Annotated in this window: 54 protein-coding genes, 3 tRNA genes and 1 pseudogene (1 of these 58 cut by a window edge); 29 read left to right on the forward strand and 29 right to left on the reverse strand. The window is 70.9% G+C overall.

Features of this window, described 5'->3' with window-relative positions:
* The 10 genes from dnaA to C1N91_RS00050 all read left to right on the forward strand — a co-directional run bounded on the left by dnaA (position 1) and on the right by C1N91_RS00050 (position 11,534).
* The gene (gene dnaA / locus C1N91_RS00005; protein ID WP_058728337.1) at positions 1–1,467 is read left to right on the forward strand and encodes a chromosomal replication initiator protein DnaA; all 1,467 of its coding nucleotides are present in this window, start codon (positions 1–3) and stop codon (positions 1,465–1,467) included.
* Positions 1,468–2,015: 548 nt separating this feature from the next.
* Positions 2,016–3,161 (forward strand): DNA polymerase III subunit beta, encoded by a 1,146-nt coding sequence (dnaN, locus tag C1N91_RS00010; protein WP_058728336.1) that lies wholly within the window; start codon positions 2,016–2,018, stop codon positions 3,159–3,161.
* Positions 3,162–3,230: 69 nt separating this feature from the next.
* Entirely contained in the window at positions 3,231–4,118 is an 888-nt protein-coding gene (gene gnd, locus C1N91_RS00015) for a phosphogluconate dehydrogenase (NAD(+)-dependent, decarboxylating) (protein ID WP_058728335.1), read from the forward strand.
* Between the two features lie 33 nt (positions 4,119–4,151).
* Complete coding sequence (gene recF, locus C1N91_RS00020; protein ID WP_254678286.1) at positions 4,152–5,423, forward strand: DNA replication/repair protein RecF; 1,272 nt, start codon at positions 4,152–4,154, stop codon at positions 5,421–5,423.
* Positions 5,423–5,923, forward strand: a complete 501-nt coding sequence (locus C1N91_RS00025) for a DUF721 domain-containing protein (protein ID WP_058748787.1) — start codon at positions 5,423–5,425, stop codon at positions 5,921–5,923. The genes recF and C1N91_RS00025 overlap by 1 nt, the downstream gene beginning before the upstream one ends.
* Before the next feature lie 133 nt (positions 5,924–6,056).
* A complete protein-coding gene (gene gyrB, locus C1N91_RS00030; protein ID WP_175415831.1) occupies positions 6,057–8,066 on the forward strand; it encodes a DNA topoisomerase (ATP-hydrolyzing) subunit B in 2,010 nt (669 codons plus the stop codon).
* Between the two features lie 131 nt (positions 8,067–8,197).
* Entirely contained in the window at positions 8,198–10,876 is a 2,679-nt protein-coding gene (gene gyrA, locus C1N91_RS00035; RefSeq protein WP_254678287.1) for a DNA gyrase subunit A, read from the forward strand.
* Positions 10,869–11,276: a DUF3566 domain-containing protein gene (locus tag C1N91_RS00040; RefSeq protein WP_058728332.1), complete on the forward strand. Its 408-nt coding sequence runs from the start codon at positions 10,869–10,871 to the stop codon at positions 11,274–11,276. The genes gyrA and C1N91_RS00040 overlap by 8 nt, the downstream gene beginning before the upstream one ends.
* 76 nt (positions 11,277–11,352) lie before the next feature.
* Positions 11,353–11,429, forward strand: a tRNA-Ile gene (locus C1N91_RS00045).
* A gap of 32 nt (positions 11,430–11,461) precedes the next feature.
* Positions 11,462–11,534: transfer RNA gene (locus tag C1N91_RS00050), tRNA-Ala, on the forward strand.
* A gap of 543 nt (positions 11,535–12,077) precedes the next feature.
* Here C1N91_RS00050 and C1N91_RS00055 read toward each other — a convergent pair.
* Positions 12,078–12,653, reverse strand: coding sequence for a hypothetical protein (locus tag C1N91_RS00055; protein WP_137766069.1), 576 nt, complete (start codon positions 12,651–12,653; stop codon positions 12,078–12,080).
* A gap of 116 nt (positions 12,654–12,769) precedes the next feature.
* Between C1N91_RS00055 and C1N91_RS00060 the strand changes: the two genes are divergently transcribed.
* Complete coding sequence (locus C1N91_RS00060) at positions 12,770–13,309, forward strand: peptidylprolyl isomerase (protein ID WP_137766070.1); 540 nt, start codon at positions 12,770–12,772, stop codon at positions 13,307–13,309.
* 5 nt (positions 13,310–13,314) lie between these two features.
* A complete protein-coding gene (locus C1N91_RS00065) occupies positions 13,315–14,181 on the forward strand; it encodes a rhomboid family intramembrane serine protease (protein ID WP_137766071.1) in 867 nt (288 codons plus the stop codon).
* Between the two features lie 358 nt (positions 14,182–14,539).
* Here C1N91_RS00065 and C1N91_RS00070 read toward each other — a convergent pair whose 3' ends face one another.
* A complete protein-coding gene (locus C1N91_RS00070; protein ID WP_022907010.1) occupies positions 14,540–14,794 on the reverse strand; it encodes a cell division protein CrgA in 255 nt (84 codons plus the stop codon).
* Positions 14,795–14,876: 82 nt separating this feature from the next.
* Between C1N91_RS00070 and C1N91_RS00075 the strand changes: the two genes are divergently transcribed.
* On the forward strand, positions 14,877–15,521 hold the full coding sequence (locus C1N91_RS00075; RefSeq protein WP_137766072.1) for an anthranilate synthase component II: 645 nt from the start codon (positions 14,877–14,879) through the stop codon (positions 15,519–15,521).
* Positions 15,522–15,902: 381 nt separating this feature from the next.
* Here C1N91_RS00075 and pknB read toward each other — a convergent pair whose 3' ends face one another.
* From pknB to C1N91_RS00110, 7 genes are all read right to left on the reverse strand, one after another.
* Positions 15,903–17,720, reverse strand: a complete 1,818-nt coding sequence (gene pknB, locus C1N91_RS00080; RefSeq protein WP_302641387.1) for a Stk1 family PASTA domain-containing Ser/Thr kinase — start codon at positions 17,718–17,720, stop codon at positions 15,903–15,905.
* A gap of 130 nt (positions 17,721–17,850) precedes the next feature.
* Complete coding sequence (locus tag C1N91_RS00085) at positions 17,851–19,566, reverse strand: protein kinase domain-containing protein (protein WP_137766073.1); 1,716 nt, start codon at positions 19,564–19,566, stop codon at positions 17,851–17,853.
* Positions 19,563–21,017, reverse strand: a complete 1,455-nt coding sequence (locus tag C1N91_RS00090) for a peptidoglycan D,D-transpeptidase FtsI family protein (protein ID WP_137766074.1) — start codon at positions 21,015–21,017, stop codon at positions 19,563–19,565. Before C1N91_RS00090 ends, C1N91_RS00085 begins: the two co-directional genes overlap by 4 nt.
* Entirely contained in the window at positions 21,014–22,462 is a 1,449-nt protein-coding gene (locus C1N91_RS00095) for an FtsW/RodA/SpoVE family cell cycle protein (protein ID WP_137766075.1), read from the reverse strand. The genes C1N91_RS00090 and C1N91_RS00095 overlap by 4 nt, the downstream gene beginning before the upstream one ends.
* On the reverse strand, positions 22,462–23,826 hold the full coding sequence (locus C1N91_RS00100; protein WP_137766076.1) for a Stp1/IreP family PP2C-type Ser/Thr phosphatase: 1,365 nt from the start codon (positions 23,824–23,826) through the stop codon (positions 22,462–22,464). Before C1N91_RS00100 ends, C1N91_RS00095 begins: the two co-directional genes overlap by 1 nt.
* A 7-nt stretch (positions 23,827–23,833) precedes the next feature.
* Entirely contained in the window at positions 23,834–24,388 is a 555-nt protein-coding gene (locus C1N91_RS00105) for an FHA domain-containing protein FhaB/FipA (RefSeq protein ID WP_137766077.1), read from the reverse strand.
* A complete protein-coding gene (locus C1N91_RS00110) occupies positions 24,385–25,065 on the reverse strand; it encodes an FhaA domain-containing protein (protein WP_058728322.1) in 681 nt (226 codons plus the stop codon). Before C1N91_RS00110 ends, C1N91_RS00105 begins: the two co-directional genes overlap by 4 nt.
* Before the next feature lie 110 nt (positions 25,066–25,175).
* Here C1N91_RS00110 and C1N91_RS00115 point away from each other — a divergent pair.
* Positions 25,176–25,262: transfer RNA gene (locus C1N91_RS00115), tRNA-Leu, on the forward strand.
* 173 nt (positions 25,263–25,435) lie between these two features.
* Here the strand turns inward: C1N91_RS00115 and C1N91_RS00120 are convergent.
* The 3 genes from C1N91_RS00120 to C1N91_RS00130 all read right to left on the reverse strand — a co-directional run bounded on the left by C1N91_RS00120 (position 25,436) and on the right by C1N91_RS00130 (position 28,310).
* Positions 25,436–26,107 (reverse strand): response regulator, encoded by a 672-nt coding sequence (locus tag C1N91_RS00120; RefSeq protein WP_137766078.1) that lies wholly within the window; start codon positions 26,105–26,107, stop codon positions 25,436–25,438.
* Entirely contained in the window at positions 26,104–27,420 is a 1,317-nt protein-coding gene (locus C1N91_RS00125; RefSeq protein WP_137766079.1) for a sensor histidine kinase, read from the reverse strand. Before C1N91_RS00125 ends, C1N91_RS00120 begins: the two co-directional genes overlap by 4 nt.
* Before the next feature lie 206 nt (positions 27,421–27,626).
* Positions 27,627–28,310, reverse strand: coding sequence for an SDR family NAD(P)-dependent oxidoreductase (locus C1N91_RS00130; protein ID WP_137766080.1), 684 nt, complete (start codon positions 28,308–28,310; stop codon positions 27,627–27,629).
* Between the two features lie 214 nt (positions 28,311–28,524).
* Between C1N91_RS00130 and C1N91_RS00135 the strand changes: the two genes are divergently transcribed.
* Positions 28,525–29,406: a manganese catalase family protein gene (locus tag C1N91_RS00135; protein WP_137766081.1), complete on the forward strand. Its 882-nt coding sequence runs from the start codon at positions 28,525–28,527 to the stop codon at positions 29,404–29,406.
* 133 nt (positions 29,407–29,539) lie between these two features.
* Here the strand turns inward: C1N91_RS00135 and C1N91_RS16500 are convergent, their stop codons facing one another.
* The 3 genes from C1N91_RS16500 to C1N91_RS00145 all read right to left on the reverse strand — a co-directional run bounded on the left by C1N91_RS16500 (position 29,540) and on the right by C1N91_RS00145 (position 30,907).
* Positions 29,540–29,854 (reverse strand): hypothetical protein, encoded by a 315-nt coding sequence (locus C1N91_RS16500; RefSeq protein ID WP_175415832.1) that lies wholly within the window; start codon positions 29,852–29,854, stop codon positions 29,540–29,542.
* 12 nt (positions 29,855–29,866) lie between these two features.
* Positions 29,867–30,310 carry an Hsp20/alpha crystallin family protein gene (locus C1N91_RS00140; protein ID WP_111228184.1) on the reverse strand — a complete coding sequence of 148 codons (444 nt, stop codon included), beginning with the start codon at positions 30,308–30,310 and terminating at the stop codon, positions 29,867–29,869.
* A 126-nt stretch (positions 30,311–30,436) separates the two neighbouring features.
* On the reverse strand, positions 30,437–30,907 hold the full coding sequence (locus C1N91_RS00145; protein ID WP_137766082.1) for a MarR family winged helix-turn-helix transcriptional regulator: 471 nt from the start codon (positions 30,905–30,907) through the stop codon (positions 30,437–30,439).
* A 63-nt stretch (positions 30,908–30,970) separates the two neighbouring features.
* On the opposite strand from C1N91_RS00145, the gene C1N91_RS00150 reads away from it, so the two are divergent.
* A complete protein-coding gene (locus tag C1N91_RS00150; RefSeq protein WP_137766083.1) occupies positions 30,971–31,498 on the forward strand; it encodes a phenolic acid decarboxylase in 528 nt (175 codons plus the stop codon).
* Positions 31,498–32,289, forward strand: a complete 792-nt coding sequence (locus tag C1N91_RS00155) for an alpha/beta hydrolase (RefSeq protein WP_137766084.1) — start codon at positions 31,498–31,500, stop codon at positions 32,287–32,289. The genes C1N91_RS00150 and C1N91_RS00155 overlap by 1 nt, the downstream gene beginning before the upstream one ends.
* A 90-nt stretch (positions 32,290–32,379) precedes the next feature.
* On the opposite strand, the gene mgrA is transcribed toward C1N91_RS00155, so the two are convergent.
* Positions 32,380–33,423: an L-glyceraldehyde 3-phosphate reductase gene (gene mgrA / locus C1N91_RS00160; protein ID WP_058728313.1), complete on the reverse strand. Its 1,044-nt coding sequence runs from the start codon at positions 33,421–33,423 to the stop codon at positions 32,380–32,382.
* A gap of 141 nt (positions 33,424–33,564) precedes the next feature.
* Between mgrA and C1N91_RS00165 the strand changes: the two genes are divergently transcribed.
* The 3 genes from C1N91_RS00165 to C1N91_RS00175 all read left to right on the forward strand — a co-directional run bounded on the left by C1N91_RS00165 (position 33,565) and on the right by C1N91_RS00175 (position 35,036).
* Positions 33,565–33,747 carry a hypothetical protein gene (locus C1N91_RS00165; protein ID WP_137766085.1) on the forward strand — a complete coding sequence of 61 codons (183 nt, stop codon included), beginning with the start codon at positions 33,565–33,567 and terminating at the stop codon, positions 33,745–33,747.
* A gap of 47 nt (positions 33,748–33,794) precedes the next feature.
* Positions 33,795–34,352: a MarR family winged helix-turn-helix transcriptional regulator gene (locus C1N91_RS00170; protein ID WP_137766086.1), complete on the forward strand. Its 558-nt coding sequence runs from the start codon at positions 33,795–33,797 to the stop codon at positions 34,350–34,352.
* Positions 34,353–34,418: 66 nt separating this feature from the next.
* Entirely contained in the window at positions 34,419–35,036 is a 618-nt protein-coding gene (locus C1N91_RS00175; RefSeq protein WP_058728310.1) for a TetR/AcrR family transcriptional regulator, read from the forward strand.
* A gap of 156 nt (positions 35,037–35,192) precedes the next feature.
* On the opposite strand, the gene C1N91_RS00180 is transcribed toward C1N91_RS00175, so the two are convergent.
* The 4 genes and pseudogenes from C1N91_RS00180 to C1N91_RS00190 form a co-directional block, all read right to left on the reverse strand.
* Complete coding sequence (locus tag C1N91_RS00180) at positions 35,193–36,896, reverse strand: beta-N-acetylhexosaminidase (protein WP_137766087.1); 1,704 nt, start codon at positions 36,894–36,896, stop codon at positions 35,193–35,195.
* A gap of 107 nt (positions 36,897–37,003) precedes the next feature.
* Positions 37,004–37,342, reverse strand: coding sequence for an alpha/beta hydrolase fold domain-containing protein (locus C1N91_RS16905; RefSeq protein WP_254678433.1), 339 nt, complete (start codon positions 37,340–37,342; stop codon positions 37,004–37,006).
* An 82-nt stretch (positions 37,343–37,424) separates the two neighbouring features.
* Positions 37,425–37,877, reverse strand: a pseudogene (locus C1N91_RS17155) (alpha/beta hydrolase); the annotation flags it as partial.
* 103 nt (positions 37,878–37,980) lie between these two features.
* Positions 37,981–39,564, reverse strand: coding sequence for an MFS transporter (locus C1N91_RS00190; RefSeq protein WP_302641403.1), 1,584 nt, complete (start codon positions 39,562–39,564; stop codon positions 37,981–37,983).
* 146 nt (positions 39,565–39,710) lie between these two features.
* Between C1N91_RS00190 and C1N91_RS00195 the strand changes: the two genes are divergently transcribed.
* Positions 39,711–40,529, forward strand: a complete 819-nt coding sequence (locus tag C1N91_RS00195) for an SDR family NAD(P)-dependent oxidoreductase (RefSeq protein ID WP_137766088.1) — start codon at positions 39,711–39,713, stop codon at positions 40,527–40,529.
* 22 nt (positions 40,530–40,551) lie between these two features.
* On the opposite strand, the gene C1N91_RS00200 is transcribed toward C1N91_RS00195, so the two are convergent.
* The gene (locus C1N91_RS00200) at positions 40,552–41,004 is read right to left on the reverse strand and encodes a hypothetical protein (RefSeq protein ID WP_137766089.1); all 453 of its coding nucleotides are present in this window, start codon (positions 41,002–41,004) and stop codon (positions 40,552–40,554) included.
* A gap of 528 nt (positions 41,005–41,532) precedes the next feature.
* Between C1N91_RS00200 and C1N91_RS16505 the strand changes: the two genes are divergently transcribed.
* Positions 41,533–41,841, forward strand: coding sequence for a hypothetical protein (locus C1N91_RS16505; protein ID WP_175415833.1), 309 nt, complete (start codon positions 41,533–41,535; stop codon positions 41,839–41,841).
* Positions 41,842–42,120: 279 nt separating this feature from the next.
* Here the strand turns inward: C1N91_RS16505 and C1N91_RS00210 are convergent, their stop codons facing one another.
* Both C1N91_RS00210 and C1N91_RS00215 read right to left on the reverse strand, forming a co-directional pair.
* The gene (locus C1N91_RS00210; protein ID WP_137766091.1) at positions 42,121–43,236 is read right to left on the reverse strand and encodes a Gfo/Idh/MocA family protein; all 1,116 of its coding nucleotides are present in this window, start codon (positions 43,234–43,236) and stop codon (positions 42,121–42,123) included.
* On the reverse strand, positions 43,233–44,033 hold the full coding sequence (locus tag C1N91_RS00215) for a sugar phosphate isomerase/epimerase family protein (protein ID WP_175415834.1): 801 nt from the start codon (positions 44,031–44,033) through the stop codon (positions 43,233–43,235). The genes C1N91_RS00210 and C1N91_RS00215 overlap by 4 nt, the downstream gene beginning before the upstream one ends.
* A 251-nt stretch (positions 44,034–44,284) precedes the next feature.
* On the opposite strand from C1N91_RS00215, the gene C1N91_RS00220 reads away from it, so the two are divergent.
* Both C1N91_RS00220 and C1N91_RS00225 read left to right on the forward strand, forming a co-directional pair.
* A complete protein-coding gene (locus C1N91_RS00220) occupies positions 44,285–45,580 on the forward strand; it encodes an MFS transporter (RefSeq protein WP_137766092.1) in 1,296 nt (431 codons plus the stop codon).
* 121 nt (positions 45,581–45,701) lie between these two features.
* On the forward strand, positions 45,702–47,024 hold the full coding sequence (locus C1N91_RS00225) for a carboxylesterase family protein (protein WP_137766093.1): 1,323 nt from the start codon (positions 45,702–45,704) through the stop codon (positions 47,022–47,024).
* Positions 47,025–47,099: 75 nt separating this feature from the next.
* Here the strand turns inward: C1N91_RS00225 and C1N91_RS00230 are convergent, their stop codons facing one another.
* Together C1N91_RS00230 and C1N91_RS00235 are read right to left on the reverse strand one after the other, a co-directional pair.
* Positions 47,100–48,344, reverse strand: a complete 1,245-nt coding sequence (locus C1N91_RS00230) for an acyl-CoA dehydrogenase family protein (RefSeq protein ID WP_137766094.1) — start codon at positions 48,342–48,344, stop codon at positions 47,100–47,102.
* 142 nt (positions 48,345–48,486) lie between these two features.
* A complete protein-coding gene (locus tag C1N91_RS00235; RefSeq protein ID WP_137766095.1) occupies positions 48,487–49,125 on the reverse strand; it encodes an AmiS/UreI family transporter in 639 nt (212 codons plus the stop codon).
* Positions 49,126–49,286: 161 nt separating this feature from the next.
* Here C1N91_RS00235 and C1N91_RS00240 point away from each other — a divergent pair, with 161 nt between their 5' ends.
* Entirely contained in the window at positions 49,287–49,871 is a 585-nt protein-coding gene (locus C1N91_RS00240) for a TetR/AcrR family transcriptional regulator (RefSeq protein ID WP_137766096.1), read from the forward strand.
* Here C1N91_RS00240 and C1N91_RS00245 read toward each other — a convergent pair.
* A complete protein-coding gene (locus C1N91_RS00245; RefSeq protein ID WP_175415835.1) occupies positions 49,861–50,601 on the reverse strand; it encodes a DUF4184 family protein in 741 nt (246 codons plus the stop codon). The genes C1N91_RS00240 and C1N91_RS00245 overlap by 11 nt on opposite strands.
* 13 nt (positions 50,602–50,614) lie before the next feature.
* Positions 50,615–51,916, reverse strand: a complete 1,302-nt coding sequence (locus C1N91_RS00250) for an alpha/beta hydrolase (RefSeq protein WP_137766098.1) — start codon at positions 51,914–51,916, stop codon at positions 50,615–50,617.
* A 315-nt stretch (positions 51,917–52,231) separates the two neighbouring features.
* On the opposite strand from C1N91_RS00250, the gene C1N91_RS00255 reads away from it, so the two are divergent.
* The gene (locus C1N91_RS00255) at positions 52,232–52,666 is read left to right on the forward strand and encodes an NUDIX hydrolase (RefSeq protein WP_058728293.1); all 435 of its coding nucleotides are present in this window, start codon (positions 52,232–52,234) and stop codon (positions 52,664–52,666) included.
* Entirely contained in the window at positions 52,663–53,013 is a 351-nt protein-coding gene (locus C1N91_RS00260) for a hypothetical protein (RefSeq protein ID WP_137766099.1), read from the forward strand. Before C1N91_RS00255 ends, C1N91_RS00260 begins: the two co-directional genes overlap by 4 nt.
* Here the strand turns inward: C1N91_RS00260 and C1N91_RS00265 are convergent.
* Positions 52,994–53,362 carry a VOC family protein gene (locus C1N91_RS00265; protein WP_137766100.1) on the reverse strand — a complete coding sequence of 123 codons (369 nt, stop codon included), beginning with the start codon at positions 53,360–53,362 and terminating at the stop codon, positions 52,994–52,996. The two genes, C1N91_RS00260 and C1N91_RS00265, sit on opposite strands and share 20 nt — an antisense overlap.
* Between C1N91_RS00265 and C1N91_RS00270 the strand changes: the two genes are divergently transcribed.
* Both C1N91_RS00270 and C1N91_RS00275 read left to right on the forward strand, forming a co-directional pair.
* Positions 53,361–54,041: a nucleoside/nucleotide kinase family protein gene (locus tag C1N91_RS00270; RefSeq protein WP_175415836.1), complete on the forward strand. Its 681-nt coding sequence runs from the start codon at positions 53,361–53,363 to the stop codon at positions 54,039–54,041. The two genes, C1N91_RS00265 and C1N91_RS00270, sit on opposite strands and share 2 nt — an antisense overlap.
* Positions 54,042–54,093: 52 nt before the next feature.
* Positions 54,094–54,927: an NmrA family NAD(P)-binding protein gene (locus tag C1N91_RS00275; protein ID WP_137766102.1), complete on the forward strand. Its 834-nt coding sequence runs from the start codon at positions 54,094–54,096 to the stop codon at positions 54,925–54,927.
* Positions 54,928–55,184: 257 nt separating this feature from the next.
* Here the strand turns inward: C1N91_RS00275 and C1N91_RS00280 are convergent, their stop codons facing one another.
* Positions 55,185–56,146, reverse strand: partial view of a helix-turn-helix transcriptional regulator gene (locus C1N91_RS00280; protein WP_137766103.1) — the 3' portion only. Its footprint extends 4 nt past the window's final position; 962 of the gene's 966 nt are visible here — the last part of the coding sequence; its start codon lies off the right edge, out of view — the gene reads right to left on this strand; its stop codon occupies positions 55,185–55,187.

A 56,146-nucleotide genomic window follows, 5' to 3' on the forward strand; every position in this document is an offset into this window, starting at 1 on the left:
ATGACGATGCCGGCCGACCCCGTCGAGGACCTCTGGTCCTCCGTCCTGGGCCTCCTCTCCGAGGACGACCGCATCACCCCGCAGCTGCACGGCTTCCTCAACCTGGTCGAGCCGAAGGGCGTGCTCGCCGGCACCCTCTACCTCGAGGTGCCGAACGACCTGACGCGCGGCATGCTCGAGCAGCGGATCCGGGTCCCCATCACCGAGGCCGTCTCACGGGTCGGTGACGACTCGGTCGCGAACTTCGCCATCACGGTCAACCCCGACATGGCGTCCGAGCCGCGGGTCGACCCCGTCGTCGCGAGCCACGTCCCCGAGTACGCGGAACCCGTGCAGGCCCCGGTGGAGCAGAGCGCAGCACCGCGGCAGTACATCGAGGCGCCGTTCGTGCCGAGCCAGATCGACTCCCCGGGCACCGGCGGTCGCCCGGAATCGCGGCTCAACCCGAAGTACAACTTCGACAACTTCGTCATCGGCTCGTCGAACCGCTTCGCGCACGCCGCCGCGGTCGCCGTGGCCGAGGCGCCGGCGAAGGCGTACAACCCGCTCTTCATCTACGGCGACTCGGGCCTCGGCAAGACGCACCTGCTGCACGCGATCGGCCACTACGCGGAGAGCCTGTACCCGGGCATCCGCGTCCGCTACGTGTCGAGCGAGGAGTTCACCAACGACTTCATCAACTCGATCGCCAACAACCGGTCGAACCAGTTCCAGCAGCGCTACCGCGACATCGACATCCTGCTGATCGACGACATCCAGTTCCTGCAGGGGAAGGACTCCACGCAGGAGGCCTTCTTCCACACGTTCAACACGCTGCACGACCACAACAAGCAGGTCGTCATCACGTCGGACGTTGCGCCGAAGCACCTCACCGGCTTCGAGGACCGGATGCGCTCGCGGTTCGAGTGGGGCCTGATCACCGACGTGCAGGCGCCGGACCTCGAGACGCGCATCGCGATCCTGCGGAAGAAGGCGCAGTCCGACCACCTGCAGGTGCCCGACGACATCCTCGAGTTCATGGCGTCGAAGGTGTCGAGCAACATCCGCGAGCTCGAGGGGACGCTCATCCGCGTCACGGCGTTCGCCAGCCTGAACCGGACGGCCGTGGACATGGCCCTGGTGCAGACGGTCCTGAAGGACCTGATTACCCTCGACGACGACAACGTGATCGCGCCGACGGACATCATCAACCACACCGCGGAGTACTTCAAGCTCTCCGTCGACGACCTCTACGGGTCGTCACGGTCGCAGGCGATCGCGACGGCCCGGCAGATCGCCATGTACCTGTGCCGCGAGATGACGAGCCTGTCGCTGCCGAAGATCGGGCAGTTGTTCGGCAACCGCGACCACACGACGGTCATGTACGCGAACAAGAAGATCACCGAGCTGATGAAGGAGCGTCGGTCGATCTACAACCAGGTCACCGAGCTGACCAGCCGCATCAAGCAGGACCGCCGCTACCGCTGACGCAGACGTGACCAGCTGACGCAGACCCGGTCGGCTGACGAGATCGCGACCATCTGACGGACGGGAGGCACGGTGCGGGACGGCACCGTGCCTCCCGTCCGTCGTCCCGTCGTCAGCCGGACGGCCCGCCCTGCGACCCGCGGATCGGCCCGCCTCGGCACGCATCCACCATCTGAGACGGTTCCATGCGCCGAGTTTCCCCCAGTGTGGAAAGCCTGTGGATAACTGTGGATGACACGCGGTCCTGTTGTTCACAGTTCTGACCCCACCTGTGGAGACTGGGGATGGAAGCGGATAGATGAGATTTGTTCATCCAGACGCCGTCAACACGCGACTCACAACTCACACGTGTGTAGTTCCCTGTGGAGAAGCGGGATGCACAGAGTTATCCACACTGTGCACAGGCGTTAACACCATTGATCCTGGTTAACGATGAAGTTCCGCGGGCCAACCCTGTGGACGGCGGGATGACAAGAAATCCGGGCCCTGCTCCGCTGTGCCACAATGGGGCGGCCGGACAGTCCAACCGATCGACAGGGGTCCCAGCTGTGAAGTTCGAGGTCAACCGGGACGTCTTCTCCGAAGCCGTCTCCTTCGCGGTGAAGCTCCTCCCACAGCGCACGACCCTCCCGATCCTGTCCGGCGTCCTCATCCACGCAGAGGGCGACCGCCTCACGCTGTCGTCGTTCGACTACGAGGTCTCGGCGCAGACCTCGATCACGGCGCAGATCGACGAACCGGGCACGGTGCTCGTCTCCGGCCGGTTGCTCAACGACATCTCCAGCCGGCTGCCGAACGCCCCGGTGACCTTCACCACCGAGGACACGAAGATCTCGGTCACCTGCGGTTCTGCGCACTTCACGCTGCTGTCGATGCCGGTCGAGGAGTACCCGACCCTGCCGGAGATCGGTGAGCAGACCGGGGTCGTCCCGGGCGACGCGTTCTCCGAGGCGGTGTCCCAGGTCGCCGTCGCCGCGAGCCGCGACGACGTCACCCCGGTCATCACCGGCGTGCAGCTCGAGGTCGGCGACAACGACCTGTCGCTCATCGCCACCGACCGCTACCGAGTCGCGGTCCGGACGATCGCGTGGGACTCCGGCCGTGTCGGTTCGGACCCGCTGCACGCGCTCGTCCCGGCGCGCACCCTGCAGGAGGTCGGTCGCACGTTCGGCTCGGCCTCGACCGTGTCCGTCTCGATCAGCGGCTCGTCGGACCGCGAGCTCATCGCCTTCCACGCCGACGACAAGACCGTGACGTCGCTGCTCATCAAGGGCAACTACCCGCCGGTCCGCCGGCTCTTCCCCGAGACGGTCGACGACCACGCGGTGATCAACACTGCGGAGCTCGTCGAGGCCGTCCGACGGGTCTCCCTCGTCCTGGAGCGCGAAGCGGCGCTCCGGTTCTCCTTCTCGGTCGACGGGCTCACGCTCGAGGCGATCGGTTCCGAACAAGCGCAGGCGTCAGAGTCGATCAGTGCGTTGCTGACCGGGGAGGAAACGGTGGTCTCACTGAAGCCCGCCTTCCTCCTGGACGGGTTGAACGCGGTGCACTCCGAGTTCGTCCGCATCTCCTTCACCAAGACGGAGAACCCCAACAAGCCGGGCCCGGTGCTCATCACCGGCCAGACCTCGCAAGAGGCCCCGGCGACGGACGGATACCGGTACCTGCTGCAGCCCAATCTCCTGCTGCGATAGCGCAACAGCCGTACCACTGCGCTGACGCGCCACTGGCAACCAGCGCGACGACGAACAGAAGAGGAAATCATGCACATCGGTCTTGTCGGCCTCGGTCGCATGGGCAACAACATGCGTGCCCGTCTCCGCAACGCAGGCATCGAGGTCACCGGGTACGACGCGAACCCCGCCGTCTCCGACGTCGCCGACCTCGGCGCACTCGCCGCCGCACTGCCCGAGGGCAAGAAGCTCGTGTGGGTCATGGTCCCGCACGGCAAGATCACCGACGACGTCATCACCGACCTCGCCGGCGTCCTGTCCGAGGGCGACCTCGTGATCGACGGCGGCAACTCGAAGTGGCTGGACGACACGGTCCACGCCGAGCAGCTCGGTGCCAAGGGCATCCGCTACATGGACGCCGGTGTGTCCGGTGGTGTCTGGGGCAAGGACAACGGCTACGGCCTGATGGTCGGTGGCGCCCCCGAGGACGTCGAGTTCGCGATGCCGGTCTTCGACGCGCTCCGCCCCGAGGGCCCGCGCGAGGAGGGCTTCTCGCACGCCGGCCCCGTCGGCGCCGGTCACTACGCCAAGATGGTCCACAACGGCATCGAGTACGCGATCATGCAGGCGTACGGCGAGGGTTACGAGCTCCTCGAGGCCAAGGACATCATCAAGGACGTCCCCGCGGTCTTCGCCGGGTGGCAGCGCGGCACCGTCGTGCGTTCCTGGCTGCTCGACCTCATGGTCCTCGCGCTGAACGAGGACCCGAAGCTCGACGCGATCGAGGGCTACGTCGAGGACTCCGGCGAGGGTCGCTGGACCGTGGAGGAGGCCATCGAGCACGCCGTGCCGATGCCGACCATCTCCGCGTCGATCTTCGCGCGCTTCGTCTCGCGTCAGGGCAGCGCGTCCCCGACGATGAAGGCCGTCGCCGCCCTGCGCAACCAGTTCGGCGGCCACGCCGTCAAGAAGGCGTAGTCCAGGTCACCACCTGAGATCGTCCCGGCCCGCGTGCACGTCGACCACCTGCAACTCACCGACTTCCGGAACTACCGGGAGGCGGACGTCGACCTCGCACGCGGGCCGAACCTCTTCGTCGGGCGGAACGGCCAGGGCAAGACCAACCTGGTCGAGGCGATCGGGTACCTCTCCACCCTCGGCTCGCACCGGGTGCCGACCGACGCGGCCCTCGTCCGGCAGGGCTGCGACGCGGCGATCGTCCGTGCCCGTCTGGCACACGAGGACCGCAGCATCCTGGCCGAGGTGCAGATCAACCGCACCGGGTCCAACCGTGCGCAGGTGAACCGCGCGGCGATCAAGCCCCGCGAGCTGCCTCGGTACTGCACGAGCGTGCTCTTCGCCCCCGAGGACCTGGCACTCGTCCGCGGCGAACCGTCGGGTCGTCGACGGATGCTCGACGAGCTCCTCGGACAGATCGCCCCGCGCATGCAGGGCGTGCTCGCCGACTACGACCGGACCCTGAAGCAGCGGAACACCCTGCTCAAGTCGGCTCGCGCGACCGGTGCACGGTCGGGATCGCTCGCCACGCTCGACGTCTGGGACGACCGGCTCGTCGCGTTCGGCGCGGAGATCATCGCGGCTCGCGACCACCTGACCCGGCGGCTCGCGCCGTTCGTCACCGAGGCCTACGCCACGGTCGCCGGTGAGCGGCACGAGGCCACGATCTCGGGTGTGCTCAGCGTCCGGGGCGGGGACCCGGAGGACGCTGCGGCGACCGACCCGGTGCTCGGGACGCCGGACGGACCCGTGACCGTCGCCGCTGCGGCCGACGCCTTCCGTGGCGCGCTCGAGCGCCGCCGTCGGGACGAACTCGACCGTGGGCTGACCCTCGTCGGGCCGCACCGTGACGACGTGCTCTTCCAGCTGAACGGGTTACCGGCTCGTGGCTACGCGAGTCACGGCGAGTCGTGGTCGTTCGCGCTCGCGATCAAGCTCGCAGGAGCCGCGGTGCTCCGCGCCGAGTCCACGCTCGGGGACCCGATCATCATCCTCGACGACGTCTTCGCCGAGCTCGACGAGTCACGACGTGAGCGGCTCGCCGGCGCGGTGGCCGACTACGAGCAGGTCCTCATCACCGCCGCGGTGTTCGGCGACGTGCCGGAGCAGCTCGCGGCGCACACCGTCCGGATCGAGGCGGGCACGATCGTGGACGACGAGTCCGAGTCGGAGTCCGTGCCCGAGCCGGCGCCCGAGCCCGAGCCGGCGCCCGAGCTGGCGCCCGGATCCCGCCCGGCGCCTGCAGCCGACCCGGACGCCGCCTGATGCCGAAGCCCTGGAAGCCGTCCGAGCCCGCGCGGGTGTACCGCCACCTGCGGGCCGTGTTCGGCGACCCGTCCCTCCGCACCGTCGACGCCCGACGCCGCCGGTCCCGCGAACTCGACGCCGACACCGTCCCCTACGGCAAGGGTCGTGAACCCCGTGGGCTCGGCGACGTGGTCGGTGCCCTCGCGCAGGAGCTCGGCTGGTCGGAACCCCTCGCACGCTCGGAGCTCTTCGTGGACTGGCCGGCGGTGGTCGGTGACGAGCTCGCGAAGCACTCCCGCCCGATGACCATCGACGACGGCACGCTCGTGATCCGCTGCGACTCGACGGCCTGGGCGACGCAGCTCCGGCTGATGCGCGCGACCGTCACCACGACGATCGCCGAGCGGCACCCCGGAGCGGGCGTGCAGTCGATCAGGGTTTCCGGGCCGGACGCCCCCACGTGGAAACGCGGTCCCAGGACCGTCCAGGGGCGCGGCCCTCGCGACACCTACGGCTAGCCAGACGAAATCGTCCTCGGGGACGAAAAAAGCCCGTCTGGAGGCCGGACAAGCCCTCGGGACGGGGGTCCCTGCGGTAGACTGGGGAGTGCAGTGTGCGGGTGTTCCGCGCGCAGGCAGGAGCACCTTCGACATGGCAGCAGAATCTGACGACGACCGGACGATCCCGCAGGGCGAGACCGAACAGGCTCCGCAGGCGGAACCATCGTACGGCGCAGATCAGATCCAGGTGCTCGAGGGGCTCGAGGCCGTCCGCAAGCGCCCCGGCATGTACATCGGTTCGACGGGTCCGCGCGGGCTCCACCACCTGGTGCAGGAGATCGTCGACAACTCCGTGGACGAGGCCCTGGCCGGCTACTGCGACCACATCGACGTCACCATCCGCGAGGACGGCGGCGTCCGGGTCGTCGACAACGGCCGTGGCATCCCGGTGGACACCCACGCGGCCGAGGGCGTCTCGACGCTCCAGGTCGTGCTGACCGTCCTGCACGCGGGCGGCAAGTTCGGCGGCGGTGGGTACGCGGTCTCCGGCGGTCTGCACGGCGTCGGCTCCTCCGTCGTGAACGCCCTGAGCTCCGAGCTCGACGTCGAGGTCCGTCGCCAGGGCCACGTCTGGCGCCAGAGCTACACCGACGGGGTCCCGGTCGCCCCCGTCTCCCAGGACGAGGCGACCGACACCACCGGCACCACGATCACCTTCTGGCCGAACGCCGACATCTTCGAGACCGTCGAGTTCGACTACGAGACGCTGCGCACGCGCTTCCAGCAGATGGCCTTCCTCAACAAGGGCCTGCGGATCACGCTCACCGACGAGCGCACCCCGGACGAGGGCGAGGAGTCGCGGAAGGACTCCTTCCGCTACGAGCGCGGGCTGCCCGACTACGTCGAGTACCTCAACGCCCAGAAGAAGGCGGACCTGGTCCACCCGGACGTCATCGCGATCGAGGCCGAGGACACCGAGCGGAAGATCGCGCTCGAGATCGCCATGCAGTGGAACACCTCGTACCAGGAGAGCGTCCACACCTTCGCGAACACGATCAACACGCACGAGGGCGGGACCCACGAGGAGGGCTTCCGCGCCGCCCTGACGAGCCTGGTCAACCGGTACGCCCGCGAGACGAAGATCATCAAGGAGAAGGACGACAACCTCTTGGGTGACGACATCCGCGAAGGGCTGACGGCCGTCATCTCCGTGAAGCTCGGCGAGCCGCAGTTCGAGGGCCAGACGAAGACGAAGCTCGGCAACACCGAGGCGAAGTCGTTCGTCCAGCGCGTCGTCGGCACCGAGCTCACCCACTGGTTCGAGAGCAACCCGGCGCAGGCGCGCGACGTCGTGCGCAAGGCGATCCAGGCCTCCCAGGCCCGCCTCGCCGCCCGGAAGGCCCGTGAGACCACGCGCCGCAAGGGCCTGCTCGAGTCGGGCGGCATGCCCGGCAAGCTCAAGGACTGCCAGTCGAAGGACCCGACGCTGTCGGAGATCTTCATGGTCGAGGGTGACTCCGCCGGCGGTTCCGCCGTCCAGGGTCGCAACCCGATGACCCAGGCCATCCTGCCGCTGCGCGGCAAGATCCTGAACGTCGAGAAGGCGCGCCTCGACCGCGCGCTGGCGAACCAGGAGATCCAGTCGATGATCACGGCGTTCGGCGCCGGCATCGGCGAGGACTTCGACCCGGACAAGGCCCGGTACCACAAGATCGTGCTGATGGCCGATGCCGACGTCGACGGCCAGCACATCACGACCCTGCTGCTCACGCTGCTGTTCCGTTACATGCGCCCGCTCATCGAGCGCGGCTACGTGTACCTCGCGCAGCCGCCGCTGTACCGCCTGAAGTGGTCGAACGCCGCCGACGAGTACGTCTTCAGCGACCGTGAGCGCGATGCCCTCCTGCAGGCGGGTCTCGCCGCCGGCAAGCGCATCCCGAAGGACAACGGGATCCAGCGCTACAAGGGTCTCGGCGAGATGGACTACAAGGAGCTCTGGGACACCACGATGAACCCGGACACCCGCACGCTCCTGCAGGTCACGCTCGAGGACGCCGCCGCGGTCGACAGCGTCTTCGCGACGCTGATGGGCGAGGACGTCGAGTCGCGTCGCCAGTTCATCCAGCAGAACGCCAAGGACGTCCGCTTCCTCGACATCTAGTCCCGGCCTGGAGGCGCGGTGCCAGCCGCGTCGACCAGTCCCGACCCCCTGTGGTCGCGCCCGGCGCGGCCGACGGAACCAGTGCCTCCCGGCCGACGACCGGAGGGCCACCAGAAAGGTGACCAAGCCACATGGCTGACGACAACGAGAACGGCGCCGACGAGCAGCCGGAGATCGTGCACGGCGAGGTAGGCGACATCGTGGTCTCCGGCGACCGCATCTCGCAGGTCGACCTGCAGCTCGAGATGCAGCGCTCGTACCTCGACTACGCGATGTCCGTCATCGTCGGACGCGCGCTGCCGGAGGTCCGCGACGGGCTGAAGCCGGTGCACCGTCGCGTCATCTACGCGATGTTCGACGGCGGCTACCGGCCGGACCGGGCGTTCTCGAAGTGCTCGCGCGTCGTCGGCGACGTCATGGGCCAGTTCCATCCGCACGGTGACACGGCGATCTACGACACGCTCGTCCGCCTGGTGCAGCCGTGGTCGCTCCGCTACCCGCTGGCCCTCGGTCAGGGCAACTTCGGGTCGCCCGGCAACGACGGCGCGGCCGCCCCGCGGTACACCGAGACCAAGATGGCGCCGCTCGCCTTGGAGATGGTCCGGGACATCGACGAGGACACCGTCGACTTCCAGGACAACTACGACGGTCGCACCCAGGAGCCGTCGATCCTGCCCGCGCGCTTCCCGAACCTGCTCGTCAACGGCTCGGTCGGCATCGCGGTCGGCATGGCGACGAACATCCCGCCGCACAACCTGCGCGAGGTCGCCGAGGGTGCGAAGTGGGCGCTCGAGCACCCCGACGCGACGCGCGAGGAGCTCCTCGCGGCGCTGATGCAGCGGATCAAGGGCCCGGACTTCCCGACCGGTGCGCAGATCCTCGGCACCAAGGGCATACAGGACGCCTACCGCACGGGTCGTGGCTCGATCACGATGCGCGCGGTCGTGAACGTCGAGGAGATCCAGGGCCGCACGTGCCTGGTCGTCACCGAGTTGCCGTACCAGGTCAACCCGGACAACCTGGCGATCCGCATCGCCGAGGGCGTGAAGGACGGCAAGCTCGCCGGCATCGCCGATATCCGCGACGAGACCTCCGGCCGGACCGGTCAGCGCCTGGTCATCGTGCTCAAGCGCGACGCCGTGGCGAAGGTCGTGCTCAACAACCTGTACAAGCACACGCAGCTGCAGGAGAACTTCGGCGCGAACATGCTCGCGATCGTCGACGGGGTGCCCCGCACCCTGGCGCTCGACGGGTTCATCTCCGCCTGGGTCGACCACCAGGTCGACGTCATCGTCCGCCGGACCCGGTTCCGCCTGCGCGAGGCGGAGAAGCGCGCGCACATCCTGCGCGGCTACCTGGCTGCACTCGACGCACTCGACGAGGTCATCGCCCTCATCCGCCGCTCGCCCGACGTCGAAGAGGCGCGCACCGGTCTGATGGACCTGCTGTCCGTCGACGAGATCCAGGCACGCGCGATCCTCGAGCTGCAGCTCCGGCGCCTGGCCGCCCTCGAGCGCCAGAAGATCCACGACGAGGCCGAGGAGCTCGAGCGCAAGATCGCCGACTTCCAGGACATCCTGGCGTCGGAGACGCGTCAGCGCACGATCATCGGCGACGAGCTCACCGAGATCGTCGAGCGCTTCGGCGACGACCGCCGCACCGAGGTCATGCTCGGCTACGACGGCGACATGTCGATCGAGGACCTCATCCCCGAAGAGGAGATGGTCGTCACCATCACCCGCGGCGGGTACGTCAAGCGCACGCGGAGCGACAACTACCGGTCGCAGCACCGCGGTGGACGTGGCGTGAAGGGCGCCCAGCTCCGTGCGGACGACATCGTCGAGCACTTCTTCGTCACGACGACCCACCACTGGCTGCTCTTCCTCACCGACCAGGGTCGCGTGTACCGGGCCAAGGCGTACGAGCTGCAGGAGGCGAGCCGCGACGCCAAGGGCCAGCACGTCGCCAACCTGCTCGCCATGCAGCCGGACGAGCAGATCCAGCAGGTGCTCGACATCCGCGACTACGAGGCCGCGCAGTACCTCGTGCTCGCGACCGAGCAGGGCCTCGTCAAGAAGACCGCGCTGACCGAGTACGACACGAACCGCACCGGCGGCATCATCGCGATCAACCTGCGCGAGGGCGACAAGCTCGTCCAGGCGCTGCTCGTCGACGAGACCGACGACCTGCTCCTCGTGTCGAAGCACGGCATGTCGCTCCGCTTCACCGCGACGAACGACACCCTGCGCCCCATGGGTCGGTCGACCTCCGGCGTGAAGGGCATGTCCTTCCGTGACGACGACGCCCTGCTCGCGGCCCGGGTCGTCTCGGACGACGGCTACGTGTGGGTGATGACCGAGGGCGGCTACGCCAAGCGCACCTCGGTCGACCAGTACCGGGTGCAGGGCCGCGGTGGTCTGGGCATCAAGGTGGCCAAGCTCGCCGCCGACCGGGGTGACCTGGTGGGTGCGCTCATCGTGGGTGAGGACGACGAGGTGCTCGTCGTGCTGCAGTCGGGCAAGGTGGTAAGGTCTGCCGTGTCCGAGGTGCCCGCCAAGGGTCGCGACACGATGGGTGTGGTCTTCGCGAGGTTCGCGGAGAACGACCGGATCATCGCGGTGGCCCGGAACAGCGAGCGGAACCTGGACGACCAGGACGACGCCGACCCCGAGATCGAGCCTGCGGGCCCGGTGGAGACGGTGAGCCCTGCGGAAGCTGCGCCGGAACCCGCTGATCCCGCCGACAACGCGCCCACCAACCCCGAGCCTGTCGAGGACGAGGCCGGAGAGGACCAGTCGAACAATGAGTAGTGTCGCCGAGAAGCTCCAGAAGAAGGCGAAACGTCCCACCGGTACCCGGCAGGTCCGCCTGCGTCTGGTGTACCTCGACTTCTGGTCGATGGTGAAGCTGAGCTTCCTCATCGCCCTCGCCGGCTCGATCGTGATCATCGTCGCGACCGCGCTCGTCTGGATCATCCTGAACCAGACCGGCGTCTTCACCCAGATCGACGCCCTGCTCAAGGACGTCACCGGGCAGAACAGCTACTCGATCATGGACCAGTTCTCGCTGGGACAGGTCCTCGGGTTCTCCGTCGTGGTGGGCATCCTCAACGTGGTCGTCGGCACCGTGCTCGGCGCGATCGTGAGCGTCCTCTACAACCTCAGTGTGCGGATCACGGGCGGTCTGCTCGTGGGCTTCACGAACAACTGACACACCCGGGCCGGACGGCAGTCGCCCCTCGATTTCGTTCTGCGAGATCGGTACGGTAGGCTTTCATCTGGTCTGAGGGGCTATAGCTCAGGCGGTTAGAGCGCTTCGCTGATAACGAAGAGGTCCAAGGTTCAAGTCCTTGTAGCCCCACCACTTCCCTCCGGGGCCGGTACGCTGGTCCTCACGGGGCCTTAGCTCAGTTGGTAGAGCGCCTGCTTTGCAAGCAGGATGTCGGGAGTTCGATTCTCCCAGGCTCCACTCCCTCTGGGTGGACTCTGCTCCGCTCGTTCCTCGCCTCGCCCGGTTCGGTCGTCGTGCTCGTCTGCGCCTTCGGCGCGCCGCTCCGCGATGGTCGCCCCCGCCACGGGCGTCCCCTTTCCTCGCTCCGCCCGGTTGGGTCGTCGTGCTCGTCTGCGCTTTCGGCGCGCCGCTCCGCGATGGTCGCCCCCGCCGCGGGCGTCCCCTTTCCTCGGTGGTCGCCTTCGCCGCGCGGCTGTTCCGGTCGCAGGACGTGCCGTTCGGTGAGTGATCCGGCGGCATGTCGTGCGACCGGGGTGGTCGCGCGCGGAGTGTTGTGCGACCGGGACGGCCACGGACGGTGACAGCTCGCTCCGTCGGTCGAGGCTGCTGCCGTTGCGAGCGGGCAGGACATGCCGCGCGTGTGTCACCGGACGGGTGCTTCTCGTCGCTCGACAGCGTCGAGCGTGACGGATGTGCCTCGCTCGGACCAGATGCCGAGCGACAGCGGGGACGACGAAGGGCCCCGGCGGTGTGCCGGGGCCCTTCGTACGAACCGGGAGGTCAGGCGGCGGGCTTGCTCGCCGTGTCGGCGTCGTCGGCGACCCACAGGTCGTCGTCGGCGCGGAGCGTCTGGTACGCGGCGTAGGCGGCACCGGCGACGGCGACCACACCCACGACGATGAGGGCGACCCCACCGAAGCCCAGGCCCTTCTTCTGGTGGCCCGGCGTGTACTTGGCGGCGGCCTTCTTCGCCTTCTTGCCCTTCTTCCGGGCGTCCTTCACGATCTTCTTGACGCGCGGGTCCTTCGCGAGGTCCTTCACGCTCATGACCGAACCGGCGGTCGCGACCAGACCGGGGACGACCTCGGTCTGGAAGCGGTGCGACGCGCTGTGGGCGGCCGAGGTCGCTGCGTGCACGCCCGTCGCGACGGCGGGACGGATCCCGTTGTCGATCGCGTTCTGCACGCGCGGGGCGATGTCCTTGCGGGCTGCGTCGGCAGCGTGCGAGCGGGCCTCGGCGAGGATCGCGTTGGCGTGCTCGAGGACCTTGCGCTGCTCGCCGAGGAGCGAGGCGGTCTTGCCCTTGAGCTTCTTGATCTGCTTCCGACGCTTGCGCGGGATCTCGATCGTCGTCATCTGGTACCTCCATCGGATCGGCGTGACCCCATCCTGCCACCGAGCACCCTGACAGGTCACGGATCGTCGGCTGTGTGATCCGTCTCACCGTCAGGAGTACATGCGAGAATCGGAACATGTCTCTGCACACCGCTGTCGCAACGATCCACACGAACAAGGGCGACATCCGCGTCAACCTGTTCGGCAACCACGCTCCGAAGACCGTCAAGAACTTCGTCGACCTCGCGACCGGCAAGCAGGAGTGGACGCACCCCGGTACGGGCAAGGTCTCGACCGACAAGCTCTACGACGGTGTCGTCTTCCACCGCATCATCAAGGACTTCATGATCCAGGGCGGCGACCCCCTCGGTCAGGGCATCGGCGGCCCGGGTTACCGATTCGACGACGAGATCCACCCGGAGCTCACCTTCCAGAAGCCGTACATCTTCGCGATGGCGAATGCCGGCATCCAGGGCGGTCGTGGCACCAACGGCTCGCAGTTCTTCATCACGACGGTGGCCACCCCCTGGCTCCAGGGCAAGCACACCATCTTCGGCGAGGTCGCGGACGACGAGTCGCGCGCCGTGGTCGACGCGATCGAGGGCGTGCCCACGGACGGCCGTGACAAGCCGCTCGAGGACGTCGTCATCGAGAGCATCGACGTCGAGGACGTCTGAACCCGGTGACCGACCAGGCCCCGGGGCGGGACAACTACTGCTACCGGCACCCGGACCGGCAGAGCTTCATCCTGTGCCAGCGGTGCGGGCGGACGATCTGTACCGAGTGCCAGACGCCGGCGGCCGTCGGCGTGCACTGCCCGGAGTGCGTGCGTGAGCAGCGCGCGCAGTTCCAGGCGAACCGTCGTGCCTCGGGGGCGCCGGGCGGCCTGACGGTCGCACGGCGTCGGTTCGCGATGATGGACCAGAAGGCGACCACGGTGATCATCGCTGTGTCGGTCGTCGTCTGGCTGCTGAACCTGCTCTCCGGCGGCGTCGTCAACCAGTGGCTGAGCTACTGGACGCCGCTGGTCGGGACGCAGCCGTGGCGCCTCGTCACCGGCCTCTTCGTGCACTCGTCGATCTTCCACATCGGCTTCAACATGCTCGCGGTGTTCATCTTCGGGCGGATCCTCGAGAACCTGCTCGGTACGTGGCGGTTCCTGGCGCTGTACTTCCTCGCTGGCCTCGGCGGGGACCTCGCGGTCTCCCTGTTGACGCCCGGAACTCCGGTCGTCGGCGCCTCCGGAGCGATCTTCGGCCTGTTCGCGGCGTTCTTCGTGATCCAGCGCAGCCTCGGCTACAACGCCGTGCAGCTGCTCGTGATCATGGGACTCAACCTGGTCGTGGGGTTCCTGCCCGGTACGAACATCTCGTGGCAGGCCCACGTCGGCGGCATCGTCCTGGGGTTCGTCACCGGCTTCGTCTTCTCGAAGACCCGGAACGTGCGGCAGCGCGGGCTGCAGATCGGTCTGCTGGTCGCCGAGGCCGTACTGCTCGTGGCCGGTATCGGTGCTGCGTACATCAGCATCGGGGGCTACGCGATCGGCTGATCCGCGCTCCGACCACACGAACGCCCCGTCACTCCTCCCGGAGCGACGGGGCGTTCTGCGTGATCAGACGGCGCTCTCCACAGCGGATGCGGGAGTTCTCCACAACTGGGGACAACTCGGTGAGTTACACGGGTGTGATTATCCCCACTGTGGACGGGCCTGTGGACAACTGCGGGACGCGGCTGTGGATGACCGTGTGGAAAGTGTGGACAACTGTGGAGAATCGGCCTCCAGTTGTGGAAGAGCGACGGCTGCCCGCACCGAGCTTGTGGAGAGCGTCGCGGAGCGATCTGCCCGGGCGAACGACGACGCCCGCCGTACCTGCTGGTACGACGGGCGTCGGAACGCGCGGTGGCGGCTACCGCCACCGGGTGGTCATGAGGAAGCCGATGAACATGATCCCGAAGCCGATCAGGATGTTCCACGAGCCGAGCGAGGGCACGGGCAGGGTCGTGTTCGAGATGTAGAAGACGATCACCCAGGCAAGCCCGATGAGCATGAAGCCGAACATGACCGGCTTGAACCACACGGGATTGGGCTGGTCGCCCGCCGTGTCGACCGAGTCGGCTCGGGTCCTCCGGGCGGGCTTGGTGCGGTCCTTGTCCTTGGCCATGGCCGGTATCCTACCGTGACCACGTCTGTGGGAAGACCCTCAGCAGCCCGCGCACATCCCCCACGAGTACGGTGATCCGACCATGACCAAGATCCTCGTCGTCGACAACTACGACAGCTTCGTCTACACGCTCAACGGTTACCTCCAGCAGCTCGGAGCGGACACCGACGTCGTGCGCAACGACGCGTTCCCCGAGGCCGAGATCGCCGACCGCATCGCCGACTACGACGGTGTCCTGCTGTCGCCGGGCCCAGGCACGCCGGCCGATGCGGGCGTCTCGATCCCCACGGTCAGGGCCGCGATCGACGCCGAGACCCCGCTGCTCGGGGTCTGCCTCGGACACCAGGCCATCGCCGAGGCGCTCGGTGCGACGGTGACCCACGCCGAAGAGCTCATGCACGGCAAGACGTCGCAGGTCGACCACGACGACAGTGTGCTCTTCACCGGCGTCCCGCACCCGTTCACGGCCACGCGGTACCACTCCCTCGCGATCGTCGACGGTACGGTGCCGGACGAGCTGACCGTGACGGCGAGGACGGGCGGCGGCGTGATCATGGGCGTCGAGCACCGCGACCACCCCGTCTACGGTGTGCAGTTCCACCCCGAATCGGTCCTGACCGAGGGCGGGTACCGGATGGTCGGCAACTGGCTCGAGACCACCGGTCTGGCCGGCGCTGCCGAGCGGGCGGCGGCGCTCAACCCGCTGATTGCCGAACACCGGTCCTGACGGCTCCGGACGGGCGTGTACCGCTCCGTTCCGGAAGCCGGCCGGCGCTGACCGGCACCCTGCCGCCGGCGCGGTCTGACGGACGCTGCCCGCGTGCGGGCGGGCCCTGATGCCAGCGCGGTCTGGCGGACGCCGCCCGCGTCCGGGGTGCGGCCCGTCCCCGAACTCGCCCGTCCCTGAGCTCGCCCGTCGTTGAGCTGGCCAGTCCCGGGGAGCTGCCCGGCGCTCGGAACGTCTCGACCCTCGAGGTGACCGACGGGACGGATCGCGCCGCGTGCCTCCAGGCCGACGGACGGAGACAGGCCGGTGGGCGGAGACAGGCCGGTGGGCGGAGACAGGCCAGCGGACGGAGACGCGATGCAGTCGACGCGGTGGAGCGGACTACTGCCCGCCGTCCCCGTTCCCGACGCTCCCGGTGCCGCCGCCACCCTGGGCCGGGGCCGCCGGCGCGGACGGCGCCTGCGACGGCCGCTGGGCCGAGGCCGCGCAGTAGGTCAGCGTGATCGTGCTGCCCTGCGCGATGTCGCCCTTGGGCGCGCTCTGCTGCACCACGATGCTGCCGGTGCACGTGTACGTCGGCGACGCAACCACGTTGAGCCCGAGGTTCGCCAGCGTCTCGTTGGCAGCGCTGATCGGCTGCTGCGTGACGTCCGGCAGCTGCACCTTGCCGTTCGAGACCGTCAGGTTGACGACGGAGCCCTTCGTCAACTGCGTCGCGCTGCCGGGGTCGGTGCTGATCACCGTGCCCTCGGGAACGTCGTTCGAGTAGCCGCTGTTGATCGCGCCCACCGCGAAGCCAGCTGCCTTCAGGGCCTGTTCGGCGGCGTCCTGCGTCTGGTTCGCGACGTCCGGCACGGCGACCTGCTCCGGCCCGAGGGACACGACGACCCTGATGCTCTGCTTCCGCGCGACGTTCGTACCGGATCCCGGTTCGGTCCGGATGACCGTGTCCTTCGCCACGTCGTCGGAGTTCTCACCGACCTCGACGGCACTGAGCTCGCGTTTCTCGAGTTCGGTGCGCGCCGAGTCCCACGTGGCACCGACGACGTTCGGTACGGACACAGACGAGGACACCGGCGCCTTGCCCGGCTGCAGGTTCGCGACGAAGAACACCACGCCCGCGATCACGGCGGCGGTCAGGATGATGCCGAGCCAGATCCACGCGACCGGCGGGCGGTTCTGGGTGCGCTGGGGGCGGTGGTCGGCAGCGTCGTCGTCGAGCTCGCGGAACGCGACCGCCGGGTTCGAGGTCGTGCGGGGGTTGACGCCGAAGAGCATCGTCGACGCATCGTGCGCGGCGTCCTGCTGCAGCCTCCGCGTGGACACGGGGACCTTGCCCGCGGCGGCCTGCTGCAGGTCCGTCCGGAACTCCGCGGCGGTCTGGAAGCGGCGCGTGCGGTCCTTGACCAGGGCGTGCAGCGTCACGGCGTCGAGCGCCGGGGACACCTCGGGGGCGAGGGTCGACGGCGCGGCCGGCTGCTCGCTGACGTGCTGGTAGGCCACGGCGACCGGCGAGTCGCCGACGAAGGGCGGACGGCCGGTCAGGAGCTCGAACAGCAGCACGCCCGTGGAGTACAGGTCCGTCCGCGCGTCGACGGTCTCACCGCGGGCCTGCTCCGGGGAGAAGTACGACGCGGTACCGAGGATCGACGTCGTCTGCGCGACGGTGGCGGACGTGTCCGTGATGGCCCGGGCGATGCCGAAGTCCATGACCTTCACCTGGCCGCCGTGCGTGACCATGACGTTCGCGGGCTTGATGTCGCGGTGCACCACGCCGGCGCGGTGCGAGTACTCGAGGGCGGTGAGGATCCCCTCGGTGATGCGGACGGCCTCTGCCGGGTCGAGCGGGCCGTCGTCGAGCACGTCGGACAGGGCACGACCGTCGACGTGCTCCATGACGATGTAGGGCACCTGGACCTGGGCGCCGGAGGCTTCGGTGACCGTCTCCTCGCCCGCGTCGTAGACACGCACGATCGTCGGGTGCGCCATGCGGGCGGCGGCCTGGGCCTCCTGCCGGAAGCGGATCCGGAACGTCGGGTCCGTCGCGAGGCTCGGCTTGAGGAGCTTCACCGCGACCTTGCGACCGAGTCGCGTGTCGGTCCCCACGTGCACCGTCGCCATGCCCCCGCGACCGATGGCTTCACCGATCTCGTAGCGGTTGGCGAGGAGCGTGATCCCCGCGGTCACACCTTCTGGCACGTACTCCTCCGAATGTCCGTCCGGGCAAGTGTACGGCAGGGGTTCCTGCCCGAACGCTGACGACGGGGGCTGCCGACGAACCGTTACACAACGGTGTCGACAGCCCCCGTTCGGGTGGCGATCGGTCCTGCTACGGGGCCCGGGTCGGCGTGGCCGACGGCGTCTCCGTCGGCGTCGGGGTGGCCTGCTCCCACGTCGCGGTCGCCGGGTCCGAGGACTCCGAGGCGGCGAGCGAGCCGCACGTGACCGTGTACGAGAACGACACCGGGGCACCCACGGCGTCCGCCTGGATCGTGACGGCCGTCGAGCTGGTGTCCCCGGAGGTCGCGCCCGAGGCGTCCTTGCCGCCCGAGACGGTCCAGCTGTACTTGGACACCGTGTAGCCGTCCGGGCAGGTCGCGGCGGACCAGCTGAAGGTGACCTGGCCGGACTCCGACACCGTTCCGGCGTTCGGGGTGTTCGGCTTGTTGGCCGTCGGCGGGGTCGTGTACTGCGTGATCGTGACGAGCGTCCCCTCGACCACGCTGCCGGTCGGGGTGATGTCCGCGACCGTCTCGGCCTGCTGTGCCGTCGGCGCGGGGCTGCCGTCCTGGACGGTGACCTCGAAGCCGCGGCCCTCGAGCTCGCCCCGGACCTCGTCGGCGTTGCGTCCGACGTAGTCGCTCTTGTTCAGGAAGACCCGGGTCGTCGTGGGCGTCGGCGTCGGGGTCGACCTGGTCGGCGTCGGCGACGAGGACGTCGGTGCCGGCGTCGGTTCGTCCGAGCCACCGAGCGCGAACGCCGCGATGACGCCGCCGATCAGGAGCACCGCGAGGACGCCGACGAGCCACCAGATCCAGGCGCGCTTCTTCTTCGGCTCGTCGTCCTCCGGGGCCGCGGGCGACCGCGGGGTGCCGGGGCCCGCGACCGCACCGGCCTGTGTGCCGATCAGCGCGGTCGCCGCGTCGTCACCGGGACGCTGCGGCGGGTTGAACGCGACGGTCCCGGCGCCACCCACAGCGGGCACGGCGACGGTCGCGGCGGCGACGTCCCCGCGTCGCAGCGCCTGCGCCGCACGGGCCAGGTTCGCGGCGGTCGCCGGACGGTCCGCCGGCTTCTTCGCGATGCAGGACAGCACGAGTGCCGACACCGGCTCGGGCACGTCGCCCGGCAGCGCTGGCGGCTGCTCGTTGATGTGCGCCATCGCGATCGCGACCTGGGACTCGCCGGTGAACGGACGACGGCCGGCCAGGCACTCGTACGCGACGATGCCGAGCGAGTAGATGTCGGTCGACGGCGAGGCCGGGTGGCCGCTCGCCTGCTCCGGGGACAGGTACTGGACGGTGCCCATCACCTGGCCGGTCGCGGTGAGCGGGACCTGGTCGGCGATGCGCGCGATGCCGAAGTCGGTGATCTTCACGCGTCCGTCGGGCGTGATGAGGAGGTTGCCCGGCTTGATGTCACGATGCACCAGCCCGACGGCGTGCGCGGCCTGCAGGGCGTTCGCGGTCTGGGCGACGATGTCGAGCACCTTGTCGACGGGCAGCGTGTGCTCCCGTTCGATCATGGTGGACAGCGCCTCGCCCGGGACGAGCTCCATCACGAGGTAGGCGCTGCCGTCCTCTTCGCCGTAGTCGAAGACGTTGGCGATGCCCTCGTGGTTGACGAGCGCGGCGTGACGGGCCTCGGCGCGGAAGCGCTCGAGGAAGCCCGGGTCACCGAGGTACTCGTCCTTCAGGATCTTGAGCGCGACGGTCCGGCCGATGACGAGGTCGGTCGCCTGCCACACCTCGCCCATGCCGCCGATCGCGACACGGGAGGAGAGCTGGTACCGCCCACCGAAAGTGAGTCCGCTGGTGGGTCTCATTTGTTCAGCACCGCCTCCATGACCTTCTTCGCGACCGGAGCCGCGACCGTGTTGCCGACGCCGGACTGCCCGAGTCCGCCACCGTTCCCGACGACGACCGCCACGGCCACCTCCGGGTCCTTCGCCGGGGCGAACCCCGTGAACCACAGCGTGTACGGGTCGCCCGTACCGCCTTCCGCCGTGCCCGTCTTGCCCGCGACGTCGACTCCGTCGATCTTGGCATTGGTGCCGGTCCCGGCGTTGACGACGCTCTGCATCGCCTCGGTCAGGTCGGCCGCCTCGGAGCCGGACAGCGGGTCGCTGTACTGCTTCGGCGAGAACGACTCGACGGTCTTCAGGTCGCTCGTGGTGATCGAGTCGACGAGCGACGGCTGCATGACCTTCCCGCCGTTCGCGATGCCGGCGGACACCATCGCCATCTGCAGCGGCGAGACGCGCACGCTGGCCTGACCGAACGCACTGAGCATGAGCTGCGCCGTCGAGTCCACCTCGGGGTACTGGCTCGCGGTCGCGCGCATCGGCACCTCGATCGCGTCGCCGAACCCGTACTCGTCCGCGACGGACTTGATCGTGTCGTAGCCGAGCTTCTGACCGAGCTCGGCGAACGGGATGTTGCACGAGTACTGGATCGCCGTGCGGAGCTGCACGGTCTCGCCGCCGCCGCAGGAGCCACCTTCGGCGTTGTTGATGTACGTGCTGGTCCCCGGGAGCTGCAGGCGGGAGGGGTTCGGGAACTCGGAGTCGAGCGTGTACTTGCCGTCCTTCAGCGCGGCGGACGCGACGACGAGCTTGAAGACCGAACCCGGCGTGTACAGGTCGCCGCCGATCGCGCGGTTCTGCAGCGGGGTCGGGGTCTGCTGGAGCAGGGCGTCGTACTGCTGCTTCACCTGCGCGGTGTCGTGCGAGGTCAGCGCGTTCGGGTCGTAGGCCGGCTTCGACACCATCGCGAGGATCTTGCCGGTCGACGGCTGGATCGCGACGACCGCACCGCTGTTCTCGCCGAGCGCGTCGTACGCGGCCTGCTGCACGGCGGGGTCGATGGTCAGGTTGACGTTGTCGCCCTGGACGTCCTGGCCGGTGAGGATCGCGTTGAGGTTCTGGAAGAACGACGCGTCGGAGTTGCCGGAGAGCACGGCGTTCTCGGCGCTCTCGATGCCGGTGTTGCCCTGGCCGATCGTGAAGTAGCCGGTCACGGCGGAGTACAGCGCACCGTTCGTGTACTTGCGCTGGTACTGGTACTGGTCGTCCGACGGGGTGGACTCGGCGATCGGGCTGCCGTCGACCAGGATGGCGCCGCGCTTGGTCGAGTAGCTGTCGAGGATCGTGCGGGAGTTCCGCGAGTCGGCTCGCAGGGAGTCGGCCGCGAAGAACTGGATGGACGTCGTCGACACGAAGAGCGCGACGAACATGAGCACGATGACGGTCGAGACGCCGCGGAGCTGTCGGTTCACCGGGAGCGCTCCTTCCTGGTCGTCGCACCGCGTCCGGAACGGCCGCGGGCGGCGGGCACCGCGCCCTGCTGGACGCGCTGTTCTGCGGGGATCGAGTCGGTCAGGCGCAGCAGCATCGCCGCGATGATCCAGTTCGCGATGAGCGACGACCCACCGGCGGCCATGAACGGTGTCGTCAGGCCGGTCACGGGGATGATCCGGGTGATGCCGCCGACGACGACGAAGACCTGCAGCGCGATGATGAAGCCGAAGCCGACGCCGAGCAGCTTGCCGAAGTCGTCCTGGGCCATGAACGCCACGCGGAGCCCACGGGACGCCAGGACGATGAACAGGGCGAGGATCGCGAAGACGCCGATCAGCCCGAGTTCCTCGCCGAGCGACGCGACGATGTAGTCCGCGTTGGCGACGGGCGTGATGTACGGGCGGCCCTGGCCGAGGCCGGTGCCGGTGATCCCGCCGTTCGCGAAGCCGAACAGGCCCTGGACGAGCTGGTAGCTGCCCTGGGTCTGACGGTCGAAGATCGCCTGGTTGAACGGGTCCAACCACTGCTCGAAGCGGCCGCGCACGTACACGAGCACCGACTGCGCGACGAGGGCACCGCCGATGAACAGCCCGAGGCCGATGACCACCCAGCCGAGCCGGGCGGTCGCGACGTAGATCATCACGAGGAACAGGCCGAAGTACAGCAGCGCGGTGCCGAGGTCGCGCTGGAACACGAGGACGGCCATCGCCGACGCCCACATCACCAGGATCGGGCCGAGGTCGCGGGCGCGCGGGAACGTCATGCCCGCGAACTTCTTGCCGACGATCGACAGGGAGTCCCTGGCGGTGACGAGGTACCCGGCGAAGAACAGCGCCATGGTGATCTTCGCGAGTTCGCCGGGCTGGAACGAGAACGGACCGATGCGGATCCACACCCGGGCGCCGCCGATGTTCTCCCCGATGCCGGGGAGCATCGGCAGGAGCAGCAGCGCGATGGTCGCGAACATGAAGATGTAGCGGTAGCGCTGCAGGAAGCGGTGGTTGCGGACCACGACGACGGTGATGGTCGCCAGGACCATCGCGAGCATCGTCCAGACGATCTGCTTGACCCCGATGGCGTCCCAGCCGGTCAGGCCGTTGTGCACGTCGATGCGGTAGATCTCGGCGATCCCGATGCCGTTCAGCACGAGGGCGATCGGCAGCACGAACGGGTCCGCGTGCTTGGCGACGATCCGGAGCACGACGTGCATGACGAGCGCGAGCCCGAGGATCCCGGCGCCGACCCAGAGCACGCCGGTGTCGAAGATCCGGCCCTTGGTGCCGAGCTGCACGAGCACCATCGCGCCGGCGCAGATGCCGCAGGCGATGACGAGGAGCACGAGCTCGAGGTTCCGGGCACGCGCCGGCTCACGCAGCTTGATCGTGATCGCCTGCGTGAAGGACTGGGCGGTCGCGGTGCTCATCAGCCGGCTCCCGGGCTCTCGGACGGCGAAGCGTCGTCCGACGGCGACGCCGAGCCGCTCGGGGTGGGCGAGGGCGACGAGCCGGTGTGGCCGCCCGTGCCCGCCTGGTCCTGACCCGTCTCGGCGGCCTTCCGCAGACGGTCCACGATGTCGCGCGCGTCCGACAGGGAGGTCGCGTTGATCGTCGACCGGACGTTCTCACGCGTGTAGTCCGGCAGCGACGAGACCGCGATGTCGGTGTCCTCGTAGACGTCCGACAGCGCGATCGGGCCGATCGACTGCTGCACGCCCTGGTAGATGGCGACGGTGCCGCGGTCGGTCCCGACGTAGTAGTGGGCCTGGGTGATCCGCCAGCCCAGGAACACCGCGCCGACCAGCGCCGCGACGGCGACGACCAGCGCGATCGACCATGCCACGCGACGCCGGATGCGGCGACGGCGGTCCTCCGCGATGAGCTCGGCGAAGTACTGGTCGGACTCCGGCTCGAAGTGCGAGTCCTCGGGCACGGAGCTCACCTTGAGCGGGTGGAGCAGGATCGTGGGGAGGCGGATCGGCTTGCGGCCGGTCGACGCCTCGAAGGTCAGCGGGGCTGCGGCGGAACCGACCGTGGTCGCGGCGGCGTCGTCGTCCTCGGGTTCGGTGTCGGTGACGTCCATCACGACGACGGTCACGTTGTCCGGGGCCCCGTGGTCGAGGGTCTCCTTGACCAGTCGCTGCGTCACCTGGTTGGCGTCCATGTTCGAGGCCAGCGCGTGCCGGATCCGTTCCTCGGCCAGGTACGACGAGAGACCGTCGGAGCACAGGAGCCACCGATCGCCCGTCTGGATGTCCATGACGGCGGTGTCGACCTCGGGTGCGGCGTCGACGTCGCCGAGCACGCGCATGAGCACGGAGCGCCGCGGGTGCACCGCTGCCTCCTCCGGCGTGATGCGTCCGCTGTCGACGAGGCGCTGCACGAAGGTGTGGTCCGAGGTGATCTGCTGCAGTTCCCCGTCGCGCATGCGGTAGATCCGCGAGTCACCGATGTGGGCGATCGCGATCTGCTCGCCGACCCGTATGAGCGCGGACACCGTGGTGCCCATGCCGGTGAGCTCCTGGTGCTCGAAGACCGTCTCGGTGATGAGCTGGTTCGCGGCGATGAGCGCGGACTGCAGGGCGAACTCGGCGTCGTGCGCCGACGGGAACTCGCGGTCGACCTCGCGGATGCGGCGGATGGCGATGGCCGAGGCGACGTCGCCGCCAGCGTGCCCGCCCATGCCGTCCGCGACCGCGAACAGGTGGGTGCCGGCGTAGCCGGAGTCCTGGTTGTTGGCGCGGATGCGCCCCACGTGGGACACAGCGGCGCTCAGCGTGCGAGCCGTCATGTCCCGGCTACCGCCGCAGCTCGAACGTCGTCGTCCCGATCGTGATCGGCGTCCGTTCCGCGACGGTGACGGGTCCGGTCACCTTCTGACCGTTGACGAAGGTGCCGTTCGTGGACTCGAGGTCGGACAGGACCCAGCCCTCGCCGCGGAGGTCGAGGCGGGCGTGGTGCGTCGAGGTGTAGTCGTCGCGGATGACGACGTTCGACTCGCTGGAGCGACCGATCGTGATCGGACCACCGCCGAGGGGCATCTCCATGCCCTCGCGCGAGCCCTCGGTGATGACGAGGCGAGTCGCGACGGGTTGCTGCACGGCGCCGGCCTGCTGCTGCGTCGGTCCCGACGGCTGGCCGATCAGCTCGGTGAAGGCCCCCGGTGCGGCTGCGGCGGGCGCGGCGGCCGCGGTCGTCGGTGACGACGCTCCGGCCTTCGGGTCGGTCGGGATGGTGCGGACGCGCTGGCCGAACAGGTCGCTCCGCAGCGCGAAGACGATGACGAACACGAACAGCCACAGCACCGCGAGGAAGGCGAAGCGCAGGACGAGCAGGGTCAGGCCCGTGGTCATCGTGCACCTCCGTCGTTCTCCGGGATCACCCGGAACACCATACGGGTACGACCGATCTCGATGGTGGAGTCCGGCTCGACGATCGCCTGCTGGAAGCGCTCGCCGTTCAGCTTCGACCCGTTCGTGGACCCGAGGTCGTTGGCCTGGGCGTGCTTGCCGTCCCAGATGACCTCGACGTGCTTCCGGCTCGTCCCGGTGTCGGCGACGGTGATGTCCGCGTCGGTGCCGCGCCCGATGACCGTGCGCCCGCGGTGCAGCCGGTGGCGCTGCGACCCGATGTCGAGCACGGCCACCCAGGCCACGTCCCGCTGGACCGTCGAGGAGTCGATCTGCAGGATCCCGGTGGACAGCGTGCCGTCCTGCTGCAGGGTGATCGAGACCGGCCCGGAGAACGAGTAGTTCTGCGCCACGGCGTGCTGCTGCACCATCTGCGACAGCTCGTCGATGAGCGGTCGACCGATGTCCGCCATGCGCGTGTGGTCCGGCGGGGCGAGGCGCACCGTGAATTCGTTGGGGACGAGGATCCGCTCACGCGAGACCACGGCGGCCTTCGTGTCGAGCTCCCGCCGCAGGGCGCTGGAGATCTCGACGGGCTGCACGCCGGAGCGGAAGGTCTTCGCGAACGCACCGTTGACGGCGCGCTCCAACCCTCGCTCGAAGCTGTCCAAGAGGCCCATGTGTCTCCGTGTTCGTCGGTCAGGGACCACTGCATGGTAGTGGGTGGCGCTCCTGCCCGTCTGTGCGTGGTCACGGGCACCCTCCGGTGCGTGCTAGTGTTGCCGGGCTGGCGCGAGTGGCGGAATTGGTAGACGCGCACGGTTCAGGTCCGTGTGCTGGAAACGGCGTGGGGGTTCAAGTCCCCCCTCGCGCACCAGGTGAGGGAAGGCCCCCGGAGGAATCCGGGGGCCTTCTCGCGTTCCCGGCGTCTCGCACTGTGCGGGGGAACGCGGTGTCCGTCGGACGGGAGGCGCGGCTCACCGCCGCCACGAGCCTCCAGGCCGTCCCGTGGTCGGCTCGCCGTCTGACGGGACCGGCGCGGACGTCGGCCTACGCGTCCCGCGCGCCTGCCAGCCCGTGGTCGTGCGCGTAGACGACGAGCTGCACCCGGTCGCGGAGCGCGAGCTTGCCGAGGATGCTCGAGATCTGCGTCTTCACGGTCGACTCGGTGACGAACTCCTTCGCGGCGATCTCGGCGTTCGACAGCCCGCGCGACGCCCACCCGAACACGATCCGCTCCCGGTCGGTCAGCGTCTGGAACGCCTCGGGCTGCGGGGCGGGCGCACGGTCGACGTCGGCGCCGAACAGCTGCGACAGGTCGTTCGGCGCGATCACCGAGCTGCCCTCGTGCACGGCCCGGACGGCCGCGAACAGGAAGGGCGGCGTGGTGTCCTTGAGCAGGAACCCGCTCGCGCCGAGCCGGATCGCCGTGGCGGCAGCGGGGTCGAGGCCGAAGGTCGTGAGCACCACCACGCGGGGGAGCGGCCCCGGGAACGTGCCGGAGAACAGCTGGCGGACGGTCTCGACGCCGTCCGTCCCGGCCATCCGCATGTCCAGGAGCACGACGTCGGGGCGGAGCTCGCGGATGCGGTCGAGGGCCTCGGCGCCGTCGGACGCCTCGCCCACCACCTGCATGTCGGGCTGCGCGTCGAGCACCACGCGGAGCCCCGCGCGGAAGAGCGCCTGGTCGTCGACGAGCAGGATGCGGATCGGGTCGGTCATCGAGTGGTCCCCCCTCGGACGTCGAACGGGATACGGGCGCGCGCGACGAACACGGCGTCCAGCACGGCGGCGTCGAACGACCCGCCGATGGTGGTCAGTCGGGTCTGCATGCCGGTGAGGCCCCGCCCCGAGCCCCGGGTCGACGAGACCGTCGGCTGCTCGCCGGTCACCGGGGTGCGGGTGGGCACGGCGCCGGTCGCCGCCGCGGCGAGTTCCTCGAGCCCGAGGCCCGCACCGACGGGCAGTGCCCTCGACGGGACGGCGTTCTCGACCTCGAGCACGAGGTCGGCGGACCGCCAGGTCTCCCGGACCTCGACGGCGCCGCCGGGTGCCCCGTGCCGCAGTGCGTTCGTGAGCATCTCCTGCAGCACCCGGCGGGCAGCGGTGCCGTGCACCGCTCCGAGCGGCCGGGCGACACCGCGGACGGCGTGCTCGACGTCGACGCCGGCGTCGCGGATGCCGCGGACGATCTCCTCGAAGGAGGTCGGGTCGTTCGCGGTGTCCGAGCCGTCGATGTGTCCGAGCACCTGCCGCACCTCGACCAGGGAGCTGCGGGCGGTGCTGGCGATGGTGGCGCTGACCTCGCGGATGCGGGCCTCGTCGTCGAGGAAGGGCACCGAGTCCGCCTGCGCGATGATGACCGCGAGCGAGTGGCCGACGACGTCGTGCACGTCGCGGGCGATGTCGGCGCGGATGCGTTCGGCCTCGGCCTCGTCGACCGCGCGGGTGGCGACGGCCTCGGCGCGGTTGGCCACGGCCTCCGCCCGGCTGGCCGCCGCCTCGGCGTCGGCTCGGCGGACGGCCTCGGCGTTCTGCGACCGGACGGCCCGTCCGGCGAGCCCGGCGGCCCAGACGGAGAGCAGCACGAGCGCGGGCGCGACGAGCACGAGCACGACCTGGTCGCGCGGTCCGTTCAGCAGCAGGGCGTACCGGTAACCGGTGGTGGAGAGGTACATGGACGCCGATGCTCCGGCGACCACGGCGAGCAGTCCGGCGAGCACGGCCTCGAACCGTGTCCCGACGACGGCGACGGTGCCGATGACGACGGCGATGGCGAGGTCGACCAGGGACGGCCGCTCGCCGCCGGCCACCTGCACGAGGCCGAGCGCGACGGTGGCGACCATCGCCGAGCTCGGGGAGACGCGCCGGAGGGCGATCGCGACGCAGGCGACCGCGACCGCGAGAGGACTGGCGTGCTCGAGCTCGAGGTCGATCGGCGCGGCGAACAGCAGCGCCGCGCACCCGGCCAGGACGAGGTCGACGACGAACGACCGGCCCCGCACGGGCCGGATGAACGTCCGCCGGTCCGTCACGGTTCGATCATCGCACGACGGGTGGTCACGGCATCGGGGACATCGCGACGAGGGCCGCCGCGGTGACGACGACGATCGCGGCGCAGGTGGCGAGGGTGGCGATCACGTGCTTGGTCGAGCTCTCCATGCCACCGAGCCTGACGGGTGACCCCGTCGTCGGGCATCGTCCGGCGGGACGAACGGGGTCGTCCTGCAGGACGAACCCGTCAGATCGTCAGTTGTCCGAGCACCCTGTGTGCGATCGACACCGACTCGCCGCTCACGACCGAGCGCGGGGACGACAGGAACGTCACGAGGTCGGCGATCTGCTGCGGGCTGGACTCGCCCCCGGCGCCGGGCTGCACCGCCGCGGAGGGCTCGTCCGTGACCCGGCCGGGGTTCACGACGTTCACGGTGACGCCCGTGCCCGCGTACTGGTCGGCGAGGTTCCCGGCGATGATGCTCGTCGCCGCGTTCCGCAGCGAGGTCGTCACGTTGCCGGACAGGTACGCGTTCTGCCCGCTGACGACCACCACGCGGCCCCAGCCCGCCTCGCGCTGCACGGGGAGCACGGCGTTCGCGACCCGGAGGAAGCCGAGGGCCTTGCCGTCGATCGCGGCGGCGACCTGCTCGGGGTCCGAGGCGCGGTCGGGGTCGAGGGTGCCGGCGGCTGGCGCGGCGGTGACCACGAGGACGTCGATGCCTCCGTGCTGCTCGAGCACCCGGGCGACCGCGGCGTCGACCGACTCCTGGGACGCGGTGTCCATCGCCACGGCGTCGTCCCCGTCGGCGCTCCGTGAGGCGACGACGACCCGGGCGCCCTCGCGTCGCAGGGTGTCGACGACGGCGGAGCCGATGGTCCCCCGTCCGCCGACGACGAGGGCGACACGGTCACGCAGTTCGAGGTCCATGTCGCTCACGCTAGGCCGCTCGGCCCGTTCCGTCCGCGGGATCCGTTCAGCCCGTCCGCGTGATCCGGCCAGCCCGACCGCGTGAACCGTCCACCCCGGACGGGCGCCCAGTCGGCACGGCCGGCCGTCGGCCGCGACCACCGGACACCACCGTGCCGACGACGGCCCCTGACGCCCGACCCCGGCACGACGATCATCGAGACAGGAGCACGAGTTGTACTTCCACAAGCAGGAACTCCAGTTCACGAGCACGCCGGACAAGCCCGACGCCGTCTACGCCCGCAAGCTGCAGGAGGTGCTCGGCGGCCAGTACGGCGAGATCTCCGTCGCGATGCAGTACCAGTTCCAGGCGTGGAACATGCACATGCCGGGCAAGTACCGCGACATGGTCTTCGGCATCGGCGCCGAGGAGATGGGGCACGTCGAGATGCTCGCGACGATGATCGCCCAGCTGCTCGAGAAGAGCCCGCTCGGCATCACCGAGGACGCCGTGCAGGACGACCCGACGGTGGCCGCGATCGTCGGTGGGACGGACGTCCAGCAGGGCATCGTCGCGGGCGCCGGAGCACGTCCGGTGGACAGCGACGGCAATCCCTGGCAGGGCTCCTACATCACCGCGTCGGGCAACCTGCTCGCGGACTTCACCGCGAACGCCAACGCCGAGATGCAGGGGCGCGTGCAGGTCGCACGGCTCTACCACATGACCGACGACCACGGCGTGCGGGACCTGCTGTCGTTCCTGCTCGCGCGCGACACCATGCACCAGAACATGTGGGCGACGGCGGCCGCCGAACTGCGTGAGAAGGGGATCGAGGACTTCCCGGTGCCGAACAACTTCCCGCAGTCGAAGGAGCACACCGAGTTCAGCTACCAGTACCTGAACTTCTCGGACGGGGCGCAGGCGGGCGACGGCCCCTGGGCGAGCGGTCCGTCGTTCGACGGCAAGGGCGAGTACTCGTACCACGACGGCCCGACGTCGGCGGTGCCGATGCCGCCGCCCACGCACCCCGACGTGCGGTTCTACGGCACGACCGAACTGCCGAACGTGGTCGAGAAGACCGCGGGCGCGGTGCAGGACACCCTGAACAAGGAGTGACGGTCGCGCCGATCGTGTGTCGGTGACGGGACGCGACGGCAGACGGGAGGCGACCGCAGACGGAACGCGCCCACGGACGGGAGGCCCGGTGCCGGCTGGCACCGGGCCTCCCGTCCGTCTGATGGTCAGGTCGTCACGTGTCCGCGCCGACCGTCGCGAGTGCTGCCGTGTCGTCGTCGCGCGGCGCGCGCGTCGGCTCGAAGATGTCGGAGTACAGGCGCACCGCGCTCCAGAGCGCGATGCACGCGACCGTCCCGGCCACGGCGGCGACCCAGGGGACGACCGGCACGTCGGTCCACGCCCGCGGGGCGACGACCCAGGTGAGGAAGCTGCCCACGGTGCTGCCACCGGCGCCGAGCAGGGCGGCGGTGCGGCGGTCGAGGCTCGTGGCGACGAGGGCCGCGGTCACGACCACCACGGCGAGGAGTGCGTTGAGGACTGTCGTCACCGGCGCCCCGGACTACTCGGCGGAACCGCTGCCGACCGCCAGCTGCTGCGCACCGCCGCCGGTGGTGACGTCGATCTTGCGCGGCTTCGCGGACTCCTTCACCGGGATCGTCACGCTCAGCACACCGTTGTCGTACGCGGCGCTGATGCGGGCGGTGTCGAGGTGGTCGCCGAGGGTCAGCTGCCGGACGAACGTGCCGGGCTGCCGCTCGCGGGTGAGCCACTGCGAACCCTCCGGAGCACCGAGGGTGCGCTCGGCGCGGATCGTCAGCACGGAACCGTCGACGTCCACGTCGACCGAGCCCGGGTCGATGCCCGGCAGGTCGACGTCGAGGACGTAGTGGTCGCCGGTGCGGTACAGGTCCATCGGCATGGAGCGCGGAGCACCCGCGCCGGCCCCGAGCAGGGAGCCGGCGAGTCGGTCGAGCTCGCGGAACGGGTCGAACTGCATCGTCATCGAGATCAACTCCTTCGTGGTCTTCGTTGAGTCCCCTCGACTCAACTGCAACACGTTTTAGCACTCTCCCCTCAGGAGTGCCAAAAAAGCGCTCGGAGCTCGCTGGGAGCCCGGGGTCGACGGTGGTCAGCGCGCGTCGCGGCGCGTGACCTCACGGTGCAGGTGCTCGAGCGCCGGGAGTGCGGCAGCGAGTGCGGCGCGGTCCTCGGGGGAGAGTCGGTCGAGCGCCGCGACGAGCACGGAGGTCGACGCCTCGTCGTACGCCGTGAGCCGTTCCTCGGCCAGCGCTGTCAGGCGGAGCTCGGTCCGACGCCCGTCCCCGGCCGCCAGGCGTCGTTCGAGCAGACCCGCGGTCTCCATCGCCGACACGAGGTTGCTCACCGTCGAGCGGGCGAGTCCGAGGCGGCTGGCGAGGGTGGAGGGGGTGGTCGTCCCCACCGCCAGTGCACGCATCACCTCGACCTGGGCGTCCGGGATGTCCGGCAGGTCGGCGACCTCGCGCGACGTCCGGAGCAGGGCGCGGCGGAACGGTCCGACGCGGTCGCTCAGCCTGCGCGCGACCTGTGTCGTGCCCTCCGACCCGTCCGTACCCTGCACACACGGCAACCTAGCAGCGAGAAGTGTTTGCAACAAAACAAGTTCGGGAGCAAACTCGAACACATGAGCACGCAAACCACCGTCGAACACCCCGAACCGCCCCAGGACCTCACCGGCATCGTCGGCCACCGGTTCGTCTACACGTACGCCAACGGCTGGCAGTACGAGATGTACGTCAAGAACGCGACGACCATCGACTACCGCATCCACACCGGCCACGTCGGCGGCCGCTGGGTGAAGGACCAGACGGTCGACCTCGTCGCCCTGGCGGCCGGCGTCTACAAGGTGTCGTGGAACGAGCCGACGGGCACCAGCGTCGTCGTCAACGTCATCCCGGAGCAGCGCGTCCTGCACGGCACGATCTTCTTCCCGCGGTGGATCGAGCTCGACGGGTCGAAGACCGTCCTCTTCCAGAACGACCACCTGGACGAGATGCAGCGCTTCCGCGACGAGGGCCCGACCTACCCGATCTACGTCGTGCCCGAGTTCGCGCACATCACCCTGTTCGAGCACGTCGGCGAGGACGACGAGTCCGTGATCGACACCGCTCCCGGCGACCTGCCGGCCGGCTGGGCGGACCTGACGAACTGATGGCCACCGTGCCGCTGCGGGGTGTCGATCCCCGCACCACGCCGACCACGCTCGACCACGAGGGCCGCACGGTCCGCGGCTGGCAGTGGGAGCCGCAGGACGGCGCCGCCGACGACGCTCCCGTCGTGCTGCTCGTGCACGGCTTCAGCAGCACGGCACTCGGCGGACAGCAGCTGTTCGTGCAGACCGCGCGGCACCTGGTCGCACGAGGAGCAGTGGTCCGGAGCCACGACCGACTGGGCCAGGGCGTCAGCGACGGCGAGTTCGCGGACATCACGATCCGCGACGAGGTCGACCAGGTCGTCGCGATGATCCGCGCTGCCGACCGTGGGCAGGGCGTGCACGTCGTCGCGCACAGCCTCGGCGCGGTGGAGTCGGCGCTCGCCGCGGCGCGGGAGCCCTCGCACGTCCGGACGCTCACACTGTGGTCGCCCGCCGGGGTCGTCGTGGACGACATCACGAAGCACGACGAGATCCAGGGGCAGCCGCTCGCGCCGGTCCGGGAGCGCGGGTGGTTCGACTTCGGCGGGATGCCCCTCGGTGGCGCGTTCATCGCCGACGTGCAGGACGACCTCGACGTCTACGGGCCGGTATCCGGGTACACGGGTCCCGCCGACGTGGTGCACGGCACCGAGGACGCGATCGTGCCGGTGTCCTACGGCCGCCGCTACGCCGAACTCCTGCCCGGAGCGCGGTTGACGGTCGTCGACGGCGCGGACCACGGCTGGTCGTCGGTGCCGTTCCGCGAGCGACTCCTGTCGCTGCTCGACGAGCGCCTCGGCCTGGCCTGACGGACCGCGGCACGCAACGTGGGCGGCAGCTCGCAGCGGTAGAACCCTGCGAGCACTCGCCCACGTTGCGTTTCGCGAAGGGCTCCGGGGTCAGCTCACCTGACCGGAACGGGCGCCCGACCACAGGTCGACGTCGAGGACGCCGACCGAGTGCTCGTCGATGCGACGGAGCTCGTCGTCCGTGAAGGACAGGTTGCCGAGCGCCGCGACGTTCTGCTCGAGCTGCTCCACACGCGACGCCCCGATCACGAGCGAGGTCACCCGCTCGTCGCGCAGCGCCCACGCGAGCGCGAGCTGCGCGAGGCTCTGACCGCGCTCGGACGCGATGTCGTCCAACGCCCGCAGGTGGCCGACGACCTCGTCCGTCAGGGTGCCGGCGTCGAGGGACTTGCCGGCGGCTGCGCGCGAGTCCTCCGGCACGCCGTCGAGGTAGCGCCCGGTGAGCAGCCCCTGCGCGAGCGCGGTGAAGCCGATCACGCCGAAGCCCAGCTCGCCGGCGGCGTCGAGGAGTCCCTCGTCCTCGATCCATCGGTTGAGCATCGAGTACGACGGCTGGTGGATGAGGAGCGGCGTGCCGAGGTCGCGCAGGATCTCGACGGCCTGCCGGGAGCGCTCGGCGTCGTAGGACGAGATCCCGACGTAGAGCGCCTTGCCCTGCTGCACGGCGGTGTGCAGCGCGCCCATCGTCTCCTCGAGCGGCGTCGAGGCGTCGAGGCGGTGCGAGTAGAAGACGTCGACGTAGTCGAGGCCCATCCGCTCGAGCGACTGGTCGAGCGAGGCGAGGACGTACTTCCGCGAGCCGCCGCCCTGCCCGTACGGCCCGGGCCACATGTCCCACCCGGCCTTCGTCGAGATCACCATCTCGTCGCGGTAGGGGCGGAAGTCCTCGCGCATCAGCCGGCCGAAGTTCACCTCGGCAGCGCCGTAGGGCGGGCCGTAGTTGTTGGCGAGGTCGTGGTGGGTGATGCCGAGGTCGAACGCCCGGCGACTGATCGCCCGCTGCGTCTCGAACGGCTTGTCGTCGCCGAAGTTGTGCCAGTAGCCCAGGGAGAGCAGGGGCAGGTCGAGGCCCGATCGGCCGGTCCGGCGGTAGGGCATGGAGTCGTAGCGGTCGTCCGCGGCGGTGTAGGCCATGGTTCCCATCCTGGCCCCGCCCGGTCGGGTGCCGCGCGAACCGTACAGAACGCGAAAGGTTCGTTGCACTGATCGTTCGCGTCGTGAAACAGTTCCCTCGTCCGACCAGGACGGCAGCGACGCAGGAAGGCGGGACCACTCATGCACAGCACGTACTCAGGGATGCCGCGGTCGACACGGCTGTCCGCGACCCACACGCGGGTCGGACTGACCGACCCCGCCGTCATCGACGCCTACGTGACGCGTCGCATCCAGGACCCCTCGCTCCTGTCGACGCGCAGCGAGCCGTCGTACGCTGACTTCTTCACGGCGCCCACCGCGTAGCTGCCCGCTCCGACCGGATCCGCCCGACAGAGAGACCCCACCAGCCGATGCCCCTGACCGTCGTCCGCCGCGAGCACGTCCACCTCTACGCCCGGGAGCCGCGGTCGAAGGCCGCGAAGGTCGCCGTCGACGCACTCCTGAAGCTGCAGCACGCCGAGGAGCAGCAGCTCGAACAGGCACGCGCCGAGAGCGGACTGACGAAGAACGAGTTCCTGACGGTGCGGTACATGCTGCAGGCGCACCGGGACGGCCGGGCGATGGGCCCGAAGGACCTCGCCGTCATGCTCAACGTCTCGAACGCGTCGGTCACGAAGATCGTCGACGGGCTCGTGGCGAAGGGTGACATCGTCCGCGTACCGCACCCCACCGACCGTCGGGCCCAGGTGCTCGAGCCGACGGTGCAGGCCGCCGAGAAGATCGACTCCTCGTACGCCCGGTTCCACGAGGCCGTGGTGGGTGTCATGGACCACCTGTCGAGCGAGGACAACGAGGTGCTCGCACGCTGCCTGTCCCAGATCACCGACGCGCTCGCCGGCGGCGCGCCCGCGCCGGTCGACGAGTACACGGTCGACCCCGACGGTGCCGCGGAGCCGAACGACTCCTGACGGCGACCACGTCCGTCGCGGCGACTGCGGGGTGGCGCGAAAACCTTCCAGCGGTAAGTTGGAGGGATGACGCACGAGGTCGACGACGACGGCGCGACCCCGCCTCGACGCGGTGGGTACCGCAAGGGCGCCGAGCGCCGTGCGCAGATCCTCGACGAGATGATCCGCATGGTCGCTGCGCAGGGCGTCGACGCGTCGTCGTTGCGGTCGGTCGCCGACGCGCTCGGGATCACCCACGCGGCACTGCGGCACTACTTCCCGAGCCGCGACGAACTGCTGCTCGCCGTCTACCGCGAGCACGAGGTCCGCGAGCAGGACGCCCCGGACCGCATGCGGTCGGCGATCGGCGACATGCGGGAGAGCGCCTCGCGGAACCGCGAGGTCCCCGGGCTCGTGCAGCTCTACACGACCCTCGCCGCCGACGCCGTGCAGGAGGGGCACCCGGCCACCCGCGACTTCATGCGCGAGCGGTTCAGCCGACTCCGCGCCGACCTCGCCGAGCTGATCGCCGCGGACCAGGCGGCCGGCCGGATCCGTGCGGACCTCGACCCCGTCGACCTGGCGAGTCTCGGCATCGCCGCGTCCGACGGACTCCAGGTGCAGTGGCTGCTCGACCCCGACGCGGTCGACGGCGAGCGGGTGCTCCGCCTGCTCGAGTCGATCATCCCCGCAGCGGACGACTGACGCCCGTCCCGGCGAGGCGACCACGGTCCCGGACCGGACACGGGTCGGACGGGAGGCGCGGTGCGGGCCCGCCACGGGCCTCCCGTCACGGACGTGGTCGGACAGGAGGCGCGGTGCGGGCGCGCCACGGGCCTCCCGTCCGCCGTCCGGCCGCGGCTACGGCGTCGGACCGCCGTCCGCTATGTTCGCGGTGACCGCGTCGATGTACGCCGCGCGCTCCGCGCGCGTCTGGGGTCTACCGGGCACACCAGGCCGCTCCTCCCACGGGCGCGGGCCCGACCCGTGCCGGTACTCGACACCGAGGGCGTCGAGCCGGGCGAGGTGGTGCTGCAGCCGTTGGCGGAAGTCGCCCACGTCGCGGGGTCCGGCGACGTCGGCCGACCACAGGGCCTCGGCCAGCGCGACCACGCGGGGGAACAGCTGGTAGTCGAGTCGTCGGACGGAGTCGACGTGCTCGGTCCACATGTTCGCCTGCCCGCCGACGACGTGCGCGCGCTCCGCCTCGGTGAGCTCTGCGGGCACCGGGTCGAACGCGTACACGTCGTCGACGGTCAGCACGATCGACACCGGGATCGGCTCGTTCGGCAGGTCGCTCTGCCGGTAGTCGAGGTACACCTGGTCGTCGGGCGTCGAGATGACGTCGTGGCCGCGCCGGGCCGCCGTGACCGCACCCTGCAGCCCGCGCCACGAGACGACGGTCGCCGACGGGGAGAGCGCGCCGCCCTCGAGGATCTCGTCCCACCCGAACGCCCGCCGGCCGTGCGACTCGACGTGGGCCGCCAACTGCCCGACGATCCAGGCCTGCAGCTGCTCCTCGTCCTCGAGTCCGAGCTCGCGGATGCGTTCCTGGGTGCGGGGATCGTCCTCCCACTGGTCCTTCGGGCACTCGTCGCCACCGATCCCGACGTACTCCGAGGGGAAGAGCGCGATCACCTCGTCGAGGACGTCGCGGAAGAACTGCACCGTGCGCTCCTCGGCGTTCAGGACGTCGTGTGCGATGCCCCACTCGGTCCAGACGTCGAGCTGCCGGTCCGGGTGCACGCCGAGCTCCGGGTACGCGGCCAGGGCGGCGCGGACGTGCCCGGGCGTCTCGATCTCCGGCACGACGGTGACGAACCGGTCGGCAGCGTAGGCGACGATCTCGCGGACGTCGTCCTGCGTGTAGGAGCCGCCGTGCGGGCGACCGTCCTTCGCGGCCACCCGGAGCGTGCCGTCGTCGTCCGGGACGTGTGCGCCGACCTGCGACTCGGTGCGCCACGACCCGACCTCGGTGAGCCGCGGGTACTCCGTGATCTCGATGCGCCAGCCCTGGTCCTCGGTCAGGTGGAAGTGCAGGCGGTTGATCCGGTGGACCGCGAGCTGGTCGACGAGACGGAGGACCTCGGCCTTGGTGCGGAAGTGCCGCGCGACGTCGAGCATGACGCCGCGCCAGGCGAAGGCCGGGGCGTCCTCGACGACCGTCACCGGGAGCGTCCATGCGTCGTTCCGCACCTGGCCGCGTCGGTACACGTCGGCGGGCAGGAGCTGGAGGAGTGCCTGGACGCCGTAGAACACGCCGGCCGGGCCACCACCCGTGACGACGACGCCGTCGGTGGTGACCTCGAGGCGGAAGGCCTCGGACCGGTCACCGCCCGGGCCCGCCGGCAGGTCGTCCGGGTCGGCGGCGATCCGCAGGGCGATCACCGGGACGTCGGTCGCGCCGGCGGCGCCGAACAGGGGGAGTCGGGTCGAAGCGCGGAGCACCTGCTGGAGGTACTGCGCGACCGGCTCGGCCGCGGGGTCGGCGGTCACGCGGGTCCGCTCGTCGAGGGTGAACGAGCCGGTGCCGTCGGCGCGGGAGCGGGGGCGGGGGATGAGCATGCGGAGCGGTCCTTCCGGGGGAGGGCGGGGACGTGCCGGTGCCGCCGCCGTCGTGGCGGTGCGCCCCATCCTCGTCGCTGCCCGCCCCCAGTGCCCGCTGCGCGCCGTCAGGCGGCTGGTGTCCGGACCGGGTCGGGCTCGCCGAGCAGCCGGGTCGTCCAGTCGGCGAGGGCCGCGACCGCCGACCGGGAGACCGCCGCTCCCGGCACCATGCTCGTGAAGCCGTGGAACGCTCCGGGCCAGACGTGCAGTTCGGCGTCGACCCCGGCCGCCCACAGGGCGCTCGCGAAGGCCACCGTCTCGTCGCGGAACACCTCGGCGCTGCCGCAGTCGACGTAGGTGCGGGGGAGCCCGGAGAGGTCCTCGGCACGTGCGGGTGCCGCGTACGGGGAGACGTCGTCGGTGCCACGGCGCTCGCCGAGGTAGGCGCCCCAGCTGAAGTGCATCGCCTGCCGGTCGGCGACCCCGACGCCGTCGATCTGCCGCGTCGCGGTCGTCGAGCATCGGGGAGACCAGGACCTGCGCGAGGACCTCGGGGCCGCGGCGATCGCGGGCCAGCAGGACCGTCCCCGCGGCCAGGCCACCGCCCGCGCTCTGTCCCGCGACGACGATCCGTGCCGGGTCGATGCCGAGCTCGTCGGCGTGCTCCGCGACCCAGACGAGGCCGGCGTAGCAGTCCTCGACCGGGATCGGGTCGGGGTGCTCCGGAGCGAGGCGGTAGTCCACGCTGACCAGCACGACGTCGTGGTCGAGCAGCCAGTCGTCGTACGAGTCGAGGTTGCCGAGGTGGTGCCCCATCACCATGCCACCGCCGTGGATCGTGTAGACGCACGTGGTCGGACCGGTCCGACCGGTGCGTCGGATCACCGCGAGGTCGATCGGGTCGCCGCCGTGGCCGGGGACGGTGATGCTCCGTCGCTCCAGGCCGCGGGAGCGCAGCCGGTCGTCGAGCTCCTGCTCGCTGACGTCGAGCGCGCGCATCCGGGGCAGGGCCGCGGCGTCGATGGTGAACGGTCCACGGGCCTCGAGCGCGGTGAGGAAGACGGCGAGCTCGGGGTCGAAGGGCGGGCGGGGCGTGGTGGTCTCAAGCACGGGAGGACTCCTGGTGGTGGTCGACGGACGAGGAAGGAGCAGCGGACGACGTCGGGAGCGCCGGTGTCGGGATCGGCTGGGTCGTGGCCGTGGCCGTGGCCGTGGCCGTGGCCGTGGCCGCGGTCGGTGTCGGGGTCGGCTGGGTCGCGGTCGGCTCCGGCGTGCTGGCTCCGCGACGTGCGCGCAGCACCCCGACGGCGACGAGCAGCGCGGCGACCGCGGTGATCGCGGCCCCGGCGACCTGCAGCGCACCGACGACGGCAGCAGCGTGGGCCGCAGTGGTCTGCGCGGTGGTGACGCCGCCCGGGACGAACGCCGCGAGCACCGTCCCGGTCACTGCGATCCCGACCGCGGTGGCGAGCTCGCTCGCGGTGTCCACGAGCGCCGCGCCGATCGACGTGCGGTCGGCGGGCAGCCCGGACAGGACGCTCGCGCCGGCGACCGCTCCGACGACGCGCATCCCGGCGGCGACGAGCACGAGCGCGACCGCGACCGCGGGGTAGCCGGTGCGACCGCCCAGCGTGAACACGGCGAGCCCGAGGACGACGGCCGTCGCGCTCGTCCAGGCGGCGCGCTCGAGCCCGACCCGACGGACGAACGGCCCGACGAACCGGCCGCTCACCAGCAGCACCACGACCTGGGGCAGGGTCCCGATCGCGGCGAGGGCCGGCGGCCAGCCCCACGCGGCCTGCAGCTGCAGGGTCACCGCGTACGACAGCCCGGCCGTGGCGAGACCCGCCGCGGCCTTGTACGCCAGGCCGCTCGCGACGAGGGGCCGTGCGACCAGGGCGAGGTCGAGCAGGGGGTGCCGGGCGGAGCGCTCATGCACGACGAAGCCCGCGACGGCTGCGACGGTGACGACCGCAGCGGCCCAGGCCGGCCAGCCCCCCGTGGACACGGCGAGTGTCGGGGTCACCAGGACACCGACCACCGCGGCCGTCCCGAGCGCCGCGCCGACGAGGTCGAGCGGGTGCCGGTGCAGGTCCTCCGACCGGTCAGCACCCACGCCGGACCGGATGCCGACGAGTGCGACGAGGGCGATCGGCACGTTTGCGACCAGCAGCACCTGCCACGGCGCCACGGCGAGGACGAACCCGCCGATCGTCGGCCCGACCGCGAGCCCGACGAGTCCCGCGGTCGACACCACGGTCAGGGCCCGGACGCGCAGCTCGTCGCCGGAGAAGAGCCGGAAGGTCAGCGCCATCGAGCCCGGGGTGGTCATCGCGGCGGCGAGTCCCATCAGGGCCCGGACGACGACGAGCTGCTCCACGCTGGTCACGAGGACGGTCGCAGCACTCGCCGCCGCCAGCAGCGTCAGCCCGACGAGCATGGTGCGACGGCGGCCGAACCGGTCGGCGACCGCTCCGAACAGGAGCATCAGGCCGCCGAACGCGACCGAGTACGCGCTCGAGACCCACTGCAGCGAGGCGGTGGAGGCCGCGAGGTCACGGCCGATCGTCGGCAGGGCGACGGTGAGGACCGAGTTGTCGAGCATCTCGAACAGGAACACGGCGGACAGCCCGGACAGGGCGATCCACGCATCACGGAGACGGGCGGGTGGGGTGTGTGCAGACACGGGTGCACTCCTTCGATGAAGAAGTGGCGACTCCCGTGAGACGCGTGCACGCTCCCGGCCGACGAGCGGCGCGGGTCTTTTCCCTCTGGACGGCACTGTACCGCGATCACGGTCGATCACGCCACTGCCGGGTGTACGCAGGGTCCATGAGCCGTCCCCGCAGTCCCTTCCGAGGCCTCCGCGCCCTCGTCACCGGCGCCAGTGGAGGGATCGGCGAGGAGCTCGCGCTCGGGCTGGCCGCCGCCGGGGCCGACGTCGTCCTCGTCGCCCGCTCGGCCGACCGCCTCGACGCCCTGGCCGCCCGTATCCGCCGCGACCACGGCGTCGCTGCGGAGACAGTCTCGGCCGACCTCGCCACGGCGGACGGCGTCGACCGGGTCGTCACCGCGCTGTCCGGCACCCGGGTCGACGTCCTCGTCGCAAACGCCGGCGTCGGCGACCACGGTCCCTTCGTGGAGGCCGACCCGGAGCGGATCCGGACCCAGATCGACCTCAACTGCACCGCCGTCGTGCGGTTGGTGCACGCGTTCCTGCCGGGCATGCTCGAGCGCCGCCTCGGCGGTGTGATGACGGTGTCGTCGGTCGCCGCGTTCCAACCGACGCCGGGGATGGCCGTCTACGGCGCGACGAAGGCGTTCCTGCTCTCGTTCACCGAGGCGATCTGGCAGGAGAACCGGGGGAGCGGCGTGCGGTTCCTCGCGCTCTGTCCCGGGGCGACCGAGACCGGGTTCTTCGACGAGGCCGCTCGGCACCCGGGTGCAGCGGGCTTCCTGGAGCGCGGTCGGCAGACCCCGCAGCAGGTCGCCGCCGTCGGGCTCCGCGCGTTCGCCCGGTCCGGCGGGCCGACCGTGGTCTCCGGGTTCGGCAACGTGGTCACGGCCAACGCGCACCGCTTCGTCCCCCGCGGGCTCATGGCACGGCTGACGGAGGTGGCCACCGGCGGCGGTGGTGGCCGACGGCGGTGACCGACCAGGAGGCACGGACCGATCAGCCGTAGCCCTCGTCGGACAGACGCCACCCGTCCTCGGTGTGGTGGAAGCAGAACTGCCACCCCCGCAGGGTCCCGGGCTCGGCACCCGTCATGTTCGTCTCGGTGACGTCGACCGGGATGCACTCCTCGGCGACCCCGCCGCGCTCGTCGGCCGGGATCCGCTCGACGGCGCCGATGTTCCGGTGGGCCAGCAGGTCCGGGTGCTCGTCGAACCACGACGTCGGCTGCCGCTGGCCGCACCACGACTGACCGGGTGTACCCGACGCGTCCGCGGCCGTGAGGGCTTCGGTCACCGCGCAGTCGTGTGCTTCGGCGGCGTGGAGGTAGACGCGCAGGACCTGCTCCGACGTGGCGTTCGCCGGCGGGAGCCGCCGCGCGACCTCGGCAGCGTGCTCGAGGTGCACGCCGACAGCGGCACCGGTCCCGACGACCAGCACGGCAGCGGTCACCAGGACCGTCGGCAGGATTCGTCGTCGTGGCGCTCGGTCGTGTGCGGTGTCCGTGGGTGCCTCCTTCGACAGCGGTCGGATCCCCTCCTGGTCCGACCCTGACACGGCACGGCGCCCGTCGGCATCGGCCCTCGGGACGAAGCTCGCTGGCCGCTCGACCGGTGGGTAACGTGATCATCTCGCAGATGGCAGATATACCACTGTTCCACATCCGGGATTCCCGGCGCTACAGTCGCATCACCAGGGTGACCAGATCCTGGTGCGCACCTCGAGAAAGAGACGATCTTGCAGAACTTCCGTCCTCGGTCGGCCGGTATCGCGTTGGCTGGCGCGCTCATCGCGGCCGGCCTCGTGAACGCTCCCGCTGCGAACGCAGCTGCGCGATCGTCGGCGGACGCGACCCAGAGCATCGACGACACCGTGCCGGATTCCGTCACGATGGAAACCGTTCATCGAGCCATCGACGAAGCCCGGTCCGCAGGAGCGATCACAGCGGAGCACACCGCGGCTGACGGTACGACGACCGTCGTGATCGAGGGGGAAGACGGAACGACGCTCGAACTGAACACCGGCGGTCCGGACGCCCGCCTGGGTACGGGGTCCGACCGATACGGCATGTACGTCGCGTTCAACGCGTTCGATCAGAACCTCATCATCAGCGGGGCGCTGACCGCGATCGCCTCCGGCATGTGTGCGCTCGGCCCCGCGGTGTGTGCCGTTGCTCAGGTGGCAGCGCTCCTCGCGAGCAATGCCATCGGCGGTGGTGGTGGCATCCGCTGCGGTACGAAGTCGCTGCGCGTCTACCCCGTCTCGCACCACGCACCCCGATGTGCCTGAGTGCAGAGCGGTGCTGAGGCTCCTGACGAACGTCTGGTTCGCGGTCGCGGTCGCGGTCGGCCTGCTCGTCGCAGGCTCTGCATACTTCGCGAGCACGGTGGACACACCGGGTCAGTGGACGGCTGCGGTGGTCAACTCGATCGCCGTCGGGGCGAGCGGCGCCTACGTCGGCACGATGATCCGTCGTCGTCGCCGACGGAACACCAGGCGCTGAACGCGACGGACGGGAGGCGCGGTGTCAGCCGGCACCTCGCCTCCCGTCCGTCGTGTGGTGGCGACCTACGCGTCGACGCTCGCGGACAGCACCGCGGCGGCCGGGTCGAAGTCCTCCGGCAGCGGCTCCGGCTTCGTGATGCGCGAGGCGATGTCGACCGCCTGGCCGGACTCCGCCGCGTCCCGGATGCCGAGCATGACGTCGAGCGCGTGCGACGCGACGGCGCCGGAGGCACGCTCCGGGCGGCCCTCGGCGATCGCGCGCGCCATCTCGACGACGCCCGTGCCGCGACCCCACGTGGAGCCCTTGTGCTGGAGGGTCGTCGGCTCGTCCTTGCCGAGCGTCCACAGCGTGCTGTCCCCGTCGAAGACGTTCGGGTCCGGCAGCACGATCGTGCCCTCGGAACCGTTGATCTCGACGAAGCCGTTGCGGGGCAGGGCGTGCTGGAACGACAGCGTCGTCTGCGCTGACTGCCCGTCGGCGAAGGAGATGAGCGCGGCGTGGTGTGTCGGCACCTCGACCGCGAACTCCGTGCCGGCACGGGGGCCCGAGCCGATCACGCGGGTCTCGCGCGACTTCGACGACACGGCTTGCACGCGCGAGGCCGAGCCGAACGCGTGGAGCAGGGTCGTGACGTAGTACGGGCCGATGTCGAACAGCGGACCGGCGCCCTCGGCGTAGAGGAACTCGGGATCCGGGTGCCACTGGTCCGGGCCGGGCACGTGGAACATCGTCGTCGCGGTGAGCGGCGTGCCGATGTCACCGCGGGCGATGGCGCGGATCGCGGTCTGGATCCCGGCGCCGAGCACGGTGTCGGGGGCGGTCGCGTACCGCACGCCGGCGGCCTCGGCCGCAGTGAGGAGCGCCTGGGCGTCCTCGGCGGTGGTGGCGACCGGCTTCTCGCTCCAGGTGTGCTTGCCGGCGGCGATGATCTGCTGGCCGACCTTCGCGTGCTCGGCCGGGATCGTGATGTTCACGACGATCGAGATGTCGTCGCGGGCCAGGAGCTCCTCGACGGTGCCCGACGAGGGGACGCCGTACTTCTCGGCCTGCGCGGCAGCGCGCTCGAGGATGAGGTCGGCGACCATCAGGACCTCGACGTCGGCGAACTGCGTCAGGTTGGTCAGGTACTGGTCCGAGATGTTGCCGGCACCGATGACGCCGACTCCGACGCGGCTCACTTGTCGTTGTCCTTCAGCCAGGCGAGGGACTCGGTGATGCCCTGGAAGACGTCACCTGAGTACGCGTCGAACTCGACGACGCGGATGGCCTGCGGCGCGGCGGCGAGGATGCCCCGCACGTCGACGTCGCCCTGACCGGCCGGGGTCTGGTTCTCGAAGGCACGCTGGAGGGCCTCGGGCACGACGAGGGCGCTCTCGGAGGAGGGCAGCGCGGTGAGGATGTCGCCGTCGACCTTGCCGTCCTTGACGTGGATCGCGACGACGCGGTCGCCGAGCGCCTTCAGGACGGCCGGCGCGTCGGCACCGCCGACGGTGGCCCAGAAGGTGTCGACCTCGAGCACGGTCTCCGGCGAGAGCTGCTCGACGAACAGGTCGTAGACGGTGCGACCGTCGACCTTGTTCGTGAACTCCCACTGGTGGTTGTGGTAGCCGAACTGCAGGCCGCGGGCGCTGGCCTCGGCGGTGAGCTCGTTGACGCGCTCGGCGATCTTCGCGACGTCGTCGGCGGTCTGCCAGCGGTCGGTCGGGATGAACGGGTCGATGACGGTCGTGATGCCGAGGCGCTCCGCGGCGTCCCAGATCGGGGCGGTGTCCTCGGCGTCGATCACGGCGACGTGACCGGACGGAGCCTGCAGACCCGTGGCGGCGAAGGCCTTCTCGAGGTCGGCGGCGCGCTCGACGAACGCGTACGGCTCGACGTTCTCGTAGCCGATCTCGCGCACCCGGGCGATGGCCTTGTCGAGGTCTTCGGCGATGGCGTCGCGCAGCGAGTACAGCTGCACAGAGGTGGTGGGCATGGCAGAGGGCTCCTTCGGTCCTGTCAGGTTGTCGGGGCCCGTCGAGGATCGATGCTCCCCGGCGAGATCGAGACCGACGCTACCCCAAAAACCACCCGCTGTGTAGTTTTTGTCGCTGCGAGGGTCACGTGGCGCAACGACACGCACGGCTGGTGATCTGGACGACACGTGTCGCTCCCGGCGCGGGCGATGTATGCTCGCCGACGGAAAACCTTGCAACACAAGGTTTCCGTTCGACTCAAGGAGGCGTCATGAGCACACCCGAACCCGGCAGCCCCGCACTGCTGAACCCGGAAGAGGGCATCACCCAGCCCGTCAGCACCGTCAAGGTGGGGATCGGCTACCAGGTCGCCCTGTTCCTCGGACAGTTCGGTCTGTTCGTGGCGCTCATGGCCCCGGTCTACGTCAGCATGCAGATCAAGGCGCAGGCGCTCGTCGGTGACGACGCCGCGAACGTCATCGGGTCCGTGCTCCCGATCGGCGCGTTCGGCGCACTCATCATGAACCCGCTCGCCGGCGCGCTGTCCGACCGGACCCGCACCCGCTGGGGCCGTCGCCGTCCGTGGCTGCTCGGCGGTGTCGTCGTCTTCGCGATCGCGCTCGCCTGGATCGCCTACGCGCCCGACGTCCTCAACCTGACGCTCGGCTGGCTGCTCGCGCAGCTCGCTGCGAACGCCACGCTCGCCACCCTGCTCGCGAGCTTCGCCGACAACGTCCCGCAGCTCCAGCGCGGCCGGGCGTCGAGCATCATCGCCCTCGCGCAGAACATCGCCGTGCTCGCCGGCACCTACCTGTCGGTGTTCTTCGTCGCGAACCTGCCCGTGCTGTTCATCGCCCCGGGCATCCTGGCGATCGTCCTGGTCGTCGTCTACGCCCTGGTCGCCCGTGACGAGCTGCCGACGTACAAGCTCAAGCGGTTCACCTGGATCAACCTCATCTCGTCGTTCTGGACGAACCCGATCAAGAACCCCGACTTCGCGTTCGCGTGGTGGTCGCGCTTCCTGATCATCCTGGCGACGTTCATGTTCACGACCTACCGCCTGCTCTACATGCAGGAGCACCTGGGGATCGAGAGCCTCGAGGAGGCCACCTCGGCGGTCGCCTTCGGTGTGCTCCTCTACACGCTCGCACTGCTGGTCAGCGCGGCGCTCTCGGGCTGGGCGTCCGACAGGATCGGTCGCCGCAAGGTCTTCGTCGGTGGTTCGACGGCGCTGTTCGCGGTCGGCCTGGTGATCCTCGCCCACGCCGACACGGTGACCGGCTTCTACGTCGCGGAGGTCGTCATGGGCTTCGCCTACGGCATCTACTCGGCCATCGACACCGCGCTCGTCGTGGACGTGCTGCCGAACGCGGACCGGCCCGGCAAGGACCTCGGCGTGATCAACATCGCGAACGCGCTGCCGCAGTCGCTCGCGCCCGCCATCTCGCTCTTCTTCCTGAAGATCGGCAGCGACCACCCCGACAACTACGCCCTCATGTGCTGGGCCGCCGGGATCGTCGCTCTGCTGGGTGCGCTGGTGGTCATCCCGATCAAGCGGGTCCGCTGACGCTCGTCACGGGTCGCCACCATGGACGGACTGGAGGCGCGTTGCCAGCTGGCACCGCGCCTCCAGTCCGTTCGTCTGTCGGCCGCCGTCCCTCCGCAGGTCACGTCGCTAGCGTGGGACGGTGCGATCCACCGACACCCGTTCCTTCGACACCTCGGCCGGCACGATCGAGGCGGTCGTCGACGGCGATGTGACCCGCGCACTCGGGATCCCCTACGCGCAGGCCGACCGCTTCGCACCGCCGGTGCCGCAGCCGCCGTCCACCGCGCCGTTCCGCGCGGACACCCCGGCACCCGTCCCACCGCAGCCGAGCGCGACCTTCGTCGACCAGCTCCTGCCGTCGATGGACCACCTGCGGGTCGACGAGCACTGCCAACGCCTCAGCATCACGGCGCCCTCCGACGTCCGGCACGACGAGCGCCTGCCGGTGATGGTCTGGGTGCACGGCGGGTCCTACGTGCTCGGCGGCGGTGACCTGCCGATCCACGACGCGCACGACCTGGTGACCGAGCAGCGCGTGGTCGTCGTCACCGTGACGTACCGGCTCGGGGTGCTCGGGTTCCTCGGCGACGGCGAGACGGTGCCGGCGAACCTCGGCCTGCTCGACCTGGTCGAGGCGTTCCGGTGGGTGCAGCGGAACATCGCGGCGTTCGGCGGCGACCCCGACTCGGTGACGGCCTTCGGGCAGTCCGCCGGGGCCGACGCGATCGCGCACCTCATGATCAGCGAGGGTGCGCGCGGCCTGTTCCGCCGCGCGATCGTGCAGAGCGCGCCGCTCGGGCTCTCGCGGGGTCGGGCGCGGATGAACCGGGCGATGGTGCGGGCCGTCGGGGCCGTCGCGGCGGACACCCCGCTCGACGAGGTCCTCGAGCGGCAGGCGCGTGCGACCAGGGCCGGGGGTCGGTACGGTCTGGCCGGCGGGATGCCGTTCGGGACGCAGTACGGCTTCGCGCCGCTGCCTGCCGAACGCGACACCGACCGGGCCTGGCGCTCGGTCGCACCCGACGTCGACGTGCTCATCGGGTCCGGGTCCGACGAGGCGGGCATGTACGTGCCGCTCGTTCCCGGGCTCCGGACGGTGGCGCGCTGGCGGCCGCTGCGGTCGCTGCTGCGGTGGTTGCTCGTCCGGCCGCTGTCCGAGGTGATCTACGGACGCGATGCACGGCGCTTCGCGGAACGGCACCGGGACGCGGGTGGACGGGCGACCGTGTACCGACTGCTGCGGCACCCGTCGGTGGCACCGGTCGGGGCGGTGCACATGAGCGACCTGCCGCTGCTGCTCGGCGGACGGTCGGCGTGGGTCGGCAGCCGGTTCGTCCCCGAGCGGGACTGGCCCGTCGTCGAGCGGCGCGGACGGGCACTGCGTGCGATCTGGGCGGACTTCGCACGGACCGGTCGCGTGCGCGCGGCGGACGACGAGACACTCGTGTTCGACCGGGGGTGAGGGCTCCCGGTGGTGCGCAGGAGCCGGGACCGTCGTCCCGGCTCCTGCGCTGTGTCACGGCGCCGTGGCCCGCGCTCAGCCTCGGCGCGTCGCCCCGATCGCCCAGACCCGCGGCGGCTCGACCCCGTTGACGGCGTGGTCGCCGATGATCCGCGCCTTGAACACCCACGGGTTGTGGCTGCCGGCCGTGCGGGCGTTCCGCCAGTGCCGGTCGAGGTTCTTCGTCGTGCTCACGCCCGAGGCCGCGAGGGCGTCGAACAGGTGTGACGTCGCCGTGGTCGCGAGGGACGTGAGCGCGACCTGCGCCTGCGCGGTCGCGAGCTCGGCGCGGTCGTTGCGCCGCTCGTCCTCGGCCTCGTCGAGGGCCGCACCCTCGTACGCCGCCTGCAGCGCCTCGGCCGCCCGGTCGACGATCGCCGTCGCCGCGAAGCCCGCCGCGGACACCTCGCCGACGACCTGCAGGATCTGCGGGTCCTGGGCGAAGGTGTCGGCGTTGCCGTGCGAGAAGACCCGGTTGCGGTTCCGGACCTGCAGCGCGATCTCCCGCTCGGCCGCCAGGACGGACCCGGCGAGGACGGTGAGGAGCACCGCCTGGTAGAACGCGGTCTGGTACTTGAAGCGATCGTCGAAGAGCACGACCGCGTCGGCCTGCACGACCGCATCGGTGAACGTGCTCGTCCCGGAACCCGTGGTGCGCTGGCCGAAGCCGTCCCAGTCGTCGGAGTGGGCGACGCCCGGCTGGTGTGCGTCGACGATCGCGATGACCCGCTCGCCGGTGTCGGTGCGCTCGGCGTAGGTGTCGATCCAGTCCGCGAAGATGCTGCCGGTCGAGTAGTACTTCTGCCCGGAGATGCGGAAGGTGCCGTCGTCCTGCGGTGTCACCTTCGTGATGACGTCGCCGATCTGCACCGCCCCGACCTCGGTCCACGAGTTGCCGGCGATCTCGCCGCGACTGAAGCGCTCGAGCCAGGCGTCGCGTTCGCCGGAGCGTGCGACGAGTCGGTCCTCGACCAGCGCGAAGTGCCCGCGCAGGGCCTGCGGGATGTTGCTGTCCGCGGCGGCGAGCTCGGTGAGCAGCCGGAAGAGCTGCGGGAGCGTCGCGCCGGCACCTCCGAACGCGACGGGGACGCGGACGGCTCCGAACCCCGCGGCGGCGAGCTCGCGGATCTCGTCGAACGGCAGCCGGTGGTCCTGCTCCCGCTCGGAGGCGCCGGCGGCGATGCGGTCGAAGATCGGCCGGAAGCGTCCGGCCAGGGTCTCGTAGTCGGCGGGAGCGTCGGGCAGTCGTGTGCCGGGCTGTGCGGTGGTCGTGTCGGTCATGGTGTGGTGCCTTCCGGGTCGCGGTCAGGTGTTCCGTGTGCGTGTGCGTGTGCGTGTGCGTGTGCGTGTGCGTGTGCTGGTGCGTGTGCGTGTGCGTGTGTGCGTGCGCTGGTGCTGGTGCCGCTGCTGGTGCTGTTGCTGGTCAGGCGGCGGCCGTCGGGGCGACGACCGGGGGCTGGGCGGTGGCCGGCAGTGCCCGTCGCCCGCCCCGTCGGGAGAGCACGGCCGCGCCGACGAAGACGACGACCGCGACGAGGGCGGCGCCCGCGGTCCAGGCGGGCCCGGCCGGCCACCGTCCCGCGAGACCGAGGAGGGCCGGCACGGTGGTGGTGGTCTGGCTGGCGAGGACGAGCGCCCAGGCGGTGTACCGGCCGATGTCGCGCCCCAGGGCGAGCAGGAGGAAGAAGAGCGTCCAGAGCCCGGCCCAGGTCGCCCAGAGCACGGCGAGGACCGGGTCCGCGGTGACGTTCGTGACCGCGAACACGACGGCGATCGCGGCGACCAGACCGCAGAACCAACCGAGACCGGTCGAGCCGAGTCCGGCGAGTGCGTCGAGCCCCACGTACAGGTAGGTGAGGCCGAACAGGAACGTCCCTGCGATCGACAGCAGGACGGACAGGGACCCGTCGGCCGTGACCGCGACGGCCGTGCACAGCACGAGCTGCACACCGCCGATCAGGACGTTGAACACACCGCTGTCGCGGCCGGGGACCCGACCGAGCAGGGTGAGCCCGTTGATGAGCAGTGCCGCTCCGGAGAGCACCAAGCAGATGTACGCCATGCCGATGACCGTGGCAGCGGTGAGACGGCTGCGGAAGGGTTGTGTCGGACTGTGTCCGACGGTGACGATCCGTGACGTCGAGCGCACGGCCCGCTTCCCGACGTCGCTCGCCCCCGGACGGGAGGTCGCGCGCGATCCGCACGGTCGGCAGGATCGACCACATGCCCGACGCCGACCTCCGCGCCCGCATCGTCGCCGGTGCCGCCGATGCCTTCCGTGACGGTGACTTCCACGCGGTCGGACCGGACGACGTCGCCCGGGCTGCCGACGTCCCGGTGGCCGACGTGCACCGCGTGTTCCCCTCGTGGGAGCTGCTCGTCGTGGCCGTCGTCGACCGGTGGGCGAAGGTCGGCCGCGACGCGCTCCGCGGGGTGGCCGAGCAAGAGGGGGCCGTCGCGTACCTCCGGGCACGGCTCGACCGCGGTCAGCAGCACCCCGCGACCGTCCGGGTCCGCATCGCGCTGCTCAGTGCCACCTCGACCCCGGGTCACCCGGCGTCGGGGTGGTTCCGGCAGCAGTACACGACGCTGTTCGAGGACGTGACGCTCGCACTCGCGCGGGACGTCGTCGCCGGTCGGGAGCCCCGCGGCGCTGCCCCGCGGCACGCCGCCGAGCAGCTCGTCGCGCTCTTCGAGGGGCTCCAGCTGCAGGCGATGCTCCGCGACGACGCCGATCTGCTCCCCGGGTGGGACCGGGCGGTCGCCCGGATGCGGGCCGGGTGGGCAGCGGCCGCCGTCACCGCCTGACGCGAGCGACCAGCAGCACGACGGCACCGACGACCAGCGCCGCCGCGACGAGCGCCGGCACGCGGAACGCCAGCGCGGTGACGGTACCCCCGACCCCGGCGCCCCCGAGCAGTGCCCGCACACCCACGGCCAGCGCCAGCACGACGACCACGCCGACGGCGACGACCGGCACGACGCGCTCGACGGGGCGCAGCGGCTCGACCTCCCGGGCGTCGGTCCGGCGCCACCAGACGGCTCCGACGACGAGCAGGGCCAGCAGTCCGAGCACGCTCGACACGTCCTGCAGCAGGAAGGGCAGCGGGTACCCGCCGACGGTGGTCTCGCGGAGCGCCGGCCAGGCCAGGACCACGAAGCCGTGCTCGTGCGTGAAGCCGTCCCACACGACGTGCGTCACGCTGCCGAGCACGCACCCGACGACGACGGGCAGCGCGTCCCGCGCGGTGAACGAGGGTCGGCGACCCCAGTCGAGCGGGAGCCGTCGTCGCAGTCGGGGGACGACCGGCGACCAGGCCGGACGCACCAGGAACCACCACGTGGCGAGCACGACGAGGGAGACGGCGAGGTCGATGGTCGGGATGCCCCACCACGAGTGCGCGTCCTGGTAGGGCGGCAGGAACGGTGCGAACAGCACGGCGTCGGGCGCCATCGCCCCGACCGCGACGGCGGCCACCGGCAGGGGTGTCCGGCGCGCGGCCAGGGCGACGACCGCGTGGCTGACGGTGAACGGCACGATCAGGTCCTCGTCACCGGGTCAGGTGGGTGCGCTGCATGAACCACTCGACGCCCTCGGCCAGGGCGACGCCCGCGGTGTGCCAGTCGTGTCCGCCGTCCTCGACGATCCGCTCGGTCACCCGGACGCCCGCAGCGCGGGCGGCGGCCACGACCACCGGGACGACCGGACCGTACCGGCTGTCGTCGGCGCCTGCCGCGACGAAGGCGGCGGAGTCGCGGTAGGGCGCCCCCTCGGCGAGCACCCGGAGCGGCTGGGCCGCTTCGTACGCCGCCCGGTCACCGTTGAAACCCCTGGAGATGGTGTCATTGCGGTCCTGCAGGATCGGCCCGATCTGTCCGGAGACGTCGATCCACGACCCGAAGCGGTCCGGCCGGCCGGCCCCGAGCTGCAGGGCGCAGGTGCCTCCCTGCGAGAACCCGGCGATCGCCCAGTCCTCCGCGCGGGTGGCGGCGTGCAGGTGCGTCCGCACCCACGTCGGCACGTCGCTCGTCAGGTAGGTGGCGCTGTTCCCGAGCGGGCCGTCGACGCACATCGGGTTGTTCGAGGCCCGGGCGAGCTGGTCCGGCATCACGACGATCGGCGCGAGCCCGTGGTCCCGGCGGGCGATCGCGTCGAGCCGGGCCGCCATCCGACCGGCCTCGATGATGTTCGCCGGCGCCGCACCCGGGCCCTGCCCGGAGAGCATCACGACCACGGGGAGCGCAGGGGCGTGCTCGACGAGTGCGGCCGGGGGCAGCCAGACGATCGCGGGTCGGGCGTGGAAGTGCGAGACGTCGCCGGAGATCCGCACGGACCCGTACCGGCCGTGGGACGGCATGTCGTGCGGCGGTCGCCAGTCCGCGGCGTCGACGGGGCCCGATCCCGCGTCCGGGTCGTCCGGCAGGCGGAGGGGTGGGACGTGGGACTGCCCCAGGGCGTCGGCGATCGTGGGGAAGAGCCCGGCGTCCCGGTTCACCGCGAGTCCGCCGGACACCAGGGCGAGGGGCACCAGCAGCGCGGCGACCACCCGGGTCAGCCGTCGGCCCCGGCGCCCCCGTCCAGCGCGCACGAGTCCGACGACCGCGACTCCGAGCAGGGCGCAGACCACGCCGGTCCAGACCCGGTCGACCCAGGTCGGCGGCACTCCGAGCACGTCGAGGACGTCGCCGAGCCACCAGGACAGGAACGTCCCGACCAGCGCACCCGCGGCGATCGCGAGGGCTGCCCAGCGCCAGGACCGTCGGACGGCGGTGAGCACGAGGGCGGCGGCGAGCAGGGTCAGGGCGTAGAGCGGCAGCAGCACGTGGGCGGACAGGAGCGGCAGGGTGGTCACGGGCGGGTCCGGCGGTCGGGACGCTCTCGGGTATCCGACGGGTGACGGGTCAGGAGCGGCGTTGTCCAGCGACCGTAGCGAGCCGAGGTGTCCGGATCGGCACCGGGAGGGGCTTCCCCGGTGCTCTCCCGGCTGATCCTGAGCGATCCTGCACGCGCGGTGGTCTCCCGACGGCCGGAGCCTGTCCGACCGGCCAGCCCCGGATGGTCCGTCGGCCGTGCGGAGGACCGCACCGACCCGCGCCGACCCCGCACCCGACGGTCGACGGCGGCGCGTCTGGGTGTGCCCTCCAGCCCGTCCTGGCAAGGTCAGCGGATGGAGTACACGGACTACGACACCCGGCTCGCCGCCTACGGCGTGATCACCGAGGGCGACCGTGTGCTCCTGGCCCGACTGCGGATCCCGGAGGCCGGCACCTGGACGCTGCCGGGCGGCGGTGTCGAGTTCGACGAGACCGTCGAACAGGCCGTCGTCCGCGAGGTCCGCGAGGAGACCGGGTACGAGGCGTCGTGCGGTCCCCTCCTCGGCATCCGACACCACATCGTGCCGAAGGAACGCCGGATGCACGACACCGGACGGCCGATGAAGGCCGTGCAGGTCGTGTTCCGGGTGACGCTCACCGGCGGCGAGCTCCGCAACGAGACCGACGGATCGACCGACGAGGCCGCGTGGGTCCCGATCGCCGAGCTGCCACACCGCCGGCACGGGCTGCTCGTGCCGATCGCCCTCGAGTGGGCACGACGGCCGTGAACGGTGTGGCCACCGACCTGTCCGCCCGGCTCTGGGACGAGCGGGCGCTGCTCGGTGACCTGATCACGGCCGCTGCCGACACCGACCGAATCCGACATCTGCTCGGCCGGTTGCGCAATCTGCACCTCGAGCGGGACGTCCTCGTGCACGCCCTCGCCGAGCGGTGGGGCACCGATCCCGACACCGCGACGCTCCGGTCGCTCGAGCGCGTCGCGCCCCCGCCCTGGGACCTGATCCTGCCCGAGCACCTGGCGGCCCTGACCGCCCTGGTCGCCGAGGTCGACCTGCTGCTGCCTCCCGGGCCGCTGCGCGACACGTGGGTCCGGATCAGTCCTCGAGCACGCTGAGCACGTTCCCCGACGGGTCGGTGAACCACGCGATGAGCGGTCCGCCGTGCCGGTTCACCCCGCGCTCGTCGGTCACGCCCTCGTACTGCAGGAACGTCACGCCCCTCGCGGACAGCTCGTCCACGGCCGTGTCGACGTCCGGCACCGGGAAGTTCAGGACCGTGAACGACGCCGGCTCGTGAGCGGGCCCCTTCGGGTAGACGAGCACCCCGGGCCCGGAGCCGAGGTGCAGCACGAGCATGCCGTGGTCCTCGCTCACCGGCAGACCGAGCACGCCCTCGTAGAACGCCCGTGCCTCGGGGACGTCCCGCACCGAGAACCCGCTGAACGCCGTCGCCGCATCGACCATGCGGCCAGTGAACCACCGCTCCTGTCAGGATGGGACCGTGACCACGACCGAGCTGTCCGTCGACGACGCCGTCGAGCGGGCCCTGGCGCTCGCCGGCCGTCCCGGTCGCACGGTGCTCGGCATCGCGGGTGCGCCCGGAGCGGGCAAGTCGACCCTGGCCCGACGCATCGTCGCAGCGGTCGACGCGGCCCACGGAGCCGGCACCGCGGTGCAGGTCCCGATGGACGGCTTCCACCTGGCGAACGCCGCGCTCGACGCCCTCGGCCGGCACGACCGCAAGGGTGCGATCGACACCTTCGACGCGGCCGGCTACGTGGCACTCGTCCGCCGCCTGGCCGCAGCTGACGACGGGGTGGTCTGGGCACCGGACTTCGACCGCCGCGTCGACGAACCGATCGCGGGCAGCATCGCCGTCCCCGGGAGCACCCGGCTCGTCGTCTCCGAGGGCAACTACCTGCTCGACGCCGACGCGCCCTGGTCCGCCCTGGTCGACCTGTTCACCGAGACCTGGGCGTGCGTCGTGGACGACCGGGTCCGCGTCGACCGTCTGGTGGGCCGGCACATGCGGCACGGACGCGACCACGAGGCGGCCCGCACCTGGGCGCTGGAGGTCGACGGCGTGAACGCGGCGAGGGTCGCTGCCACGGTGGGGCGGGCCTCCAGGACGATCCGGACCTGACCAGCCCACGCCCGGGCGACCAGCCCAGCAGCACCGAGCGACAGGAGCGACCATGACCATCGCCATCACCGGCGCCACCGGCAACATCGGCGGTGCCGTCGCCCGCGCGCTCGCCGCGGCGGGCACGCCGTTCCGCATGGTCGTGCGCGACGCAGCGCGCGCCCCCGAGCTGCCCGGGACGGACGTGGCGGTCGCCACGTACGCCGACCCGGATGCGTCCCGCGCCGCGCTCGAGGGCGTGGACCTGCTGCTCATGGTCTCCGGCGCCGAGGCGCAGGACCGCCTCGACCAGCACCGCGCGTTCGTGGCCGCGGCAGCGGAGGCGGGCGTCGGCCACGTCGTCTACACGTCGTTCGTGGGGGCGGCGCCGGACGCGACCTTCACGCTCGGCCGCGACCACTGGGCGACCGAGCGCGCGATCGAGGACACCCCGATGGTGCACACGTTCCTCCGGGACTCGTTCTACCTGGACTTCGTCGAGGACCTGGTGGGCGAGGACGGCGTGATCCGCGGACCGGCGGGCGTCGGCGCGATGGCCGCGGTTGCGCGGGCGGACGTCGCACGGGTCGCGACCGAGGTGCTGCTGCACCCGTCGGACCACGTCGACCGGACGTACGAGCTGACCGGGCCGGAGGCGATCACCCTGGCCCAGGCAGCCGCGACCGTCTCCGAGGTGCGCGGTCGCGCGGTCACGTACCAGCCGGAGACGGTGGCTGAGGCGTACGCCTCGCGGGCGCGGTGGAACCCGGAGCCGTGGCAGGCGGACGCCTGGGTGAGCACCTACACGGCGATCGCCGAGGGTGCGCTGGCGCACGTCTCGACGGATGTCGAGCGGGTCACCGGTCGTCGGCCGCTGTCGCTGCGCGAGGTGCTGCAGGCGGGCTGACCGGCCGGGAGGCGCGCCCCGCGTCCGTCACGCCCATCCGGATCGCGCTCCTCCTGTGAGCACCGCGGCCGACCCGCGTACGGTCGATCGGGCCACCCCGCGGGACCCTGACCGCGGGAGCCCGGATCCCTGTTCCCGGGCTGGTCTCGTCTGACCCAGCGTCGACCCGACGGCGCCGTGGCGCGGGGGCGGCCGTCCCGGACCCGAACCGACGGCGGACGCCCTCGCATCCCCGGGCGTGGTCCCGGCCGGTCCGGCTAGCGGCGAGCCGCGCGCAGCGTCTCAGCGGGCAGCTCGCCGAACTCCTCGCGGTACGCCCCGGAGAACCGGCCCATGTGGGTGATGCCGACCGATCGCGCGACGTCGGACACGGACCTCGGCTCGCCGGTCTCGAGCTGCTGACGCGCCATCAGGAGCCGCACGTTCCGCAGGTAGGTCATCGGGGTCGTGCCGTGGATCCGCTGGAACGCGCTCTGCAGTCCCCTGGTGCTCATCCGGGCAGCCGCCGCGACGTCGTCGACCGTGACGTGCTCGGCGACGTGCTCGAGCAGGTACGTCTCCGCATCGGCGAGCCCGGCGTGCGCGGTCCGCACCGCGGGCTGCTCGACCGGCCAGTGCGGGATCGCGGTGAGCAGGCCCGCGGCGGCCATCCCGGCGAGCTCCTGCTCGCGGTCGAGGGGGACCTCACCCGTCGCACCGAGGATCTCGGCGGCCACGGCGCGGACCATCAGCCACCACGCGGCCAGCGGCGCGCCCTCCGGCACGTGGTTCGGCTGGAACTCGAGCGGGCCGGGCTCCCACCCGCCGCGGGCAGCCGCCACCTGCTCGACGATCTCGCGGTCGATCCGCATGACGTCCTTCTGGAACCGGTCCCACTGCACCTGCTGGCGACCGGGCGTGTAGAGGACCGGCCGTCCGATCGGGAGCTGCTGACCGCCGACGACCGCGGTGCCGGCCTTCAGCCACGCGATGACGATCGCGGACGACGCGTCCACCTCGCCCCGGACGGTGCCGGTGCAGCTGGTCGACTCGAGCGTGAGCAGCGAGGTGCCGGTCAGGGTCTCCTCGAACAGGAAGTCGCTGCTGCCCGTGACCTCGAGTCCTCGGACCGTGAAGGTGTGCTGGATCGCACTCCTCGCGGTCGCGGGTTCGCGGGTCCTCGTCACGAGGCGTGTCCGGGTGAGCGTCGCGGAGGGGTCCGCGGCGGTGTCGTTCTCGA

This window comes from Curtobacterium sp. SGAir0471, from assembly GCF_005490985.1.
GTDB lineage: Bacteria > Actinomycetota > Actinomycetes > Actinomycetales > Microbacteriaceae > Curtobacterium.

Bases quoted from the DNA above. Each gene is read 5' to 3' on its own strand.
- C1N91_RS00170 (WP_137766086.1), top strand. From the start codon at position 33,795: ATGCCCCTGACCGTCGTCCGCCGCGAGCACGTCCACCTCTACGCCCGG.
- C1N91_RS00095 (WP_137766075.1), bottom strand. From the start codon at position 22,462: ATGAGCACCGCGACCGCCCAGTCCTTCACGCAGGCGATCACGATCAAG.
- gyrB (WP_175415831.1), top strand. From the start codon at position 6,057: ATGGCAGCAGAATCTGACGACGACCGGACGATCCCGCAGGGCGAGACC.
- C1N91_RS00140 (WP_111228184.1), bottom strand. From the start codon at position 30,310: ATGACGATGCAGTTCGACCCGTTCCGCGAGCTCGACCGACTCGCCGGC.
- C1N91_RS00235 (WP_137766095.1), bottom strand. From the start codon at position 49,125: ATGGCGTACATCTGCTTGGTGCTCTCCGGAGCGGCACTGCTCATCAAC.
- C1N91_RS16905 (WP_254678433.1), bottom strand. From the start codon at position 37,342: ATGCACTTCAGCTGGGGCGCCTACCTCGGCGAGCGCCGTGGCACCGAC.
- C1N91_RS00110 (WP_058728322.1), bottom strand. From the start codon at position 25,065: ATGGGCCTCTTGGACAGCTTCGAGCGAGGGTTGGAGCGCGCCGTCAAC.
- C1N91_RS00270 (WP_175415836.1), top strand. From the start codon at position 53,361: ATGCGGCCAGTGAACCACCGCTCCTGTCAGGATGGGACCGTGACCACG.
- C1N91_RS00105 (WP_137766077.1), bottom strand. From the start codon at position 24,388: ATGACCACGGGCCTGACCCTGCTCGTCCTGCGCTTCGCCTTCCTCGCG.
- C1N91_RS00100 (WP_137766076.1), bottom strand. From the start codon at position 23,826: ATGACGGCTCGCACGCTGAGCGCCGCTGTGTCCCACGTGGGGCGCATC.
- mgrA (WP_058728313.1), bottom strand. From the start codon at position 33,423: ATGGCCTACACCGCCGCGGACGACCGCTACGACTCCATGCCCTACCGC.
- C1N91_RS00040 (WP_058728332.1), top strand. From the start codon at position 10,869: ATGAGTAGTGTCGCCGAGAAGCTCCAGAAGAAGGCGAAACGTCCCACC.
- gyrA (WP_254678287.1), top strand. From the start codon at position 8,198: ATGGCTGACGACAACGAGAACGGCGCCGACGAGCAGCCGGAGATCGTG.
- C1N91_RS00085 (WP_137766073.1), bottom strand. From the start codon at position 19,566: ATGAGACCCACCAGCGGACTCACTTTCGGTGGGCGGTACCAGCTCTCC.
- C1N91_RS00070 (WP_022907010.1), bottom strand. From the start codon at position 14,794: ATGGCCAAGGACAAGGACCGCACCAAGCCCGCCCGGAGGACCCGAGCC.
- C1N91_RS00255 (WP_058728293.1), top strand. From the start codon at position 52,232: ATGGAGTACACGGACTACGACACCCGGCTCGCCGCCTACGGCGTGATC.
- C1N91_RS00240 (WP_137766096.1), top strand. From the start codon at position 49,287: ATGCCCGACGCCGACCTCCGCGCCCGCATCGTCGCCGGTGCCGCCGAT.
- C1N91_RS00165 (WP_137766085.1), top strand. From the start codon at position 33,565: ATGCACAGCACGTACTCAGGGATGCCGCGGTCGACACGGCTGTCCGCG.
- C1N91_RS00150 (WP_137766083.1), top strand. From the start codon at position 30,971: ATGAGCACGCAAACCACCGTCGAACACCCCGAACCGCCCCAGGACCTC.
- gnd (WP_058728335.1), top strand. From the start codon at position 3,231: ATGCACATCGGTCTTGTCGGCCTCGGTCGCATGGGCAACAACATGCGT.
- C1N91_RS00265 (WP_137766100.1), bottom strand. From the start codon at position 53,362: ATGGTCGATGCGGCGACGGCGTTCAGCGGGTTCTCGGTGCGGGACGTC.
- C1N91_RS00130 (WP_137766080.1), bottom strand. From the start codon at position 28,310: ATGGACCTCGAACTGCGTGACCGTGTCGCCCTCGTCGTCGGCGGACGG.
- C1N91_RS00120 (WP_137766078.1), bottom strand. From the start codon at position 26,107: ATGACCGACCCGATCCGCATCCTGCTCGTCGACGACCAGGCGCTCTTC.
- C1N91_RS00155 (WP_137766084.1), top strand. From the start codon at position 31,498: ATGGCCACCGTGCCGCTGCGGGGTGTCGATCCCCGCACCACGCCGACC.
- C1N91_RS00180 (WP_137766087.1), bottom strand. From the start codon at position 36,896: ATGCTCATCCCCCGCCCCCGCTCCCGCGCCGACGGCACCGGCTCGTTC.
- C1N91_RS00175 (WP_058728310.1), top strand. From the start codon at position 34,419: ATGACGCACGAGGTCGACGACGACGGCGCGACCCCGCCTCGACGCGGT.
- C1N91_RS00195 (WP_137766088.1), top strand. From the start codon at position 39,711: ATGAGCCGTCCCCGCAGTCCCTTCCGAGGCCTCCGCGCCCTCGTCACC.
- C1N91_RS00055 (WP_137766069.1), bottom strand. From the start codon at position 12,653: ATGACGACGATCGAGATCCCGCGCAAGCGTCGGAAGCAGATCAAGAAG.
- dnaA (WP_058728337.1), top strand. From the start codon at position 1: ATGACGATGCCGGCCGACCCCGTCGAGGACCTCTGGTCCTCCGTCCTG.
- C1N91_RS00230 (WP_137766094.1), bottom strand. From the start codon at position 48,344: ATGACCGACACGACCACCGCACAGCCCGGCACACGACTGCCCGACGCT.
- C1N91_RS00025 (WP_058748787.1), top strand. From the start codon at position 5,423: ATGCCGAAGCCCTGGAAGCCGTCCGAGCCCGCGCGGGTGTACCGCCAC.
- C1N91_RS00215 (WP_175415834.1), bottom strand. From the start codon at position 44,033: ATGCCCACCACCTCTGTGCAGCTGTACTCGCTGCGCGACGCCATCGCC.
- C1N91_RS00220 (WP_137766092.1), top strand. From the start codon at position 44,285: ATGAGCACACCCGAACCCGGCAGCCCCGCACTGCTGAACCCGGAAGAG.
- C1N91_RS00275 (WP_137766102.1), top strand. From the start codon at position 54,094: ATGACCATCGCCATCACCGGCGCCACCGGCAACATCGGCGGTGCCGTC.
- C1N91_RS00060 (WP_137766070.1), top strand. From the start codon at position 12,770: ATGTCTCTGCACACCGCTGTCGCAACGATCCACACGAACAAGGGCGAC.
- C1N91_RS00075 (WP_137766072.1), top strand. From the start codon at position 14,877: ATGACCAAGATCCTCGTCGTCGACAACTACGACAGCTTCGTCTACACG.